General features: G+C 54.5%; 53 protein-coding genes, 1 tRNA gene, 1 pseudogene and 1 other annotated feature (2 of these 56 running past the window's edge). Of the genes and pseudogenes, 26 read left to right on the top strand and 29 right to left on the bottom strand.

Going from position 1 to position 56,703, the window contains the following annotated elements; all coding sequences use genetic code 11:
* Window positions 1-263 carry the 3' portion of a YidR family protein gene (locus MUU46_RS11240; protein ID WP_258965558.1) on the top strand. 961 nt of this gene lie to the left of the window's left edge, so only the last 263 of its 1,224 coding nucleotides appear in the window; its start codon lies off the left edge, out of view; it ends in the stop codon at window positions 261-263.
* A 1-nt stretch (window position 264) separates the two neighbouring features.
* On the opposite strand, the gene MUU46_RS11245 is transcribed toward MUU46_RS11240, so the two are convergent.
* A complete protein-coding gene (locus tag MUU46_RS11245; protein WP_258965559.1) occupies window positions 265-597 on the bottom strand; it encodes a YceK/YidQ family lipoprotein in 333 nt (110 codons plus the stop codon).
* 242 nt (window positions 598-839) lie between these two features.
* Window positions 840-914: a sequence feature (ROSE (Repression Of Heat Shock gene Expression) occurs in the 5'-region of heat shock genes and acts as an RNA thermometer to modulate expression.), on the top strand.
* Here MUU46_RS11245 and ibpA point away from each other — a divergent pair.
* From ibpA to MUU46_RS11260, 3 genes are all read left to right on the top strand, one after another.
* Window positions 908-1,321, top strand: a complete 414-nt coding sequence (ibpA, locus tag MUU46_RS11250) for a small heat shock chaperone IbpA (protein ID WP_110510384.1) — start codon at window positions 908-910, stop codon at window positions 1,319-1,321. (Overlaps the previous feature by 7 nt.)
* Before the next feature lie 115 nt (window positions 1,322-1,436).
* Window positions 1,437-1,865, top strand: a complete 429-nt coding sequence (gene ibpB, locus MUU46_RS11255) for a small heat shock chaperone IbpB (protein WP_159756892.1) — start codon at window positions 1,437-1,439, stop codon at window positions 1,863-1,865.
* Between the two features lie 120 nt (window positions 1,866-1,985).
* Window positions 1,986-3,647: a putative transporter gene (locus MUU46_RS11260; RefSeq protein ID WP_258965560.1), complete on the top strand. Its 1,662-nt coding sequence runs from the start codon at window positions 1,986-1,988 to the stop codon at window positions 3,645-3,647.
* 6 nt (window positions 3,648-3,653) lie between these two features.
* Here the strand turns inward: MUU46_RS11260 and MUU46_RS11265 are convergent, their stop codons facing one another.
* Window positions 3,654-4,361 (bottom strand): GntR family transcriptional regulator, encoded by a 708-nt coding sequence (locus MUU46_RS11265; protein ID WP_159756897.1) that lies wholly within the window; start codon window positions 4,359-4,361, stop codon window positions 3,654-3,656.
* A 224-nt stretch (window positions 4,362-4,585) separates the two neighbouring features.
* On the opposite strand from MUU46_RS11265, the gene MUU46_RS11270 reads away from it, so the two are divergent.
* Both MUU46_RS11270 and MUU46_RS11275 read left to right on the top strand, forming a co-directional pair.
* Window positions 4,586-6,202 carry an alpha-glucoside-specific PTS transporter subunit IIBC gene (locus MUU46_RS11270; protein ID WP_258965561.1) on the top strand — a complete coding sequence of 539 codons (1,617 nt, stop codon included), beginning with the start codon at window positions 4,586-4,588 and terminating at the stop codon, window positions 6,200-6,202.
* Entirely contained in the window at window positions 6,199-7,521 is a 1,323-nt protein-coding gene (locus MUU46_RS11275; RefSeq protein ID WP_159756900.1) for a 6-phospho-alpha-glucosidase, read from the top strand. The genes MUU46_RS11270 and MUU46_RS11275 overlap by 4 nt, the downstream gene beginning before the upstream one ends.
* On the opposite strand, the gene MUU46_RS11280 is transcribed toward MUU46_RS11275, so the two are convergent.
* Window positions 7,515-8,393, bottom strand: a complete 879-nt coding sequence (locus MUU46_RS11280) for a helix-turn-helix transcriptional regulator (protein ID WP_258965562.1) — start codon at window positions 8,391-8,393, stop codon at window positions 7,515-7,517. The two genes, MUU46_RS11275 and MUU46_RS11280, sit on opposite strands and share 7 nt — an antisense overlap.
* An 84-nt stretch (window positions 8,394-8,477) precedes the next feature.
* Between MUU46_RS11280 and MUU46_RS11285 the strand changes: the two genes are divergently transcribed.
* From MUU46_RS11285 to MUU46_RS11305, 5 genes are read left to right on the top strand one after another with little or no spacing between them, the layout of a single operon-like run.
* Window positions 8,478-10,193: a solute:sodium symporter family transporter gene (locus MUU46_RS11285; RefSeq protein WP_258965729.1), complete on the top strand. Its 1,716-nt coding sequence runs from the start codon at window positions 8,478-8,480 to the stop codon at window positions 10,191-10,193.
* Entirely contained in the window at window positions 10,190-11,683 is a 1,494-nt protein-coding gene (locus MUU46_RS11290; protein ID WP_258965563.1) for a sulfatase-like hydrolase/transferase, read from the top strand. Before MUU46_RS11285 ends, MUU46_RS11290 begins: the two co-directional genes overlap by 4 nt.
* 53 nt (window positions 11,684-11,736) lie before the next feature.
* On the top strand, window positions 11,737-12,084 hold the full coding sequence (locus MUU46_RS11295) for a YidH family protein (RefSeq protein ID WP_258965564.1): 348 nt from the start codon (window positions 11,737-11,739) through the stop codon (window positions 12,082-12,084).
* The gene (locus tag MUU46_RS11300; protein ID WP_258965565.1) at window positions 12,074-12,436 is read left to right on the top strand and encodes a DUF202 domain-containing protein; all 363 of its coding nucleotides are present in this window, start codon (window positions 12,074-12,076) and stop codon (window positions 12,434-12,436) included. The genes MUU46_RS11295 and MUU46_RS11300 overlap by 11 nt, the downstream gene beginning before the upstream one ends.
* Window positions 12,433-13,545: an anaerobic sulfatase maturase gene (locus MUU46_RS11305; RefSeq protein ID WP_258965566.1), complete on the top strand. Its 1,113-nt coding sequence runs from the start codon at window positions 12,433-12,435 to the stop codon at window positions 13,543-13,545. Before MUU46_RS11300 ends, MUU46_RS11305 begins: the two co-directional genes overlap by 4 nt.
* 44 nt (window positions 13,546-13,589) lie before the next feature.
* On the opposite strand, the gene emrD is transcribed toward MUU46_RS11305, so the two are convergent.
* The 3 genes from emrD to tisB all read right to left on the bottom strand — a co-directional run bounded on the left by emrD (window position 13,590) and on the right by tisB (window position 16,016).
* Entirely contained in the window at window positions 13,590-14,774 is a 1,185-nt protein-coding gene (emrD, locus tag MUU46_RS11310) for a multidrug efflux MFS transporter EmrD (protein WP_258965567.1), read from the bottom strand.
* A 175-nt stretch (window positions 14,775-14,949) separates the two neighbouring features.
* Entirely contained in the window at window positions 14,950-15,783 is an 834-nt protein-coding gene (locus MUU46_RS11315) for an EamA family transporter (RefSeq protein WP_258965568.1), read from the bottom strand.
* A gap of 143 nt (window positions 15,784-15,926) precedes the next feature.
* A complete protein-coding gene (gene tisB, locus MUU46_RS11320; RefSeq protein WP_110510376.1) occupies window positions 15,927-16,016 on the bottom strand; it encodes a type I toxin-antitoxin system toxin TisB in 90 nt (29 codons plus the stop codon).
* Window positions 16,017-16,540: 524 nt separating this feature from the next.
* On the opposite strand from tisB, the gene ivbL reads away from it, so the two are divergent.
* The 4 genes from ivbL (at window position 16,541) to MUU46_RS11340 (ending at window position 19,356) form a co-directional block, all read left to right on the top strand.
* The gene (gene ivbL / locus MUU46_RS11325) at window positions 16,541-16,639 is read left to right on the top strand and encodes an ilvB operon leader peptide IvbL (RefSeq protein ID WP_154161092.1); all 99 of its coding nucleotides are present in this window, start codon (window positions 16,541-16,543) and stop codon (window positions 16,637-16,639) included.
* Between the two features lie 118 nt (window positions 16,640-16,757).
* Window positions 16,758-18,458 carry an acetolactate synthase large subunit gene (ilvB, locus tag MUU46_RS11330; RefSeq protein ID WP_258965730.1) on the top strand — a complete coding sequence of 567 codons (1,701 nt, stop codon included), beginning with the start codon at window positions 16,758-16,760 and terminating at the stop codon, window positions 18,456-18,458.
* A gap of 3 nt (window positions 18,459-18,461) precedes the next feature.
* Entirely contained in the window at window positions 18,462-18,752 is a 291-nt protein-coding gene (gene ilvN / locus MUU46_RS11335; protein ID WP_110510373.1) for an acetolactate synthase small subunit, read from the top strand.
* A gap of 151 nt (window positions 18,753-18,903) precedes the next feature.
* Window positions 18,904-19,356: a DUF1198 family protein gene (locus tag MUU46_RS11340; RefSeq protein WP_159756924.1), complete on the top strand. Its 453-nt coding sequence runs from the start codon at window positions 18,904-18,906 to the stop codon at window positions 19,354-19,356.
* Window positions 19,357-19,406: 50 nt separating this feature from the next.
* Here MUU46_RS11340 and yicI read toward each other — a convergent pair whose 3' ends face one another.
* Both yicI and MUU46_RS11350 read right to left on the bottom strand, forming a co-directional pair.
* Entirely contained in the window at window positions 19,407-21,725 is a 2,319-nt protein-coding gene (yicI, locus tag MUU46_RS11345) for an alpha-xylosidase (RefSeq protein WP_258965569.1), read from the bottom strand.
* A 12-nt stretch (window positions 21,726-21,737) separates the two neighbouring features.
* Window positions 21,738-23,132 carry a glycoside-pentoside-hexuronide family transporter gene (locus tag MUU46_RS11350; RefSeq protein ID WP_258965570.1) on the bottom strand — a complete coding sequence of 465 codons (1,395 nt, stop codon included), beginning with the start codon at window positions 23,130-23,132 and terminating at the stop codon, window positions 21,738-21,740.
* Between the two features lie 289 nt (window positions 23,133-23,421).
* On the opposite strand from MUU46_RS11350, the gene MUU46_RS11355 reads away from it, so the two are divergent.
* Both MUU46_RS11355 and MUU46_RS11360 read left to right on the top strand, forming a co-directional pair.
* Window positions 23,422-23,516 (top strand) — tRNA-Sec (locus MUU46_RS11355).
* 153 nt (window positions 23,517-23,669) lie between these two features.
* On the top strand, window positions 23,670-24,104 hold the full coding sequence (locus MUU46_RS11360) for a hypothetical protein (RefSeq protein ID WP_258965571.1): 435 nt from the start codon (window positions 23,670-23,672) through the stop codon (window positions 24,102-24,104).
* 84 nt (window positions 24,105-24,188) lie between these two features.
* Here MUU46_RS11360 and MUU46_RS11365 read toward each other — a convergent pair whose 3' ends face one another.
* From MUU46_RS11365 to MUU46_RS11385, 5 genes are all read right to left on the bottom strand, one after another.
* On the bottom strand, window positions 24,189-24,740 hold the full coding sequence (locus MUU46_RS11365) for an OmpH/Skp family outer membrane protein (protein ID WP_258965572.1): 552 nt from the start codon (window positions 24,738-24,740) through the stop codon (window positions 24,189-24,191).
* Window positions 24,741-24,943: 203 nt separating this feature from the next.
* On the bottom strand, window positions 24,944-25,756 hold the full coding sequence (gene nlpA / locus MUU46_RS11370) for a lipoprotein NlpA (protein ID WP_258965573.1): 813 nt from the start codon (window positions 25,754-25,756) through the stop codon (window positions 24,944-24,946).
* A gap of 220 nt (window positions 25,757-25,976) precedes the next feature.
* A complete protein-coding gene (locus MUU46_RS11375; RefSeq protein ID WP_258965574.1) occupies window positions 25,977-27,290 on the bottom strand; it encodes a serine hydrolase domain-containing protein in 1,314 nt (437 codons plus the stop codon).
* A 116-nt stretch (window positions 27,291-27,406) separates the two neighbouring features.
* Window positions 27,407-27,877, bottom strand: coding sequence for a nuclear transport factor 2 family protein (locus MUU46_RS11380; RefSeq protein WP_159756945.1), 471 nt, complete (start codon window positions 27,875-27,877; stop codon window positions 27,407-27,409).
* A 91-nt stretch (window positions 27,878-27,968) separates the two neighbouring features.
* Window positions 27,969-29,483, bottom strand: coding sequence for an MDR family MFS transporter (locus tag MUU46_RS11385; RefSeq protein WP_159756947.1), 1,515 nt, complete (start codon window positions 29,481-29,483; stop codon window positions 27,969-27,971).
* Window positions 29,484-29,562: 79 nt separating this feature from the next.
* Here MUU46_RS11385 and MUU46_RS11390 point away from each other — a divergent pair, with 79 nt between their 5' ends.
* Entirely contained in the window at window positions 29,563-30,219 is a 657-nt protein-coding gene (locus tag MUU46_RS11390) for a TetR/AcrR family transcriptional regulator (RefSeq protein ID WP_159756950.1), read from the top strand.
* Here MUU46_RS11390 and MUU46_RS11395 read toward each other — a convergent pair.
* Window positions 30,216-30,632, bottom strand: coding sequence for a GNAT family N-acetyltransferase (locus MUU46_RS11395; RefSeq protein ID WP_159756953.1), 417 nt, complete (start codon window positions 30,630-30,632; stop codon window positions 30,216-30,218). The genes MUU46_RS11390 and MUU46_RS11395 overlap by 4 nt on opposite strands.
* A gap of 149 nt (window positions 30,633-30,781) precedes the next feature.
* Here MUU46_RS11395 and MUU46_RS11400 point away from each other — a divergent pair, with 149 nt between their 5' ends.
* Together MUU46_RS11400 and MUU46_RS11405 are read left to right on the top strand one after the other, a co-directional pair.
* Complete coding sequence (locus MUU46_RS11400) at window positions 30,782-31,684, top strand: EamA family transporter (RefSeq protein ID WP_159756956.1); 903 nt, start codon at window positions 30,782-30,784, stop codon at window positions 31,682-31,684.
* A 142-nt stretch (window positions 31,685-31,826) separates the two neighbouring features.
* Complete coding sequence (locus MUU46_RS11405; RefSeq protein ID WP_159756959.1) at window positions 31,827-32,117, top strand: YicS family protein; 291 nt, start codon at window positions 31,827-31,829, stop codon at window positions 32,115-32,117.
* Window positions 32,118-32,132: 15 nt separating this feature from the next.
* On the opposite strand, the gene nepI is transcribed toward MUU46_RS11405, so the two are convergent.
* The 3 genes from nepI to MUU46_RS11420 all read right to left on the bottom strand — a co-directional run bounded on the left by nepI (window position 32,133) and on the right by MUU46_RS11420 (window position 36,682).
* Entirely contained in the window at window positions 32,133-33,314 is a 1,182-nt protein-coding gene (nepI, locus tag MUU46_RS11410) for a purine ribonucleoside efflux pump NepI (RefSeq protein ID WP_258965575.1), read from the bottom strand.
* Window positions 33,315-33,430: 116 nt separating this feature from the next.
* Window positions 33,431-35,173 carry an AsmA family protein gene (locus tag MUU46_RS11415; RefSeq protein ID WP_258965576.1) on the bottom strand — a complete coding sequence of 581 codons (1,743 nt, stop codon included), beginning with the start codon at window positions 35,171-35,173 and terminating at the stop codon, window positions 33,431-33,433.
* Between the two features lie 120 nt (window positions 35,174-35,293).
* Complete coding sequence (locus tag MUU46_RS11420) at window positions 35,294-36,682, bottom strand: nucleobase:cation symporter-2 family protein (RefSeq protein ID WP_258965577.1); 1,389 nt, start codon at window positions 36,680-36,682, stop codon at window positions 35,294-35,296.
* A 273-nt stretch (window positions 36,683-36,955) separates the two neighbouring features.
* On the opposite strand from MUU46_RS11420, the gene gltS reads away from it, so the two are divergent.
* Complete coding sequence (gene gltS / locus MUU46_RS11425; RefSeq protein ID WP_159756972.1) at window positions 36,956-38,158, top strand: sodium/glutamate symporter; 1,203 nt, start codon at window positions 36,956-36,958, stop codon at window positions 38,156-38,158.
* Window positions 38,159-38,231: 73 nt separating this feature from the next.
* Here the strand turns inward: gltS and glpK are convergent, their stop codons facing one another.
* Both glpK and MUU46_RS11435 read right to left on the bottom strand, forming a co-directional pair.
* Window positions 38,232-39,737 (bottom strand): glycerol kinase GlpK, encoded by a 1,506-nt coding sequence (glpK, locus tag MUU46_RS11430; protein WP_159756975.1) that lies wholly within the window; start codon window positions 39,735-39,737, stop codon window positions 38,232-38,234.
* Between the two features lie 22 nt (window positions 39,738-39,759).
* Window positions 39,760-40,608 carry an MIP/aquaporin family protein gene (locus tag MUU46_RS11435; RefSeq protein ID WP_159756978.1) on the bottom strand — a complete coding sequence of 283 codons (849 nt, stop codon included), beginning with the start codon at window positions 40,606-40,608 and terminating at the stop codon, window positions 39,760-39,762.
* Window positions 40,609-41,029: 421 nt separating this feature from the next.
* Between MUU46_RS11435 and zapB the strand changes: the two genes are divergently transcribed.
* The 3 genes from zapB to MUU46_RS11450 all read left to right on the top strand — a co-directional run bounded on the left by zapB (window position 41,030) and on the right by MUU46_RS11450 (window position 43,260).
* On the top strand, window positions 41,030-41,275 hold the full coding sequence (zapB, locus tag MUU46_RS11440) for a septal ring assembly protein ZapB (protein ID WP_159756981.1): 246 nt from the start codon (window positions 41,030-41,032) through the stop codon (window positions 41,273-41,275).
* Between the two features lie 146 nt (window positions 41,276-41,421).
* Window positions 41,422-42,411: a sulfate ABC transporter substrate-binding protein gene (locus tag MUU46_RS11445; RefSeq protein ID WP_258965578.1), complete on the top strand. Its 990-nt coding sequence runs from the start codon at window positions 41,422-41,424 to the stop codon at window positions 42,409-42,411.
* Window positions 42,412-42,504: 93 nt separating this feature from the next.
* Complete coding sequence (locus MUU46_RS11450) at window positions 42,505-43,260, top strand: CDP-diacylglycerol diphosphatase (protein ID WP_258965579.1); 756 nt, start codon at window positions 42,505-42,507, stop codon at window positions 43,258-43,260.
* 111 nt (window positions 43,261-43,371) lie between these two features.
* On the opposite strand, the gene tpiA is transcribed toward MUU46_RS11450, so the two are convergent.
* On the bottom strand, window positions 43,372-44,139 hold the full coding sequence (gene tpiA, locus MUU46_RS11455; protein ID WP_159756990.1) for a triose-phosphate isomerase: 768 nt from the start codon (window positions 44,137-44,139) through the stop codon (window positions 43,372-43,374).
* 109 nt (window positions 44,140-44,248) lie between these two features.
* Window positions 44,249-44,848 carry a DUF1454 family protein gene (locus MUU46_RS11460; protein WP_258965580.1) on the bottom strand — a complete coding sequence of 200 codons (600 nt, stop codon included), beginning with the start codon at window positions 44,846-44,848 and terminating at the stop codon, window positions 44,249-44,251.
* A 114-nt stretch (window positions 44,849-44,962) separates the two neighbouring features.
* On the opposite strand from MUU46_RS11460, the gene MUU46_RS11465 reads away from it, so the two are divergent.
* A complete protein-coding gene (locus tag MUU46_RS11465) occupies window positions 44,963-45,382 on the top strand; it encodes a DUF805 domain-containing protein (protein ID WP_159756996.1) in 420 nt (139 codons plus the stop codon).
* On the opposite strand, the gene fpr is transcribed toward MUU46_RS11465, so the two are convergent.
* From fpr to gmk, 7 genes and pseudogenes are all read right to left on the bottom strand, one after another.
* The gene (gene fpr / locus MUU46_RS11470; protein WP_258965581.1) at window positions 45,383-46,129 is read right to left on the bottom strand and encodes a ferredoxin--NADP(+) reductase; all 747 of its coding nucleotides are present in this window, start codon (window positions 46,127-46,129) and stop codon (window positions 45,383-45,385) included.
* Between the two features lie 95 nt (window positions 46,130-46,224).
* Complete coding sequence (gene glpX / locus MUU46_RS11475; RefSeq protein ID WP_159757002.1) at window positions 46,225-47,235, bottom strand: class II fructose-bisphosphatase; 1,011 nt, start codon at window positions 47,233-47,235, stop codon at window positions 46,225-46,227.
* A gap of 45 nt (window positions 47,236-47,280) precedes the next feature.
* Complete coding sequence (gene recG, locus MUU46_RS11480) at window positions 47,281-49,362, bottom strand: ATP-dependent DNA helicase RecG (protein WP_159757005.1); 2,082 nt, start codon at window positions 49,360-49,362, stop codon at window positions 47,281-47,283.
* A 129-nt stretch (window positions 49,363-49,491) separates the two neighbouring features.
* Window positions 49,492-50,175, bottom strand: a pseudogene (trmH, locus tag MUU46_RS11485) (tRNA (guanosine(18)-2'-O)-methyltransferase TrmH); the annotation flags it as partial.
* Window positions 50,176-50,179: 4 nt separating this feature from the next.
* Window positions 50,180-52,294, bottom strand: coding sequence for a bifunctional GTP diphosphokinase/guanosine-3',5'-bis pyrophosphate 3'-pyrophosphohydrolase (spoT, locus tag MUU46_RS11490; protein WP_159757008.1), 2,115 nt, complete (start codon window positions 52,292-52,294; stop codon window positions 50,180-50,182).
* Window positions 52,295-52,313: 19 nt separating this feature from the next.
* Window positions 52,314-52,589 carry a DNA-directed RNA polymerase subunit omega gene (gene rpoZ, locus MUU46_RS11495; protein WP_159757011.1) on the bottom strand — a complete coding sequence of 92 codons (276 nt, stop codon included), beginning with the start codon at window positions 52,587-52,589 and terminating at the stop codon, window positions 52,314-52,316.
* A 53-nt stretch (window positions 52,590-52,642) separates the two neighbouring features.
* A complete protein-coding gene (gmk, locus tag MUU46_RS11500; protein ID WP_159757014.1) occupies window positions 52,643-53,266 on the bottom strand; it encodes a guanylate kinase in 624 nt (207 codons plus the stop codon).
* A gap of 262 nt (window positions 53,267-53,528) precedes the next feature.
* Here gmk and ligB point away from each other — a divergent pair, with 262 nt between their 5' ends.
* A complete protein-coding gene (gene ligB / locus MUU46_RS11505) occupies window positions 53,529-55,193 on the top strand; it encodes an NAD-dependent DNA ligase LigB (protein ID WP_258965731.1) in 1,665 nt (554 codons plus the stop codon).
* On the opposite strand, the gene MUU46_RS11510 is transcribed toward ligB, so the two are convergent.
* Window positions 55,190-56,703, bottom strand: partial view of a phosphoethanolamine transferase gene (locus MUU46_RS11510; protein WP_258965582.1) — the 3' portion only. It continues 139 nt past the right edge of the window; the window shows 1,514 of its 1,653 coding nt (coding positions 140-1,653); the start codon falls outside the window, past its right edge; the stop codon is at window positions 55,190-55,192. The two genes, ligB and MUU46_RS11510, sit on opposite strands and share 4 nt — an antisense overlap.

Below are 56,703 nucleotides of genomic sequence, written 5' to 3' on the forward strand. Positions count from 1 at the left end.
GTGGAATGCGGCAATTAACGCAGTGCAGCGGAATTCAGTCGGCGTTTAATTGGCATCCGTCAGGCCAGGCCTTAGGGTTTGTTCTGGAAGACAGAATTGCGATGTGCGATGTACAGAGCGGGGACATTCGCTTTTTGACGGCCGATCATGAAAATCCACCGTCAGGCGATGCGGTAGTCTTTTCCCCGAACGGAAAGGCGGTTGCCTGGATGCAGGAAACCCACGGCTATCGTCAGCTATGGGTTACGCAAACGGACCGCTGAATTACGGAGCGGGCATCGCCGCAGGTGGGATAACGGAGTTCATCGCCTGCGTTTGCTGCTCGCTCTTTTCAACCCGAGATCGGACAGAGTTATCTTTACGGAATAAGTCCCACGGTATCAGCAGCGTATCGGCAACGGCGGTGAATGGCATATCCAGTGCAACCAGTGATTTGGTTCCCCAGCCCGTCGTGTCATCGCCAAGCATCTCTGAACTGGCACGCGTGCCTGGATACATCCCTTCTTTGCCACCAGTATGAGACATCACGCTGGAGCATCCTGTCAGAACCATCATTCCAGAGTAAAACACAGGTAACAAAATTAATTTTTTCATCATGCGATATCATCATTGTCGGCACGCGAAGTGCCTCTCTATCGGGTTATAACGGCCCGCTGATAAAATAAATAGTCCGGAAACGGCGCTCTGTGGCGCTTGTCGCACTTTCCTTACCTGAACTGTACCCCAGTCTAAGCTTAACAGCCAAAAGTGCAAAAAAAGTAAGACCCTTAACCTTGAAAAATGTTCACCGGTTCCCATCTTAAGAGTGTGACCCGATAACGAACATGCCTGAGGGGTGTTCGGGGCGCGTGACCTGTCCATTGTGGAAGGTCTGTAAATTCTCGCTGATTTCAGGAGCTTTTTTATTATGCGTAACTTCGATCTTTCCCCGCTGTATCGTTCTGCGATTGGATTTGACCGTCTTTTTAATCTGCTCGAAAACAACCAGAGTCAGAGCAACGGCGGATACCCTCCGTATAACGTTGAATTAGTGGACGAAAACCATTATCGCATCGCCATTGCCGTCGCAGGCTTTGCAGAAAGTGAGTTGGATATTACCGCTCAGGACAATCTGCTGGTGGTGAAAGGCTCTCACCCTGATGAACAAAAAGAACGTTCTTATCTGTATCAGGGCATCGCCGAACGTAACTTCGAGCGCAAATTCCAGCTGGCAGAAAATATTCACGTAAAAGGCGCGAACCTGGTGAATGGCCTGCTGTATATCGATTTGGAACGCGTGGTGCCAGAAGCTAATAAACCACGTCGCATCGAAATTAATTAATTAATTCCGACGGGCGGGATACGCCGCCCAACAATGAACCCATGCTTGCCGTAAGGGAGCAACTGCGAGTCCAGAACTTGCAGGCATACACTCGCTTCTTAGAAGGAGAAATACCATGCGTAATTATGATTTAACCCCAATGCTTCGTCAGTGGATTGGCTTCGATAAATTAGCCAACTCGATGCTCAATACCGGTGAAACCCAGGGCTTCCCGCCATATAACATCGAAAAGAGCGACGATAATCACTATCGCATCACACTGGCGCTGGCCGGGTTCCGTCAGGACGAATTAGATATACAGCTTGAGGGCACGCGCCTGACGGTGAAAGGCACGCCGACAAAACCTGAAAAAGAGCCTTCATATCTGCATCAGGGTCTGGTGACGCAAGCGTTTAATCTGAGCTTTACGCTGGCGGAACATATGGAGGTCACTGGTGCGACCTTCACCAACGGTCTGCTACACATTGATTTGACTCGCAACGTGCCGGAAGAAATCGCCCCGCAGCGAATCGCTATCAGCGAACGCCCGGCGTTAAACAGCTAATCGTTCATTGCCGCAGAAGCCCCGCCAGTCGGGGCTTTTTTGTGCGCCACGATCCATACAGCCCTCGCGATTTCTGTAAGAATCCCTTCAATCAATAATGTTATTCACAGGGAAAATACGATGAGTGAGATAGCATTGACCATCAGTGTGTTGGCGCTGGTCGCGGTTGTAGGGTTGTGGATAGGCAATATCAAAATTCGCGGCGTCGGGTATGGTATCGGTGGAGTGCTGTTCGGCGGCATTATCGTTGGCCATTTTATCGAGCAGGCAGGCGTCACGCTCAGTAGTCCAATGTTGCACTTCATTCAGGAGTTTGGCCTGATCCTGTTCGTCTACACCATCGGTATCCAGGTCGGTCCGGGCTTTTTCGCCTCGCTAAGGGTTTCCGGCCTGCGTCTTAATCTCTTCGCTATTCTCATTGTGCTGATGGGTGGCGTGGTCACGGCTTTACTCCACAAACTCTTCGCCATTCCGCTGCCGGTGATGCTCGGTATTTTCTCCGGCGCCGTCACCAACACGCCTGCACTGGGGGCCGGACAGCAGATTTTGCGCGATCTCGGCGTGCCGTTCAACGTCGTCGACCAGATGGGAATGAGCTACGCGATGGCCTATCCGTTTGGGATTTGCGGCATCCTGCTGACCATGTGGCTGGTTCGCCTGTTCTTTCGTATTAACGTCGAAAAGGAAGCGCAGCAGTTTGATTCCAGCGTCGGCAATGGCTACGCGAATCTGCACACCATAAATATCCGCGTCGAAAACCCAAATCTTAACGCGCTGGCGATTCAGGATGTGCCAGTGCTCAACAGCGACAACATTATCTGTTCGCGGCTCAAGCGCGAGGACATGCTAATGGTGCCGGCGCCGGGCACCTTGATTCAGGTCGGCGATTTACTGCATCTGGTAGGCCAGCCCGCGGATTTACACAATGCGCAGCTGGTGATCGGTAAAGAAGTGGAAACCTCACTTTCAACGCGCGGAACCGACCTCAAAGTGGAGCGTGTGGTCGTCACTAACGAGAAGGTTTTGGGCAAAAAAATCCGCGATCTTCACTTTAAACAGCGTTATGACGTCGTGATTTCCCGACTTAATCGTGCGGGCGTTGAACTGGTCGCCAGCAGTAATGCCAGCCTGCAGTTTGGCGATATTCTCAATCTGGTCGGGCGTCCGGCGTCGATTGACGCGGTGGCAGCCGAAGTCGGCAATGCTCAGCAAAAATTGCAGCAGGTGCAAATGCTGCCGGTATTTATCGGCATCGGGCTTGGGGTACTGCTTGGTTCTGTACCGCTGTTTATTCCAGGATTCCCGGTGGCGTTGAAGCTTGGTCTGGCGGGCGGGCCGCTGATTATGGCGCTGATCCTTGGGCGTATCGGCAGCATCGGCAAGTTGTACTGGTTTATGCCACCGAGTGCTAACCTCGCGCTGCGTGAACTCGGCATTGTGCTGTTTCTGGCGGTGGTGGGGCTGAAATCTGGTGGTGATTTTGTGCGTACTCTCACCGAAGGAGACGGTCTGAGTTGGATTGCCTACGGCATCGTCATCACTGGTGTACCGTTGCTGACGGTCGGCATTCTGGCGCGGTTGCTCGCCAAGATGAACTACCTGACGCTGTGTGGGATGCTCGCCGGGTCGATGACCGACCCTCCGGCTCTGGCCTTCGCCAATAATCTGCACGCCACCAGCGGTGCGGCAGCGTTGTCATACGCCACGGTGTATCCACTGGTGATGTTCCTGCGCATCATCACCCCGCAACTGCTGGCGGTGTTATTCTGGGGCATGGGTTAATGCCGTTCACAGGTGGACGCGCCGCAGATGGTAGTCCACCTGATACTCGCTGGCATTTCTGTACATCACCGAATAGTTGAGAAACTCCCCGCTGTCGCTGTAAGAAAGCGAAGTAATACGCAGCAGCGGTGTTTGCTCCACAACGTTCATCTGCTGTGCCAGCTGCTTATCAGCCAGGACCGGCGAGAGGCTTTCATAGTTTCCGGTAATGGTTATCCCGCACTCATTCTCGATGTAATCAAACTTTGATCCTTCCAGATGAATAAGCGACAGATTACGGAACAGCTTCACCGGCATATAACTGTCCTCCAGAATCAGCGGCTTGCCATCGACGTAGCGCACCCGGCGCGAAAAATAGATGCGTTCGTTAATCTGAATCCTCAGCTGGCTGGCGATAGCGGGTGGGGCGGGCATCACTTCGAAAATAAGCACCTCGCTTCTGACCTCTTTTCCCTGCTGACGCAATACCTCTACTAGCCCGGTCAGGTTGGTGGTTTCGTGATACACGTCTTTGCGCGTCACGAAAGTGCCGCTGCCATGACGACGTTCCACCAGACCCCAGTTAATCAGCAGATCAATTGCCTTTCGAACGGTCATTCGCGCCACGCCAAACTCTAGCGCCAGCTTTTTCTCTCCTGGTAACGGGCTTCCGACACTGAAGTTGGCAGAATTCAGTCGTAAACGCAGCCGCTCAGCAATGGATTTGTAGATCACTGATAGTCCTCTTTAGCGCTATTAATCGGGAGCTCTGGGCTCATGGATGTCCATATTTCACTCAAAAAGTAGACCTGAATGGGTGAAATAAAACCATGAATGTGATCACGAAACGCAGCGGCACTTCATGTCGTCTGGCACGCGGCTACCTATTCTCGATGCAGGCCAACAAGCCCTTCAAAAAAGGCCACTTACCCTACTGGTTGTTCTATGAGGATGTAAAAATGCTCAGTCAAATACAACGCTTTGGCGGTGCCATGTTTACCCCGGTGTTACTGTTTCCCTTCGCGGGGATCGTGGTGGGAATTGCCATTATGCTCAGTAACCCGCTGTTCGTCGGTCCCGCACTGACCGCGCCAGACAGTTTGTTTGCACAAATCGTTCATATTATTGAAGAGGGCGGCTGGACCGTGTTCCGCAACATGCCGCTAATCTTTGCCGTTGGGCTGCCGATTGGCCTGGCGAAACAGGCGCAGGGCCGGGCGTGTCTGGCGGTGCTGATGAGCTTCCTGACCTGGAACTACCTGATTAACGCCATGGGGATGACCTGGGGCACTTTCTTCGGCGTCGACTTTTCTATCGACCCTATTCCTGGCAGCGGCCTGACGATGATGGCTGGGATAAAAACCCTTGATACCAGCATCATCGGCGCGATAGCCATCTCCGGGATTGTGACCGCGCTGCACAATCGCTACTTCGACAAACCGCTGCCGGTGTTCCTCGGGATATTTCAGGGAACGTCATTCGTGGTGATTGTCGCCTTCATGGTGATGATCCCATGCGCCTGGCTGACTCTGCTCGGCTGGCCAAAAGTGCAGATGGGTATTGAATCATTGCAGGCGTTTTTACGCACCGCGGGTGCGCTGGGGGTGTGGATTTATACCTTCCTGGAACGCATCCTGATCCCAACCGGTCTCCACCATTTCGTCTACGGTCCGTTTATTTTCGGCCCGGCGGCGGTAGAAGGCGGCATCCAGATGTACTGGGCGCAGCATTTGCAGGAATTTAGCCAGAGCACCGAGCCGCTGAAAACGCTGTTCCCGCAGGGTGGGTTTGCCTTGCATGGCAACTCAAAAGTCTTTGGTTCGGTGGGTATTGCACTGGCGCTGTATTACACCGCCTCTCCTGAAAACCGGGTCAGAGTGGCCGGATTACTGATTCCCGCCACTCTGACGGCGATGCTGGTCGGGATTACCGAGCCACTGGAGTTCACTTTCCTGTTCATCTCCCCGCTGCTGTTTGCGGCGCATGCCGTGCTGGCAGCGACTATGGCCACGGTGATGTACATGTGCGGCGTGGTGGGCAACATGGGCGGCGGTCTGCTGGATCAGTTCCTGCCGCAGAACTGGATCCCGATGTTCCACAATCATGCCTCGATGGTGCTGACACAAATCGGGATCGGCGTGTGCTTCACCGGCATTTATTTCGCCGTCTTCCGCTTCCTTATTCTCCATTTCAACCTGAAAACGCCAGGCCGCGAAGAGAGCGAAATTAAGCTCTACAGCAAAGCGGATTACAAGGCAGCGCGCGGTAAAACCACGGCCGCACCGACTCCGGCCTTCGGTCAGGCCGCAGGCTTCCTCGACGCGCTCGGTGGGGCCAGAAATATTCGCAGTGTAAACAACTGCGCTACTCGGCTGCGTATCACTCTGGTCGACATGGCGCTCACCCAAAGTGACGACATTTTCAAAGCGCTGGGTGCACACGGTGTTGTGCGGCATGGCGATGCTATCCAGGTCATTGTCGGCCTGAACGTTCCCGTGGTGCGTGACCAGCTAGAAACTCTGATGAATGACACATCCTTAACCGAACCCAAATCCATGACGGAGGCAGTATCATGAAAAAATTCTCTGTAGTTGTAGCCGGTGGTGGCAGCACGTTTACCCCCGGTATTGTCCTGATGTTGTTGGCCAACCAGGATCGGTTGCCGCTACGCGCATTGACATTCTATGACAACGACGGCGCGCGTCAGGAGACTATCGCTGAAGCCTGCAAAATTGTGCTTCAGGAGCAGGCACCGGACATCAAATTTAGCTATACCACCGATCCGAAAGCTGCGTTTACCGATGTGGATTTTGTGATGGCGCATATTCGCGTTGGTAAATATCCGATGCGTGAACAGGATGAAAAAATCCCGTTGCGTCACGGGGTGCTCGGCCAGGAAACCTGCGGGCCGGGCGGGATTGCCTATGGCATGCGCTCCATCGGCGGCGTGCTTGAGCTAGTGGATTACATGGAAAAATATTCGCCAAACGCATGGATGCTGAATTACTCCAACCCGGCGGCGATTGTGGCTGAAGCGACGCGTCGACTGCGTCCGAATGCCAAAATCCTCAACATTTGCGATATGCCGATTGGCATCGAAGGGCGCATGGCGCAAATCGTGGGCCTGAAGGACAGAAAGCAAATGCGCACGCGCTATTATGGGCTGAATCACTTTGGTTGGTGGACTTCTATCGAAGATCTGGATGGCAATGATTTAATGCCAAAATTGCGCGAACATGTGGCGAAATTCGGCTATGTGCCACCTTCTAACGATCCCCATACCGAAGCGAGCTGGAATGATACATTCGCCAAAGCGAAAGACGTTCAGGCTCTGGATCCGGACACAATGCCGAATACCTATCTGAAATATTACCTGTTCCCGGATTACGTCGTTGAGCATTCAAACCCGGCGAGAACCCGCGCCAATGAAGTCATGGATCATCGCGAGAAACACGTGTTTGGTTCCTGTAATGCCATTATTCAGGCGGGTAAATCGTCCGCAGGAGAGCTTGAAATCGACGAGCATGCATCGTATATCGTTGATTTAGCAGCGGCTATCGCCTTTAACACCCAAGAGCGGATGCTGCTTATTGTGGCGAACAATGGCGCTATCCATAACTTTGACGCTGATGCGATGGTGGAAATTCCGTGTCTGGTGGGCAAAAACGGGCCGGAGCCGTTGGTAGTGGGGGATATTCCTCATTTCCAGAAAGGACTGATGAGTCAGCAGGTGGCAGTTGAAAAGCTGGTGGTCGATGCCTGGGAACAGCGTTCCTATCAGAAACTGTGGCAGGCGATCACGCTGTCTAAAACGGTGCCAAGCGCGTCCGTCGCGAAGGCGATTCTCGATGATCTGATTGAAGCCAATAGGGCGTACTGGCCAGAACTTCACTGATCCCCATGCTCAGCCTGCGCCTTTATCACTGTTGAAGGCGTCAGGTTGAAGCGGCGCTTGAACGCCTTACTGAAGTGAAATGAATCGAAAAAATTAAGCATATCCGCCACTTTTCCCACCGTCTGCCCCTGTTGTTTGAGCAATGAATGCGCCAGATCCAGCCGCGCATCGAGGTAATACTCTTTTGGCGTTTTACCGGTATAGCGTAAAAACAAACGCCGTAAATATTGCTCGCTGCACTGCATCTTTTGCGCCATCTCCTTCACGCTCCAGTTTTTTTGCAGGTCGCTATGCAGCATTGAGAGTAATTTCTCAATCTGAATAAGCAATGCATCTTTTTTACCATTTTCTGAAATAAGACAAATCCACTGGTATATTATTTTGGTGAGGAATGCGACTGCCAGATTGTTTTTAAGCGGTGATTTTTGGGTGATCATGAACGCCACATCGGCTAACTCCTGATTAAACATGTCGCCGTTATATATTATACCGGGTTGTAATAGCGGAATTTCCATCACGCTTGTGGGGATAAACTCCATCCAGTACTGTTCCCAGACTAAACCCTCGCAGCGATAAGACTGAATATCCATCGGATTCAGGAAGATAATACAATTTCCGTTAAGGGTTATTTCACTCCCGTCGCGTAACAGCAGTTTGCCGCAGCCCTGAAGGGTATAGATGGCGACCCACGAGTTAGGGATTAGCGGTTTTTTCTTATCCCTGGGCCATATTACCTTATAACTTTCATCTGCCAACGTATGCCAAAGTGAGATAAGCGAGATCCCGCTGGAGATCACATTTTCGTCAAGAACCAACGGAATATTGTAGGTGGTTTCGTTTTTTACATTTGAAAGAATAGTTTTTCCATTCATTTTATTTCGCCGGCGACCAATTATCAGCCCAACCCATAAAGGGGATCATAACCCTGGCATAATAAAACGTTAAAGGGCTGTATGATGAATATTCAACAAATTGTGAGCTTTATTGGATTTACCCTCCTGGTTGCCGTCATCACCTGGTGGAAAGTTCGAAAGCAGGATACCGGTTCAGAACAAGGATATTTCCTCGCAGGACGTTCGTTAAAAGCACCGATAATTGCCGCCTCGTTAATGCTGACCAACCTCTCCACCGAACAGTTGGTGGGGCTCTCCGGTCAGGCCTATCGCAGCGGCATGTCGGTGATGGGCTGGGAAGTCACCTCGGCGGTGACACTTATCTTCCTCGCGCTGATTTTCCTGCCGCGCTACCTGCAACGCGGCATCGCCACCATTCCTGATTTTCTCGAAGAGCGGTACGACAAAACTACCCGCATCATCATCGATTTCTGTTTTCTCATCGCCACCGGCGTTTGTTTCCTGCCGATCGTCCTCTACTCTGGCGCGTTGGCGCTCAACAGCCTGTTTCACGTTGGCGATTCGCTGGGCATTTCTCAGGGCGCGGCCATTTGGCTGCTGGTGATTTTGTTAGGCGTGGCGGGCATTCTCTACGCGGTTGTTGGCGGAATGCGCGCAATGGCGATTGCCGATTCGATTAACGGCATCGGCCTGGTGATTGGCGGCCTGATGGTGCCAGTCTTTGGTCTGATAGTGATGGGCGGCGGCAGCTTTTTTCAAGGTCTGGAAAGGCTCACCACCGTACACGCCGAAAAACTGAACTCCATCGGTGGTAGTCATGATCCGCTGCCAATTGGCGCAGCATTCACCGGGCTTATCCTCGTGAACACCTTCTACTGGTGCACCAATCAGGGCATTGTCCAGCGCACGCTGGCCTCGAAAAGTCTCGCTGAAGGACAAAAGGGCGCGCTGCTGACCGCGGTGTTAAAGATGCTTGACCCGCTGATTCTGGTGCTGCCGGGGCTTATCGCGTTTCATCTGTTTCAGGATTTACCGAGCGCCGACATGGCCTATCCGGCGCTGGTCAGCAAAGTGCTGCCCGTGCCGCTGGTCGGCTTTTTTGGTGCGGTGTTATTTGGCGCAGTGATCAGCACCTTCAATGGTTTTCTCAACAGCGCCAGCACGCTGTTCAGCATGGGGATTTATCGCCGCATCATCAATGAAAACGCTCAGCCGGCTCAGCTGGTGCGCGTAGGGCGACGGTTTGGTTTGCTCATCGCCGTGGTGTCGCTGCTGGTTGCGCCGTGGATAGCCAACGCGCCGGAAGGACTCTACAGCTGGATGAAACAGCTCAACGGTATCTACAACGTACCGCTGGTGACCATCATCATCATGGGCTTTTTCTTCCCGCGCATCCCGGCCCTGGCCGCCAAAGTGGCGATGTTCCTCGGTATTTGCAGCTACATCACCATCAACTACCTGGTGAAATTCGATATCCATTTCCTTTACGTGCTGGCCTGCACCTTCTGTATCAATGTGGTGGTTATGCTGGTGATTGGTGCCCTCAAACCCCGCGCCACGCCGTTCAAATTTCACGATGCCTTTGCGGTGGATATGCAACCGTGGAAAAACGCGAAGATTGCCTCAGTGGGCATTCTGTTCGCGATGATTGGCGTGTACTCCGGGCTGGCGCAGTTTGGTGGCTATCACGTGCAGTGGCTGACCATTCTGAGCTACGGCATCACCGCCGCGGTGGTGGTGTATCTCATTTTCTCTCGCTGGCAGGCGCGCCGCGTTGAGCCTGCCGTTTTCGCTTCAGATATTAAGGAGAAGCCATGAGCCGCCCAAATTTCCTGTTCATCATGACCGACACCCAGGCCACCAACATGGTCGGGTGTTACAGCGGGAAGCCGTTGAATACGCAACATATCGACAGCCTGGCCGCGGAAGGTATCCGCTTTAATTCCGCTTATACCTGCTCCCCGGTCTGTACGCCCGCGCGCGCCGGGCTGTTCACCGGAATTTATGCCAATCAGTCCGGGCCGTGGACCAACAACGTCGCGCCGGGGAAAAACATCTCCACCATGGGGCGCTATTTCCAGGATGCGGGCTATCACACTTGCTTCATCGGCAAATGGCATCTCGACGGGCACGACTATTTCGGCACCGGCGTGTGCCCGCCGGAATGGGACGCGGAGTACTGGTTCGATGGCGCGAATTATTTGTCAGAACTGACCGAGGAGCAGATCAGTCTGTGGCGCAACGGGCTGAACAGCGTGGACGATTTACAGGCACATCAGATAGATGAAACCTTCACCTGGGCGCATCGCATCAGCAACCGGGCGGTTGATTTTCTGCATCAGCCCACACGCAGCGACGAGCCATTCCTGATGGTGGTGTCCTACGACGAGCCGCATCACCCGTTCACCTGCCCGGTGGAGTATCTGGAGAAATATCAGGACTTTTACTACGATTTGGGCGAAAAGGCGCACGACAGCCTGGACGGCAAACCGCTGCATCATCGACTGTGGGCGGAAGCAATGCCTTCGCCCGTCGGAGAAGACGCCTGCTATCACCATCCGATGTATTTTGCCTGCAATGATTTTGTCGACGATCAGATTGGGCGGGTGATTAACGCTCTCACGGCCGAACAGCGTGAAAACACCTGGGTGATTTATACCTCGGATCACGGCGAAATGATGGGGGCGCACAAGCTCATCAGTAAAGGTGCGGCGATGTACGATGACATCACCCGCATCCCCCTGATTATACGGCCTCCGCACGGGGAACCGACGCAGGTGAACACGCCCGTCAGCCACATTGATTTGCTGCCCACTATGATGGCGCTGGCGGGCATTCATCAGCCCGACATTTTGCCCGGTGAAAATATCCTGCGCGCCAATGCCGATCGTGGGGTGATGGTGGAATTTAATCGCTATGAAATCGAACACGACAGCTTCGGCGGTTTTATTCCGGTGCGCTGCTGGGTAACGGATCGCTGGAAACTGGTGCTCAACCTGTTTACCACGGATGAGCTGTACGACAGACACAACGACCCGGATGAACTGCGCAACCTGATTGAAGATGCCGACTACGTGAGTATTCGCGATGCGATGCACGACAGCCTGTTGGATTACATGGATAAAATCCGCGATCCATTCCGCACCTATCAGTGGAGTTTGCGTCCTTGGCGCACGCAGGCGCAGCCGCGCTGGATGGGTGCGTTCCGCCCGCGGCCGGAAGATGGCTACTCGCCGGTGGTGCGTGACTACGATACCGGCCTGCCCACTCAGGGTGTTAAGGTGGAAGAGAAAACGCAGAAGTTTTGATGACCGGTTTCGCCCTCTCTCACGGGAGCGGGCGAAGGCGTAAAGGAGCATAAATGAAAATATCCCGCCTCGGTGAAGCGCCGGATTACCGTTTCTCGTTGGCTAATGAGCGCACCTTTTTGGCCTGGATCCGCACCGCGCTCGGCTTTCTGGCGGCAGGCGTCGGGCTTGATCAGCTGGCACCCGATTTCGCGACGCCGCTCATCCGTGAAGTGTTGGCGCTTTTGCTGTGCCTGTTTGCGGGCGTGCTGGCGATTTATGGCTATTTACGCTGGTTGAATAACGAAAAAGCGATGCGCCTGAAACGGGATTTGCCCTACACCCGTGGGCTGCTGATTATCAGCGTCTCGTTACTGGCCGTAGCGGCGGCAGTCATGCTGCTGGTGTTTTATGCCGGATAAACGCAAAGCTCGTCGCGAAAGCGATCCGGGTTTGCAGCCGGAGCGCACCTCGCTGGCCTGGTTGCGTACTCTGTTGGGCTACGGTGCCTTGATGGCGTTGTCTGTCAAACACAGCTGGCATCGCGCGGGGACGCCGTTCTGGCTATCGTTGGTGGTGCTTGCGTTGGTGGCAGCGGTTCTCTGGCGCTATACCCGGCAGCGGAATTTAATGGCGGAGGAAACGTCTGATTTTTTACATCCGCGCGCAGTGCGTGACAAATTTATGATCTCCCTCGCAGTGCTCTCCCTCGCAATATTGTTTGCTGTAACACATCTTAAGCAAATCGTGCTGTTTATCAAAGGAGTCACATGACAGGCTGTCACGTCATGGCCAAACCGGCCAGTTCGCGCTGTAACCTTCACTGCCGCTACTGCTTTTACCTCGATAAACCCCAACAAGCTGACATGAACGATGCCACACTCGAGGCGTTTATTCGCCAGCAGATTGAGGCGCAGCCGGGGGATGACGTGCAGTTTGCGTGGCAGGGCGGTGAGCCGACGCTGTGTGGCGTGGATTTTTTCCGCCGTGTGGTGGCGCTACAGCAGCGGTATGCCGGTGAAAAGCGCATCTATAACGCTTTTCAGACCAACGGGATTTTGCTGAACGATGAATGGTGCCGCTTTTTTAAAGCGCACGGCTGGCTGGTGGGCGTATCGATAGACGGACCCGCGGAAATGCACGACACCATGCGCGTCAGCCGCAGCGAAAATCCAACTCACCAGAAGGTGCTGCGCGCCATCGAAACCCTGAAAGCGCACGACGTAGAGTTTAACTTGCTGGTGGTGGTGGGCCGTCATAACTGTGCGAAGCCGCAGACGCTTTACCGCTATTTGCGGGAGCTCGGGACGCCGTTTATACAATTTATTCCACTGCTGGAGATGAACGACGATCGGACGCCGGACGACCACTCTGTTCCTGCCGATGCATGGGGCGCGTTTCTGCGCGGCGTGTTTGATGTGTGGGTGCGGGAAGATATCGGCCGCGTATTTGTGCAGCTGTTCGATTCAACGCTCGGCATATGGAACGGGTTTTCCTCACAAATGTGCGCCATGAGTGAAACCTGTGGCCACGCGTTTGCGCTGGAAAGTAACGGCGACGTGTATCAATGCGATCACTACGTTTCTCCGTCGTACCGTCTCGGCAATATCCATCATCAGACGCTGAGTGACATAAACGCCAGCGACGCCGCGCGTGATTTTGGCCTCGACAAAAAGCGTACCATCAGCAACGAATGCCGCACCTGCCGTGCATTGCGTCTTTGTAACGGTGACTGCCCAAAACACCGCGACGCCAGCGGGAAAAGCGCACTCTGCGAAGGATATCTCGATTTTTTCAGCTACACCGCAGCGTACATGAAAGTCATGCGCGATTTAATTCGCCATCAACGTTCGCCGATGGAAATTATGACGATATTAAAATGACTCAGCAGGCCCGGCAATTGTGCTCCACCGGGCGTATCTCCGCTTTAAATCGTCTGTTGATGCTGATTAAACCGTGAAGCCAACGGCAGCCAGCACAGCAATATCAACAGTCCCATCAGCGTCATCAGCAGGCCCAGACTGCTTTGTCCGGTTTGCGGGAGCAGCGCGGAAAGCCAGGCTAGCGCACCGGAACCGATGTTCTGCAAACCGCCGATCAGCGCTCCGGCGGTTCCGGCGAGGAACGGGAACGGCTCCATCGCGCCGCTGGTAGCGAGCGGGAACAGCATCCCGGCACCGAAGAAGAAAAGCGCCGCAGGGACCAACAGCGTCCAGACGTTCATCACCCCGAGAAGGCCTGGGATCCACATCATCAGCCCCGCCAGCAGACAGCTAATGACCGACTGCCACATCATGCTGGAGAAGCGCTTGTTCTGGCGTCCGGCGAACCAGGCGCCGAAAAACGCCGCCGGGATCGGCAGAATAAACAGAATACTCACCACCATACTGCTCAGCCCAAGCCCTGCGCCCAGCAGCACGCCGGAGCAAGCTTCGAACACTGCAATTCCTGCCAGGCCGCCAATCAGCATCATCACGTAGCAGGTGAACGGTCCGTTGCCGAGCAGCGTTTTATAACGCGTGGTAAAGCGGGTTGGCGGCGCATCCTGGGGACGCGTTTCCGGCATCCAGCGCGCCATGCTCAGCGTCACGCCCATACACAGCACCAACAGGAAACCGTAGCACGCGCGCCAGCTCCAGACCGTTTCGAGCATCCCGCCAATCAGCGGTGCCAGTAGCGGGCTGACCAGAATGCCCATGTTCAGCAAACTGTTCGCATGGCGCAGCTGCGTGCCTTCATACAGGTCGCGCGGCAGGGTGCGTGCCATGACGCCGCCCACGCCGGTGCCCATGCCCTGCAGCGCGCTGGCGGCAATCAGTATCGTCAGGCTGTGCGTGGTCATGGCAATAACCGTCGCCAGCATAAAAATCGTCATGCCGACGAGGATAACCGGTCGGCGGCCCACGCGGTCTGAAAGCGGACCGTAGAATAATTGCGACACGCCGTAGGTCAGTAGATATGCGGCCATGACACTCTGGACCGCACCTTCACGCACGTTCAGTTCGCGCGCCATGTCAGCAATGGCTGGAATATAAATGGTTTGCGCCATCTGTCCGACGGCGACCAGCAGCACCAGCATCAGCAGCAAATTGACGTTCTTATGCCTTTTCATTCGATGATTACTTTGTGAAGGGTTAAAAAGAAAGAATATGTGACTATGAAATCAGCAAAGTCCGCGAGGAATCTACCACAGTAAAATGACAGAACAACCACCGGGGAAGGATCGACGAAACGGCATCAGGCAGGTTTTGTAAACGATATTCGGCAACAATTATTGCCAGCGTGGATCAGGACAGGCGCAGCATGATTGCGCCGAGGGCAATCCCGCAGGCGGCGGCCAGGCGCAACCACGTCACTCGCTCTTTGAGGATAACCAGTGCAATGGCCGCCCCGAACAGAATTGAGGTTTCACGCAGCGCCGCGACTACCGCCAGCGGCGCCTGAGTCATCGCCCACAGCGCCAGGCCATAAGAGCCCATGGTGCCGATTCCGCCAAAAATGCCCTTCTTCCAGTGAAGTCGCATGTAGCGGGGGACCTCGAGGCGGCGAGAGACCATCGCCCACCCGAGCAGGCAAAAACCGTTCATCAAAAATGTCCACAGGGTATAGCCGAGCGCAGAGCCGGAAAGCCGCACGCCAGTGCCATCGACCAGCGTATAACTGGCAATGAAGCAGGCGTTAATCAGCGCCAGCGTCACCCCTTTTCTCGACCCGCTCCGCCCATTTAGCGCCATCGCCAAAATCGACAGGCAGATAACGCCGATACCCATCCACGCCAATGAAGAAAGTTGCTCGCCCGGTAAAAACAGACTGACCGTCGCCACCAGCAACGGCGCGGTGCCGCGCATCAGTGGGTAGGTCTGGCTCATGTCTGAGACCTGGTAGGTTTTCGCGACCAGAACGGTGTAAACCACCTGCAACCCGCAGGAGGCAAGCAGCCACGGCGCGCTGGCCAGGGCAGGCTGTGGAGAAAAGGGCAGCAGCACAAAGGCTATCAGCGATGCGGAACCGCTCACGCTGATGGCGGAGTAGAGTTTATCACTTCCCGCCTTGACGATAGCATTCCAGCTGGCATGCAGCAGGGCGGCAAACAGCAACACAAAAAAGACGGTAAGAGTCATGACACAGCCAGTCGTGAGGTGTCATATGACTGTAACATTCTGCTGTATGATCAACCAGCTACAGTGCAAAAAACCGCCAAGACAGGGTGAGCGGTTGAAAGAGGGGCGGTTGCCCGCCCCTCTTTGGTACGGCCTGAACCTGATTACCGGAAGGTTTTCAGGACTGCATCAAGCAGTTGCAGCAACGCAACCATGAGTTTCAGGACCAACACTGCCAGTTCCATTCCACCCATACGTTTCTCCTGTAGTGTAAGGAGAACTTCCGGCTGACTTACCTTTCCGCTGCCTGTCACCAGCCGTTTGTTGACGTAACACAGTGTGCTCTCCCGGGGGTTAAGGCGCTGACGGCACCACCCGTTTCAGCCAGGACTTTTTGCGCGCCGGTCAAACATGCGGCCCCCAAATGGCTCACTGCGAACAGCTTCAGTATAGATAAATGCTGTATGAATGAACAGGTGTTTTGTTGGCAAAATCACAGGGCGGTCCCATACTCATTAATGCGGCAAACCGTGAGCAAAATTGCGCGATCGCCGCCGATCGCGTATACTTTTGCCGTTGACGTAACACAGTGCGCTTCGCGGATACCACCCGTAAACCACTGACAAAACCTCGCTCCGGCGGGGTTTTTTGTTTCTGAGGTTTTTCAGGGAAACGTGATCGACAACTCAGATTTTTGTGGTGAATCATAAAGCGCTTGCTGTGCAACGCCGCCTGTGCTTGTATGAATCCAGTCTACATCACAACGTCATGGTCCCTAATGAACATCAACCTGAACGCAATCAACCTACTACCAACTGCGCAACCAGCCGCAGTGGTCGTCGTGCGTGTGGTGGTGGTCGTCGGCAACGCGCCGTAGGGTCCGGAACACACGATTCCAAAACCCCGCCGGCGCAAACCGGCGGGGTTTTTCGTTTAAGCCCCCCCGGAAAGTCGGCCTACAAGAAAAGGACTGGAGCATGACAACTTCGGGCACAATGTCATCACAGGCGGCGTCATCTCAGACGACGTCACAGGCAAAGCGTTTTACCGGCGCACAGCTGATTGTTCACTTACTGGAACGTCAGGGCATCACCATTGTGGCGGGTATTCCAGGCGGCACGGTTTTACCGCTGTATGACGCACTCAGCCAAAGCAAGCAGATCCGTCACGTACTGGCCCGTCATGAACAGGGCGCGGGGTTTATCGCCCAGGGTATGGCGCGTACGCAGGGCAAACCGGCTGTCTGTATGGCCTGTAGCGGCCCCGGCGCGACCAACCTGGTCACCGCAATTGCCGATGCACGCCTCGACTCCATTCCACTGGTGTGCATCACCGGCCAGGTTCCTGCTTCGATGATCGGTACCGATGCGTTCCAGGAAGTGGACACCTACGGCATCTCCATCCCCATCACCAAACACAACTATTTAGTCCGCGACATCAGCGAACTGCCGCAGGTGATCAGCGACGCGTTTCGCATTGCGCAGTCTGGCCGTCCAGGCCCGGTGTGGGTGGATATTCCGAAGGATGTTCAAACCGCTGAAATCGATATCGACGACCTGCCGATGCCGGGCTGCAAAGCGCCTACACCAGTGTTTAATCTGTCAGACGTGCGCGATGCCGCCGCGATGATTAACAGCGCCAAACGCCCGGTACTGTATCTCGGCGGTGGGGTTATCAACGTGCCGGAACACATCCGCAAACTGGCGGAAAAAGCCAATCTGCCGACCACCATGACCCTGATGGCGCTGGGTATGCTGCCGAAAGCGCACCCGTTGTCGTTAGGCATGCTCGGGATGCACGGCGCCCGCAGCACCAACTTCGTTCTGCAAGAAGCTGATTTACTGATTGTTTTAGGTGCACGTTTTGATGACCGGGCGATTGGGAAAACCGAACAGTTCTGCCCGAATGCCAAAATCATTCACGTCGATATCGACCGCGCGGAGCTGGGTAAAATCAAACAGCCGCACGTGGCAATTCAGGCCGATGTGGGTGACGTTCTGGACCAGCTGATCCCATTGGTGGAAGCCCAGCCGCGCGCCGAGTGGCGTCAGCTGGTGGCGGATTTACAACAGGAATTCCCGTCAGCCATTCCGCAAGCGGGCGACCCGCTGACCCATTACGGCCTGATTAACGCCGTGGCGGCGTGTGTGGACGACGACGCGATTGTCACCACCGACGTCGGCCAGCATCAGATGTGGACCGCGCAGGCGTATCCGCTCAATCGTCCGCGTCAGTGGCTAACGTCCGGCGGGCTGGGCACGATGGGCTTTGGCCTGCCTGCGGCAGTGGGTGCGGCGCTGGCGAATCCGCATCGCAAAGTGTTGTGTTTCTCCGGCGACGGCAGCCTGATGATGAACATTCAGGAAATGGCGACTGCGGCAGAAAATCAGCTCGACGTAAAAATTATCCTGATGAACAACGAGGCGCTGGGGCTGGTGCATCAGCAGCAAAGCCTGTTCTACAAACAGGGTGTTTTCGCCGCCACCTATCCGGGAATGATTAACTTTATGCAGATTGCACAGGGCTTTGGCCTGCAAACCTGCGACCTGAATACAGTTGAAGATCCACAGGCCGCGTTGCAGGAAATCATTTCCCGTCCGGGACCGGCGCTGATACATGTGCGTATCGATCCTGAGCAAAAAGTCTGGCCAATGGTGCCGCCGGGTGCCGCGAATACTGAAATGGTGGGGGAATAAGCCATGCAAAACGCAATTCATGACAACGTCATTCTGGAACTCACCGTACGCAACCACCCCGGCGTCATGACCCACGTCTGCGGCCTGTTTGCTCGCCGCGCGTTTAACGTGGAAGGCATTCTTTGTCTACCCATCCAGAACAGTGATAAAAGCCGCATCTGGTTATTAGTGAACAACGATCAGCGTCTGGAGCAGATGATCAGCCAAATTGATAAGCTCGAAGACGTCACTCAAGTGACCCGCCACCAGAGCGACCCGGGTGTGTTCAACAAGCTGGGTTTGTTTTTTGAATAACCCCGACCGTTGACGGATAACGCAGCCACCGAGGCATACAGCCCGGTGGCTGTTTTTCTTTCAGTGATAATCACATTTATGGGGCGTTTGTCTGTCGACATCACGATGGATGCCATTATCATGTGCGGGCAGAGGAAGGCTGAGAGGACGCATGATCTGGTTGACGTTAGCCACCTTAGTGGTGGTATTTGTGGTGGGTTTTCGGGTATTAACCTCTGACTCTCGCCGGGCTATCAAGCGCCTGAGCGAAAGAATTGGCATTACACCGATGCATGTAGAATCGATGATCGATCAGATGGGAAAGCGTGCGGGTGAAGAGTACCTGCATTACTTGCACCGTCCTAATGAAGCGCATTTGCAGAATGCCGCTCAGGTTTTGCTTATCTGGCAGGTCGCGGTGGTCGATGCCAGCGAATCCAATCTTCACTACTGGCATCGTCAGTTGCAAAAAGCGCGTCTCGCCGCTCCGGTGACCGATGCGCAAATTCGTTTGGCGCTGGGATTTTTGCGAGAGCTGGAGCCGGACGTATCAGAGTTCAACGCGTTCCAGCACCGCTATAACCTGCTGTTTATGCCGCAGGATGGGGTGAGTTGGTTGCATTGAGTGATCCTAGCCCTCGCCCCTTTGGGGCGAGGGGAGAACGACCTTCAATCTTAAATCGTAATCACCACTGAATTACCCTTAGCGGCTATCACTACGCCCCATTCACTGCCCGATTGAGAACCGCCCTGCACGCCGTTGACCTGCAGCACATTACGCAGGCACAGCGTCCAGTCACGGGCGTCACCAGTGCCTTCCACGGTGATGGTGCTACCGGAACGTGTCGCCTTCAGGGTGAAGAGGGTTGAACCATCTGCCGCAGGCACCTGACAGACTGCTTCGCGCCCGTCCTCAAGACCGAACAGCTGGAACGCTGTGCCCTCATGCCATGCGTAGTCCGGCTTCTGAGTATTGTTGCCCAATGCCAGCAGCGTGTTATCACGCACGTATACCGGCAGGCTCAACGCATCATGCTGTTGTTTATGCCAGCGGCTGCCCGTCACTTCGTCGTTGTGCCACAGGTGTGTCCAGTGACCTTCAGGCAGATAGAACTGCACATCGCCCGCTTCGCTGAACACCGGTGCCACCAGAACTGAATCACCGAGCATGTACTGACGGTCCAGATAATCACAGGTTGGATCTTCCGGGAACTCCAGCATCATCGAACGCAGTACTGGCGTGCCGGTTTCATTGGCGATAGCCGCCTGGCGGTAAAGATAGGGCATCATCCGACATTTCAGTTCAGTGAAATGGCGCACCACGTCGCAGGATTCATCATCGTACGCCCACGGCACACGGTAGGATTTGCTGCCATGCAGGCGGCTGTGGCTCGACAACAGGCCAAACGCGCACCAGCGTTTATAGACGTGCGCCGGAGCGGTATTTTCGAAGCCGCCGATATCGTGGCTCCAGAAACCAAAGCCGGACATGCCGATCGACAGCCCACCACGCAGGCTTTCGGCCATCGATTCGTAGTTGGCGTAGCAGTCACCGCCCCAGTGAACCGGGAACTGCTGTGCGCCGACGGAAGCTGAACGTGCAAACAGCACCGCTTCTTGCTCACCCAGCGTCTCTTTCAGCACGTTCCATACCAGTTCGTTGTAGATAAACGCGTAATGGTTGTGCATCTTTTGCGGGTCAGAACCGTCGTGCCAGACGACATCAGTCGGAATACGCTCGCCGAAATCGGTTTTGAAACAGTCAACGCCGATATCCACCAGGCCTTTCAGCTTGTCGGCGTACCACTGGCATGCTTCCGGGTTACTGAAATCGTAAATCGCCAGACCCGGCTGCCATTTATCCCACTGCCAGATCGAGCCGTCTGGGCGTTTGAGCAAATAGCCCTTTTCTTTCAGTTCTTTAAATACCGGCGATTTCTGCCCGATGTACGGGTTAATCCACACGCAGACTTTCAGCCCTTTGGCTTTCAGGCGGCGGATCATTCCTTCCGGGTCCGGGAACGTCACCGGGTCCCACTCGAAATCACACCACTGGAACGCTTTCATCCAGAAGCAGTCGAAATGAAACACGTGCAGCGGCAGGTTGCGTTCGGCCATACCGTCGATAAAGCTGTTTACCGTTGCTTCGTCGTAATTGGTGGTGAACGAGGTGGTAAGCCACAGGCCGAATGACCACGCCGGCGGCAGTGCCGGGCGACCGGTAAATTGTGTATAGCGGTTCAGGACGTCTTTCGGGGTCGGGCCATCAATCACAAAATATTCGAGATATTCGCTTTCGACGCTGAACTGCACTTTTGAGACTTTCTCGGAGCCGACTTCAAACGACACGCACTCCGGGTGATTGACCAGCACGCCATAGCCGCGGTTGGTGATATAGAACGGAATGTTTTTGTACGATTGTTCGGTACTGGTGCCACCATCGCGGTTCCAGGTGTCGATGGTCTGACCGTTGCGCACCAGCGCAGTAAAGCGCTCGCCAAGGCCATAGACGGTTTCACCCACGCCTAAATCCAGGCGTTCGAACATGTAATTACGATCGCTACCGGTGTCCTGCACGTAACCGTTGTTTTTCACCTGGCTGCCGGTGATACGCACGCCGTTGCGCAGGAAATCCAGCGCCCAGAACTCGCCTTTCGACACACGCACGCTGAGGTTGCCACTTTTCAGCTCGGCAAATTCGGCAGTGTTTTGCATCTCAACGTTCACATCCTGCTGCACATTCAGCGGGTAGTGTGGGCCGTTATCCAGCGCGCCCTGGAAATGCTCAATGCGAACGCCCACCACACCTTCTTGTGGGGAGAAAAAGCGCAGCGTAAACAACGGGGTATCCAGCTGCCAGGTGCGCTCACGCACGTCGCGCGGGGCGGCATACACCACCATTTCGTTGCCCTGCTGTTCGACGTCGAACACCTGCAGTGGGTGAATAATATTCAGGCCAGGTTGAATGAGCCAGTTTCCATCACTGATTTTCATGCCTTATTCCTCTTAGTTCGGTAATTCTTTGCTGACCGGAGTTTGATCAAAGTCTTGCTGATTGCGGCGCGCGCCCTGCGCGATATCCGCCATGATTTTCTGCAGCATCGGGGTGTTCAGCGTGTAGTAACGTTTGGCAATAATGGCGCTCAGCAGGTAGCAAGCCGCCGGAACCAGGGTAAACAACGCGATAATGATGTTAATGGTGTCGGCATTTTGTGTTTTTGCACCGGCATCATAGCCGCCTGCAGCCAGCATCCAGCCAATCATTGCCCCCCCTAGCGCCAGGCCGAGTTTCAATACAAACAGCGTGCCCGCAAAGCTGATGCCGGTAAGGCGTTTGCCGTTGCTCCATTCGCCATAGTCGACGGTGTCGGACATCATGACCCACTGGATTGGGGTTACCAGTTGATGCAATACGCCAATCGCGAAGATAAAGACAAACATCAGGACGCTGGCCTGGACAGGCACGAAGAACATCGCCGCGCTCAACACGGTCAGTGCCGCATTGGTCCACCAGAAGACGCTGACCTTACATTTCCAATCGGTGAGGGGCTTCGCCAGCGCGGAGCCAATCAGGTTGCCGACACAGTAAGTACACAGGAAGGCGGTAAACAGCCCGGCAGAGCCCATAATCCAGGTCGCGTAATACATCATCGCGCCACCACGTACGCAGACCGCGAGGATGTTAAGAATGGTCAGCAGGCCGACGATACGCCATTGGTCGTTGCGCCAGATATCGCGCAAGTCTTCGCGTGCCGACGAAGTGCTCGGCGGGACCTGAATTCGCTCTTTGGTGGTAAAGAAGCAGAACGCCAGCATCAGGAATGCCACCACCGATAGCACAGCGATGCCGCCCTGGAAGCCAAATGCTTTATCGTCACCGCCAATCAGGTTCACCAGCGGCATCATCAGCACGGTAGAGAGCATGCCACCCGCTGTCGCCAGTACGAAGCGCCAGGACTGCAGGGAGATGCGCTGCGTTGGGTCGTCGGTTATCACGCCGCCCAGTGCGCAGTAAGGGATGTTGACCACGGTATACAGCAGGGTGAGCAGGGTGTAGGTGACGGCGGCGTAAATCAATTTGCCGTTATGGGAGAGGTCTGGCGAGCTGTAGGCCAGTACGCACACGAGACCAAAGGGAATCGCACCAAACAGGATCCACGGCCGGAATTTACCCCAGCGGCTGCGGGTGCGGTCGGCGAGCAGGCCCATACACGGGTCGGAAATTGCATCAAGCGCGCGGGCGAGCAAAAACATCGAGCCGACAAAACCGGCGGGAATACCAAAAATATCGGTATAAAAAAACATCATGTACAACATGACGTTATCAAAAATGATATGGCTGGCGGCATCTCCCATACCGTAGCCAATCTTCTCCTTCACGGATAACACTTCATGACTCATTTTTTATCCTTCAACAGCGTCATCGAACATCAGTAACCGGTTACATGGTTGTAATTCATCGTCGGCACCGATGGAATTCCGATATCTCGTTAGCGGATTATGTTTCTTCTTTTCTGTGATCGGGGTTGGGAAGATTAATGTTTAAAAATGTAACTCGCGGATTTTGTAGGGTTTTATGCAAATTATGGTGATTTACTGCACAGGCATTAGGAAATAATCAGATAAAGAGTGGGGTAACTGCCTGAAAGTAGCTATAATGCGCACCGCCTCCATGTAGCAATCGAGGCGCGGAAGGTCGTCGTCTCCGGTGAGGCGGCTGGACTTCAAATCCAGATGGGACCGCCAGCGGCCCCGGGCAGGTTCGACTCCTGTGATCTTCCGCCAGTTTTCTCACCGAAAGTTTCAAACCTGCATTTTCTTCACTTCAATAACCGAAAAGCCCCGCATCGTCTTTGCTTTCCGCTCTGTTATTCAACGCCATTTAAGTTTTCCCCCACCTGGGTCGCTGTTCATTGTATTAACCGATGGAGCGCCAGGATGAAAAAATTACTCGTATTGCTTTTACCGTTACTGCTTGCAGGCTGCGCCACTATTGTCGGAGACAATGAGGAACAGGTACGTATCAACAGCGTACCCGATCACGTTCGCTTTGCTATTTCTGACAGCGACGGCCAGATTGTCGCCAGTGGGATTACGCCGCAGACCGTTACGTTGAAGAAAGCGGATGGCAGCTATTTTGGCAAAATCAATTACACGCTGACGCTCGCGGAGGATGGCTACAACACGTCAATCGTACCGTTGAGCACCAATCTCACGCCCTGGTACCTGTTCGGAAATCTCATTTTTCTCGGCGTCCCTGGTTGGCTGATTGTCGATCCGTTCTCGGGTGCGATGTATTCGTTTAAGAACAACGACATTCAAACGTATCTGCGCCGATGCCCGCCTGGGCCGTATCGCTACATGTGCTCATAACGACGAATATTTCGAGGAACAGGCTGGCGATTGGGTCTGCTCATGGATGAGCCTTGAGAGCCCCACGTCGCCAGTTTGAGAGGATTAATTGGCTTTCGGCTCAGTCTCTGCTGGCGTATCCGACCCGGCGGCTTGCGGAGGTTTCACCGTGATAGTGGGTAAATTGCCATAGGTCACCTGTGTTTTTTCAAGACGAGTAATAATATCGGCGGTGACATCTAATTTTGCATCGCTGGAAATAACATTCTGATTATCAACAATCAGCACCAGCTTTTTTTCCTGCCGATAGGCGTCCACGGTTTTCACAATGGCAGCCAGGCTAGCCTGTCGAGCGGCTTTTTGTTCTGCCATCCACTGGCGATTCAGAACTTGGGCATCGGCGTTACTCGCCTTTTCCTGTTCGTCCGCTGACAGGGCGGCATAACCTTTCTTCGCTTCATCATTGGCCTTGATAAGCACGGCCTGAACTTGCTTGTCATGCTCAATTTCCTGTTTCCCGATGGCCGATTCCTTCAGGACTTTGCCCATATCCACGACGCCAATTTCAGGTACGGAAGCCTTTTTCTGGTCGCAGCCTGCTAATCCGCCAACGGCGAGGGTTGTGGCGAGCGCCAGTAATACGGTGTGCTTTTTCATCTTGTTATCCTGTTGTCGTCGCCTGCTTTGGCGGTGAGGTCGGCGTTTACTTTCCTGTCGCCAGTAGACCGCACGTGAGTTGCGTTGGTTCCCTGGTGTTTTTATATTCCTCAGCGATGCATTAAGAGCAGGGATAAGACATCGTGGGCGAAAAATAAATCGGGCCAGCATCCCGCTGGCCCATTTCGCTACAGGTAACTCACTCAATCCCAGCCGGGTACGGCCCCGCCGTTAAAGATTTTCTCAGCCGCCTTTGCCACTTCAGGTGACTGATACGAGTGCATAAATTCCTTCACGTTCTCCGCGTCTTTGTTATCTTCGCGAGTGACGATGATGTTCACATACGGCGAATTTTTATCTTCGATAAACACGCCATCATGCACCGGTGACAGACCGGTCTGTTGCAGATAGGTGGTGCTGATGATCGCCACGTCGACCTTCGGGTCGTCGAGCACGCGGGGCAGTTGCGCCCCTTCCAGCTCCATAATGTTGAGCTTATGCGGGTTGCCGCTGATATCCAGCGAGGTCGGCAGCAGGCCTTTGCCCGGTTTGAGGGTAATCAGCTTTTCTTTTTGCATCAGCAATAACGCGCGCCCGAGGTTGGTCGGATCGTTCGGAATCGCGATGGTCGCGCCGTCTTTCAGTTCGGAAACAGACTTAATTTTGCGGGAATAACCGGCCATCGGGAAAACGAAGGTATTGCCGACGGCCACTAAGTGGAAGTTGTGTGCTTTGTTGTCCTGCTCCAGGAACGGACGATGCTGGAACACGTTGGCGTCGAGTTCTCCGGCGTTGGTGGCATCGTTTGGCAGCAGCGAGCCGCTAAACCCAACAAGCTCCACGTCGAGGCCGTATTTTTCTTTGGCGACTTTCTTCGCCACTTCGGCCACGTCTTGTTCCGCACCGTTGATTACGCCCACTTTTATGTGTTTGCTGGTATCGCTTTTTTGGTCACAGCCCGCCAGAAGAAGGCCGGTCAGCAGTAGGGCGCCAAGATGAGGAAGAGGTAATTTCACGCCAGAGTTCCTTTTTAAACAGTCGTAAAGACAAGGTATTCCCGAATGAAAATGACTATAACGAGTTTGGCGAATCGAGGATAAAAACGAAAAGGAATGAGCAATACGAAAAGGTGATAAAGCCGTTGATGCCCGGTGGCGCTACGCCGAGCGGCCCTACAAAAATACAATTCGTAGGTCCGGCAAGCGCAAGCACCAGCGGGCATTTACGGCCTGAATATTACTTCGCCAGCGTATTCGCAATCGCGTTATACATCAGCGATGCTTCCAGCGGTTGAGCGCTGAACGAAGGCTCGGCTTTCGGCCATGCAGACCACTGAACGATCACCAGTTTTTGCTGCGGATTGACCACGATAACCTGGCCAAAAATCCCCAGCGCCCACATTGTATCCTGGCTCGACAGGCCCTCTTTCGGGCTGACGTCTTTAGCGTTTACCGGCACGCTGTTATTCCACCACTGGTAGCCGTACATGCCGTCCGGATGCGCCGTCGATACGGATTTCTCCGCAGTATTCCAGGTTCGGGCATCTTTCACCCAGTTGTCCGGCAGTGTTTTCGTGCCGTCCGGCAGCACGCCGTTGTTCATGATAAACAGGCCGAATTTACCCCAGTCCTCCAGCGTGGCGTTGAAACCGTGTGCGCCAACGTCGTGTTTGCCCGGCTGATAGCTGTGCCATACGCCGTCATGCACCATGCCGTACGGCTGCCAGATTTTTTCCTGTAAGTTCTGCGCCAGGGATTTGCCGGTCGCCTTCTCCAGCGTATCGCCAAGCAGCCACGCCCCGCCTGACGAGTAAGACCAGGCTGCGCCCGGTTTGGCGTAAGCGGTACGTTTCGGATCTTTCACCAGCGCATTTACACAGGCATAAGTGTCTTTGTTGGCTTCACACTGGGTGAGCTTCGCAAAGTCAGACTGCGGATTGGTGTAGTCCTCATTCCACGTCACGCCGGAAGTATGCTGCATCAGCTGGCGCACCGTGACGTGCTCCCAGGCGGTGCCTTTTACGTCGGGGTTGTACTTGACGATTTCATCATCCAGCGAGGCGATTTTGCCCTCTTTCACCGCGATCCCGACCAGCGTCGACACCACTGATTTCCCGACCGAACGCGAGGTCCACAGCGTGGTTGGCGTGTTACCGTGGCTGTAATACTGGTAGGCGATTTTGCCGTCCTTGATGACCATCATCCCAGTAACGTCGTTGCGCTTGATGTAATCCTGTAAACCGTAGCGCTGGCCCTGATACTGGTAGGTCGCAGCGCTCAGTGAACGCGTCATCACCGGAATTGGCTGCGCGTGTCCTGCTGCGAAGACATCCCCGGCGTAGGAGCGGTAGTCGTTACGAAAGCCGATTACGCGCTGCTGCTGGTTCCAGGTCAGCATGTCTTTCACGTCAGGCAGATTGGTATCAACCGGCGCCGGGCAAGTGGTGAGCTGCGGCACGCCGCAGTCGTTCGCGGCCTGAGCTGCACTGGCTTGCAGCGAAACGCTGAGGCAAAGTGCGAGGAGACAGAGAGAAGTGTTCATCTTGCGCATAATCGTACCTTTCATCCTTTAGAATTATGAGATGTCAGGCACTACTTTAGGCGAGAGTTGTCGGCAGGCGCAGTCAGTGTGCGGGGGAAAAACCCCCGCTATGACCGAATGCGAGATTACAGGCCCAATGCGCTGAGGCCAGGATGATCGTCAGGACGCTGGCCCTGAGGCCAGTGAAACAGGCGATCTTCCTCGTCGATCGGCAGGTCGTTGATGCAGGCGAAGCGTTTACTCATCAGACCGTTGTCGTCAAATTCCCAGTTTTCATTACCGTAAGAACGGAACCATTTGCCATTCTCGTCGTGCCATTCGTAGGCAAAACGCACGGCAATGCGGTTGTCGGTATAGGCCCACAGCTCCTTGATCAGCCGGTATTCCTGCTCTTTGCGCCACTTGTTGTCGAGGAAGGTGACGATAGCTTCGCGCCCGTCGATAAACTCGCTGCGGTTACGCCAGCTGCTGTCGGGGGTGTAGGCCAGCGCGACTTTATCCGGATTGCGACTGTTCCAGCCATCTTCTGCGGAACGCACCTTATGGATGGCGCTTTCAAGGGTAAACGGGGGTAGCGGGGGGCGTTGTTCACTCATCATTCACTCCTGCGGGATCGGGTTTTCCACATCCTGGCATATATTCGTCTGAACGAAACCGGGAAGTTTTGCTTTCCCGGTAAACATCGACTCAATGGTGAGATTTTTTCAGCGGTGATTCTTTCAGTAACCACGACAGCGCAAACGCCAGCACCATAATGCACGCCGCCATCATGAAGGCCGCGTGAATGGCGGCCCCGAAGGCATCGAGATAATCGGTGCGCACAGCTACCGGCAAGTGGTGAATGGCCACCGGGTTCATCCCGCGAGGGATTTCCGCGCCCTCGGGCAGCAAACGAGTCAGATTCGATTGCAGCACATGGGTAAAGACTGCACCAAACAGCGCTACGCCAATGGAGCCACCAATTGAGCGGAACAGCGTCACGCCGGACGTCGCCACGCCGTACAGATTCGGTGCTACCGAGTTCTGCACGGCCAGCACCAGCACCTGCATGACCAGGCCGAGGCCCATGCCCAGCACGCCGGTAAACAGATACAGATGCCAGGTTGGCGAATCGATGGTGATCCGCGTCAGCAGCAGCATTCCGATGAAACCGAGTAGTGTTCCGACGATAGGGTACAGGCGGTATTTACCGGTGCGGCTGATTAAACGTCCGCTGATAATTGAGGTCACCAGCAGGCCGCCCATCAGTGGGATCAGCTGTAGCCCGGCCTCGGTTGGCGTCGCACTTTTCACCACCTGCAAATAGAGCGGCAGGAAGGTCACCGAGCCAAACAGCGACATCCCGATGATAAAGCCAATCAGGCTGCACAACAGGAAGCTGCGGTCGCGGAACAGCGACAGCGGAATAATCGGCTCGAACGCTAAGCGTTCTTCATAGATAAATCCGGCAATGCCCACCAGGCCAAACGCCAGAATGCACCACAGTTGCGGGTCACTCCATTCGCGCACGGTACCGCCTTCGGTGGTGAACAGCGTGATGCACAGCAGCGCCATGCTGAGATATAGCGCGCCGAGCCAGTCAATCTGATGCGCGCTGCGCTTATTGGTGCTGCGGAATACCGTGCCAATCACCAGCAGGGCGAACAGCCCCAGCGGCAGGTTGATGTAGAAAATCCAGCGCCACGACGTGTGCTGCACGATGAAGCCGCCGATCAGCGGGCCGATCACCGTGGCGAGGCCAAAGACCCCGCCGAACAGGCCCTGATAGCGTCCACGGTCGGCTGGTGGGATAACGTCCGCCACCGCCGCCATGCTGATTACCATCAAACCACCGCCGCCCAGGCCTTGCAGGGCGCGCATCAGCACCAGCTGCGTCATGTTCTGCGCCAGGCCGCACAGTGCGGAGCCGACGAGGAACAGCACGATTGCGATTTGCAGCACCCGTTTGCGGCCAAACAGGTCGCCAAATTTGCCGTACAGCGGCACCACGATAGTGGACGTCAGAATATAGGCAGTGACCACCCACGACAGCTTATCGAGCCCGCCGAGTTCGCCCACGATGGTGGGCAACGCCGTCGAGACGATGGTCTGATCCAGCGCCGACAGCAACATCACCAGCAACAGCGCGCTGAACAACAGGCGGATAGACTTCACGCCGGTGGCCGGAACGTGCTGCGATTGAGTCGTCGTTTGAGACTCCATAAAAAGCTCACTTGAAATTAATTAAATACCTAATTAATATTTATGTAAGTTATGGTTCAGGTCAAGGGATAGCCCGTAAATGAAAGCACAGAATGGCAAAGATAATTCCGAGAAACCGCGCCGCCCGGGGCGTCCTCGTGGAAAACAGGCTGGAGCTGACAATCGCGAGCAGTTGATGGATATCGCGCTGGCGCTGTTTGCCCAACAGGGGATCGCCCGGGTGTCTCTCAACGCCATCGCCAAAGAAGCCGGCGTGACCCCGGCGATGCTGCATTACTATTTCACTTCCCGCGAGGCGCTTATCGATCAGATCCTCGAGGAGCGTTTCATGCCGCTGCGCAATCGCATCAGCAGCGCGTTCGTTGAACATTCTGACAACCCGGTCATGGCCTTAACCATCATGGTGCGTGTGCTGGCGGAACTGGCGGAGCAACACGCGTGGTTTGCGCCGTTGTGGATGCAGGAGATGATTGGCGAAATGCCGGTCCTGCGTCAGCACATGCAGGCGCGTTTCGGCGAAGATAAACACCATAAGCTGCTGAGCACCGTGGCTCAATGGCAGGAAACGGGCAAGCTCAACCGGGATCTCGCACCGGAGTTGCTGATAACGACGCTGATAAGCCTGGTGCTGGTGCCGTTTTCTCGTCTGCGGACCGATGAACGAATGAAAACCGTTTCCCCCGACGTTATCGTGCGTCACGCGCTGGCGATAATGGGCCAGGGGATTGGCGGTTAAAGTGCTTTTGTCAGGTAGTGGCGCTGCATTCCCTGATGTGGGAAGTCCTTGATACTACTGTGCAGAGTAAACCCGCATTTCTGATAAAACGGCAGCGCCTGGAAGCTGGCGGTATCCACCAACATATGGCTGCAGCCCCATTCGCGGATACGGTTTTCGGCTCCACGAATCAGTTCACTGCCAAGCCCTTTGCCGCGTGCGGCGTCGCTGACCCACAGATAGTCGATGCACAGCCAGTCTCCTTTGCGTTTGCCAATCAGCCCACCGAGCATTATGCCGTTTTCATCCCGGGCATAGACGCCCAGTTCGAACCAGTCACGGGTATCAATAAACTGGCTGTTATACGCGCGTAAACCGGTAAATAATGCGTCCTGATCCTGCTGAGTAACCTTTTCAGTAACTTCAATTTGCATAACCTGTCTCCGCGTTTTTTCACATAAATCCGGCTCATTATTGGGTCTGGTCAATAACTTCTCAATCACTAATAACAGGGGGTAACGTCGGCCTGCTTTTTGTCCTGTGCTATCATCCCTGGCAACGAAATCAGGTTGTTGAGGAAAAGATGGGCTCGACCAGGAAAGGGATGCTGAACGTACTGATAGCCGCCGTGCTGTGGGGAAGTTCCGGCGTGTGCGCGCAGTACATCATGGAGCAGAGCCAGATGTCGTCGCAGTTTTTAACCATGGTGCGTCTGCTGTTTGCAGGATTCATTCTGCTGATGCTGGCCTTCGTGCATGGCGATAACATCTTCCGCATTCTGAAGAACCGCAAAGACGCGTTGAGTCTGCTTCTGTTTTCGCTGGTGGGCGCGCTGACGGTGCAGCTCACCTTCCTGATGACCATCGAAAAATCGAATGCCGCCACGGCAACCGTGCTTCAGTTCCTGTCGCCGACTATCATCGTGGCGTGGTTTGCCATTGTGCGCAAATCGCGGCCCGGGGCGCTGGTGTTTGCCGCCATTCTGACCTCGCTGTTCGGCACCTTTTTGCTGGTCACCCACGGTAATCCGACGTCGCTTTCTGTCTCGCCTGCGGCAGTGTTCTGGGGAATTGCCTCGGCCTTCGCCGCCGCGTTTTATACCACTTATCCTTCCACGCTGATTGCACGCTACGGCACGCTACCGATAGTCGGCTGGAGCATGCTGCTGGGCGGCGCATTTTTGCTGCCGTTCTACGCTGGAGAAGGGCTACATTTCGTGATCAGTGGTAATCTGCTGCTGGCGTTTTTCTATCTGGTGGTGATCGGCACATCGCTGACCTTCAGTCTGTACCTGAAGGGCGCGCAGATGATTGGCGGCCCGAAGGCCAGCATTCTGAGCTGCGCCGAACCACTGAGTAGCGCGCTGTTGTCGGTGCTGCTGTTGGGCGTCAGCTTTGCGCTGCCGGACTGGCTGGGCACTCTGCTCATCCTCTCCTCGGTGGTGCTGATTTCGCTCGATGCACGCCGTCACGCGCGGCTGGGATAATGCCGAGCTGTCAATCATGCTTTTGCGCGATAAAATCCATAATTGACTGATTTAATAATATTTTCCGGCTACCGGGTTTGCGCAATCAGCGGCCTGAACATATAGTTAAAGGTAATGAATTTTGCAACAGAAGGGATCCACGATGAAAGCTGTGCCAATTCTCTGTTTACTGGCCTGTCTGAGCGTCCCAGCCGCCTATGCCGACTCCCCGATGAAAGGGTTGCAGTTTGAGCAGCAAAAGCTGCAGGTGATGAAGGACGTCAAAAAAACCTGTACCCCAGACGCGAAGATGAGCGATGACGCGTTCGGCGACAAGATACTCGCGTCCGAAGACAATAAGCGCCACGTGCGCGACGCGACGCTGGCGCTTGAGCGTAGTAACCAGAAGAACTACTGGGATGCCATCGGGCAGATTCAGTGCCCGGACATGTGATCCGGGCAGGCAGGATTACTTCATTCGTACTTTTGTCGCGACCAGCAGCGCAGTAAGCAGCATCAGCGTGCCGGATAACATCAGCGGAGACAGCAGGCCGAAATGGTCCAGCGCCACGCCGCCCACGGCGGCACCGCAGGTGTTGGCCAGCTGGATCACCGCCACCTGAATGGAACCGGCTTTTTCGGCCTGGTCAGACAGCGAGCGGGTGATCCACGTTGACCAGCCGACCGGCACCAGCGCAAAGGCAAAGCCCCAGATAACCGCCACCGACGCGGTCACGATTTTCTCACTTCCCCATAGGATAAGCACCGCGGCGCTTATCGCGAGGATTAATGGCGCGCAGGCCAGAGCCATTTTCACCGAACGCTTGAGGATCACCGCCGACAGCGAGGTGCCAACGAAACTGGCAATCCCGAAGCTCAGCAGCACCAGCGTCAGGCCATCAACATCAAAACCCGCGAGGGTCATAAATACCGGACGAATGTAGGTAAAGAACGCGAACTGCCCGGCAAATGCCATGAAAATCGCGGTCATACCGGCCATCACGCCAGGGCGTTTTAATAGCCCGAACATATTCGCCTTCTGTCCGGTTTCACCCGGCAGCGAAGGCAGCGCCTTCCAGACCCACACCACGCACAGCAGTCCCATAATCGCCGCGCCGTTAAAGACGTTGCGCCAGCCGATAATGCCGCCTAAAAAGCTGCCAAGCGGGGCAGCAATCACCAACGCGATGGAGACCGCGCCAAAAATCACCGACAACGCTTTCGGTACCTGTCGTGCGGGCACCAGACGCATGGTGAGCGACGCAGACATCGCCCAGAAGCCGCCGAGTGCCAGTCCCAGGCAGGCGCGGCCAAGCAGTAACAGGCTGAAGCTGGAGGCAAATGACACCAGCAAACAGGAGAGCGTCAGCAGTACGGAGAACAGGATGACAATGTAGCGGCGGTCGGTGCGACCAATCACGTGGGTGACAAACAGGCTGGCGAACATTGCCACGAACGCGGTGGTGGTCACCGATTGCCCGGCGACGCCTTCGGTAATCCCGAGCTCTTGTGCCATCGGCGTCAACAGGCTAACCGGCAAAAACTCAACGGTAATCAGGCAGGCAACGCAAAACGCCACGGCAAAAACCGCAGACCAGTTTGGACGCGTTAACGCCTCACTGCGGGAAAGATTTTCAGTACATTCGCTCATGGGAACCTGCGCATATTGGGTGGGAAATTTGCGCAGTGTAACATTTTGTTTGTGACGCATTTAACGTTTTGGCAACTATAGCTGCGTTCCCCTCTCCCTTGAGGGAGAGGGTGAAATTACTGCGCCGGAGCTGAAACAGGGGCGGGTGCCGCTTCCGTCGGTGCTGGCACCACAGGCTGCACCATGCTCACTTCGCCATTGCTCATCGTCTGCGTCACTTCCTGTTTTGACATATTTACCGCATGCAGCTGGGCGTTGACCGTCGGTTTTAACGGCGCGTTAGCCTGCACGCTGCCGCTGGCACGCAGCTGAAAATTACCGTCGCCGCCAATCGGCAATACCGGCCAGCCCCACTGTTGAAGAATATCCAGCGGCACGCCGCGTCCGTTCAGGTTGATAGCCGTCTGGCGCTGCGGCTGCTGAGACACCGCCCCGCTTGCTTCGATTATCCCTTTCTCTGTAAACGCGCTCAGTTCAGTGATATTCACCGTCGACCCATTCGCTGCCAGCTTCAGCGAAGGACGGCGCACGTCCACGCGATTAAAGGTCGCGGCGGCTGCATTCAGCGCCGCATTACCGCTCCACACACCCCAGATGCCGTTTTTCGCCACCTGAAGGTTATCGCCGTAACCGTCCAGCGACGTGATTTGCCATGGGAAAGCCGGGTCGATGTCGATAACCAGGTTACGACTGGCGGTGAATTTACTCAGGGTCACGCTTTGCAGCCAGGCCGGTAGCGGGTCCATCCACAGTTTTTTCCAGTTCTCTGGCAGCGTGTATTCCAGCCCGGCGATGGCCGTGTCGTCGAGCACCAGCGCGTTGCCATTGCGTAACCAGTTGCCGGATGTACGCACCATTCCGCCTTCCCAGCGCGAGGTAAACTGGCGTAGCACCACGCCCTGCGGGGAAAACGCGGCGTTAAAAATAGGGTCGATAAGGTGCAGCGAGCCATAAATAAACTCGTCGGCGTTCATCGACAGACGCCCGCCGTCGCTGTTCCAGCCTCCGTTGCTTAAGGTGAGATCGCGCAGGCTGAGGTCCAGATCGGCAATCGCCCAGTCCGGGCCTTGCAGTCGCGCGTCGGTCACTTCCAGCGAGCCGATGGTGAGTGATGGCACGGTGGTCAGCGGTGCGAAGAAATCGGCCAGTGATTTGTCGCTCTGCATACGGATGTCGGTCAGGCGCAGGCTGTCGACCAACCAGCTGCCGTCGGCGTTACGTTTGGCATTACCCGTCAGCGAGCCACGCGCGATATCAGCCCCCAGGGTGCTAAGCGTCACCACGCCGTTATCGATATTGCCCTGCACCAGGACGTTGGTCGCGGGCAGGTCATTGAGGGTCATTGAGCCCGCGCTCATCTGAATTTGCGCCTGCTTACCGAGCACGTTGCCCGCTTCCGGCACCCACGGCGACACGCCGCCAGTTACGCGCTGGGCGCTGAGGTTCCAGCTGGTTTCCGGGCTGTTGAACGCCATATTGCTGAGTTGCAACGTATCGGCTTCGAACGGGAACGGCGCGGCGGATGGCGACAGGTTCAGGGTTCCGTCCTGCAACGTAATGGTGTCGGCGTGCAGCGGGTCGGTGAGCTGACGACTGCTCAGGCCAATATCAACCGTTTTGGCGACCAGCGTGGCGGGTTTTCCGTCGCGACCAAAGGTGACATTTTTAAGCAAGATGTGAGATGGCGAGGAAAAACGATGATCCATCGCGTCGAAAACGATGTGGTATTGCGAGTTACTGGAAATCCAGCCGCTGACTTCGCGCGCGCCCCAGCGAGTTTGCAGCAAAAAGTAAAACGCCAGCACGACCAGCAACAGCGCAATAAGCAGCCAGAGAAACAGCTTCCCGATAAATTTCATCGTCTTCCATCCAGTGAAGGGCACATAAAGGAGTTATGCACGATTTGTGCGCAATCCTCAAGGATGGATTCGTTTAATAAGGTTACACGGCGGCCCCAGAAGAGGCCGACGTGATGGGGATCAGCTCTTTTCTGGCGGGAAAACCAGATTCAGAACAATCGCGGTAATACCGCCTGCGGCGATACCGGATGAGAGTAAGTTCTTCAGCCAGTCAGGCGCAAATTGCAGGATCATAGGCTGCTGAGAAACGCCGAGGCCGACGGCTAAGGACAGGGCGATAATCAGGATCGCGCGGCGGTTCAGCGGTTCGCGAGAGACAATGCGCACCCCGGAAGCCGCGATGGTACCGAACATCACCAGCGTCGCGCCGCCGAGAACTGGCTCAGGAATATGCTGCACGAAACCGCTCACCGCAGGGAACAGGCCGAGCACGATAAGCATCAGCGCCACCACAAAACCGACGTAGCGGCTGGCGACGCCAGTCAGCTGGATAACGCCGTTGTTCTGCCCAAAGCAGGAGTTCGGGAAGGTGTTGAAAATCGCTGATACGCAGGAGTTCAGACCGTTCGCCAGCACGCCACCTTTCAGGCGTTTCATATATACCGGGCCGGAGACCGGTTGTTCGGAGACATCAGACGTTGCCGTAATGTCACCGATAGTTTCCAGTGAGGTAATCATGAACACCAGCATCAGCGGCAGCAGCAGGTTCCAGTCGATGCCAAGACCGTAATAGAGTGGGGTTGGAACCATAATTACCGGGCTGTTGGTCGGTGCGGTTTCAGGCAGCATGCCCATAAACCAGGCTGCGACGTAACCGGCCGCCATCGCGATCACCAGCGAGGCAATGCGCAGATACGGGTTACGCTGACGGTTAAGAACGATAATGATCGCCAACACAATGCCCGCCAGCAGCAGGTTTTTCGGTGCACCGAAGGTGTGGTCGGCCATTGCGGCGTAGCCCCCGCCGATGGAAGTCAGGCCAACCTGTATTAAGGACAGGCCGATAATCATCACCACCACGCCGGAAACCAGTGGCGTAATCACGCGGCGCGCCAGGTGCAGCACGCGGGACAGCGCCATTTCGGTAAAGCTTGCCAGCATCAACGTGCCAAACAGCGCCGCCATCATCGTTGGAACATCCGCACCACCATTTTTCAGCGCCGTACCGCCCATAATTAACGGGGCCACGAAATTAAAGCTGGTGCCCTGTATCGACAGCAGTCCGGAGCCAACCGGACCCCACGCTTTTATTTGAATGACGGATGCGACACCTGAAGCAAACAGCGACATACTGATAATGTGTTGCGTATCGTCTGCCGGTAAACCGAGCGCCTGACAAATCAGCAGGGCCGGGGTGATCACCGCGACGAACATCGCCAGCAAGTGCTGGAAGGCGGCGAACAGGGTCTGCGCGAGTGGTGGACGGTCTTCCAGGCGGTAGATTAGTTCACTGTTTTGCATTGGCGCAATCGGTTGCGCACTTTCAGCTTCAAGGGTGTTCACTGACATTTCTGAGGCGATCCCGTGGTGGAAAAGGGGGGATTTTAGCGGACTGCCAGGCAAAAGCAAACGGTTGCTTTCAATATATTAAGGAAGCATAACTATGCAGTTTTTTATGCTGTTTTTGCACGTTTTGTCGCAAATTTAACCGCCGGTGAGATTTTTTTCTGTCATTTTTCACTGTATTTTGCGTAAAATCCGGCTCCTGATAATAACGATGAGAACATTCATTACAGGTATTCACGTCGCTAAAATTGGATTATGCGCTAACAAGGAGCTTTTATGTTTCATCTCGATACGTTATCGACGCTTGTTGCGGCAACGCTGGTGTTGCTGTTAGGACGCAAACTTGTCCATACCGTCCCACTCTTCAAAAAATACACAATCCCTGAACCCGTAGCAGGTGGTCTGCTGGCTGCGCTGGCACTGCTGGTGCTGAAAAAGAGCATGGGCTGGGAAATCGATTTCGATATGAGCCTGAAAGATCCGTTGATGATGGCCTTCTTTGCCACCATTGGCCTGAACGCCAATCTTGCGAGCCTGCGCACCGGCGGCAAAGTGGTTGGCACCTTCCTGATTGTGGTGGTAGGGCTACTGCTGATGCAGAACGCCATCGGGATTGGTATGGCGAAAATGCTGGGGCTGGATCCGCTGATGGGCCTGTTGGCCGGTTCGATTACGCTTTCCGGTGGTCATGGCACCGGTGCGGCCTGGAGTAAGCTGTTCGTCGAACGTTATGGTTTCGCCAATGCCACCGAAGTGGCGATGGCCTGTGCGACCTTTGGTTTGGTGCTGGGCGGCCTGATTGGCGGCCCGGTGGCGCGTTATCTGGTAAAACATTCCTCTACGCCAGACGGTAAACCAGACGATTTAGAAGTGCCAACGGCTTTCGAAAAGCCAGAAGTGGGTCGCATGATCACTTCTTTAGTGCTGATTGAAACCATTGCGCTGATTGCTATCTGTCTTACCGTCGGGAAAATCGTTGCGCAATTGCTGGTGGGCACCACGTTTGAGCTGCCAACCTTCGTTTGCGTGCTGTTTGTCGGGGTTATCCTCAGCAATGGTCTGGCAGTACTGGGCTTCTATCGCGTGTTTGAACGCGCCGTATCGGTGCTCGGGAACGTGTCGCTGTCGCTGTTCCTGGCAATGGCGCTGATGAGCCTGAGACTGTGGGAGCTGGCTTCTCTGGCGCTGCCAATGCTGGCAATTCTGGCGGTGCAAACTGTCGCGATGGCGCTGTACGCGGTGTTCGTAACCTATCGCATGATGGGCAAAAACTACGATGCAGCGGTGCTGGCTGCGGGACACTGTGGATTTGGTCTGGGGGCAACGCCAACGGCGATTGCCAATATGCAGGCCATCACCGAACGTTTCGGACCGTCGCACATGGCGTTCCTGGTGGTGCCAATGGTCGGCGCATTCTTTATTGATATCGTGAATGCGTTGGTGATCAAGCTGTATCTGTTGTTGCCTATGTTTGCATAGCGATGTGCCATCGGGCAGAAACACAAAGGCCGGGGATTATCCCCGGCCTTTTTTATGGCTCAAACAGTCAGGTTTAATCGTGATCTTCCCACGCCATCGCGCGTTTCACCGCTTTCTGCCAGCCGCTGTAACGGTAGTTACGCTCGGTGGTTTCAATCCCCGGACGGAATTCACGTTCGATCACTGCTTTTTCTTTCAGTTCGTCCAGATTCTGCCAGAAGCCCACCGCCAGACCGGCAAGATACGCCGCGCCCAGCGCCGTGACTTCACGCACTTCCGGACGCTCAACGCGCGTGCCGAGAATGTCTGACTGGAACTGCATCAGGAAATTGTTGGCAACAGCACCGCCATCCACGCGCAGGGCGTGCAGACGAATACCGGAGTCGGCCTGCATCGCTTCCAGCACGTCGCGAGTCTGATAGGCGATGGATTCGAGCGTGGCGCGAATAATGTGATTCGAGTTCACGCCGCGCGTCAGACCGAATATTGCGCCACGGGCATACGGGTCCCAGTATGGCGCACCGAGGCCAGTAAATGCCGGAACCACGTATACGCCGTTGGTGTCGTTCACCTTGGTCGCAAAATATTCGGAATCGAAAGCATCGTTAATCAGCTTCATTTCGTCACGTAGCCACTGAATGGATGCGCCCGCCATGAATACCGCGCCTTCCAGGGCATAATTCACTTCGCCTCTCGGGCCACAAGCGATGGTGGTCAGCAGGCCGTGTTCTGATTTGACGGCGGTTTCGCCAGTGTTCATCAGCATAAAGCAGCCGGTGCCGTAGGTGTTTTTCGCCATCCCTTCTTTGACGCAAAGCTGGCCGAACAGTGCCGCCTGCTGGTCACCGGCGATGCCGGCGATAGGAATACGCGTGCCGCCTTTACCGCCGATGTTAGTCTGGCCGTACACTTCGGATGATTTACGCACTTCTGGCAGCATCGCGCGCGGGATATCCAGCGCCTCGAGCATTTTGTCGTCCCAGTCCAGTTCGTGAATATTGAACAGCATGGTGCGTGAGGCGTTGGTGTAGTCGGTAACGTGTACACGGCCCTGCGTCATACGCCAGATAAGCCAGGTGTCAACGGTACCGAACAGCAGTTCACCACGTTTAGCCCGCTCGCGCGCGCCTTCTACGTGGTCGAGGATCCACTTCACTTTGGTGCCGGAGAAGTACGGGTCAATCACCAGCCCGGTTGTGCTGCGCACGTAGTCTTCCATGCCATCACGCTTGAGCTGCTCGCAGATATCCGCCGTACGACGGCACTGCCAGACGATGGCGTTGTAAATCGGCTTACCGGTTTCTTTATCCCAAACGATGGCGGTTTCACGCTGGTTGGTGATGCCGATAGCCGCCACTTCATCGGAACTGATGTCGGCTTTCGCCAGCACTTCAATCAGGGTGGAACTCTGAGAAGCCCAGATTTCCATCGGGTCGTGCTCAACCCAGCCTGGCTTAGGATAAATTTGTTCGAATTCGCGCTGCGAAACGCTGACGATATTGGCGTCGTGATCCATGACAACGGCGCGGGAGCTGGTTGTACCCTGGTCGAGTGCAACGATGTATTTTTTGTCAGTCATAATGCTAAGTCCCGTAGTCAGATTACAGCGAAGCTTTGTGTTGTGTGGTGCTGGCGGTGGTTTCGTTCTCTTCCACCTCGCAGACGTCGCACGGTAAATTGCGGCCAATCAGCTTGCGATAGCCGAATGCGCCCAGCGACGCGCCGACGATCGGTGCGAGCAGCGGCACCACGAAATACGGAATATCTTTGCCGCCGGTAAAGGCCATTTCACCCCAGCCAGCAAGCCATGCAAAGGTTTTCGGGCCAAGGTCACGAGCCGGATTCATCGCAAAGCCGGTCAGCGGTCCCATTGATGCGCCGATAATCGCGATCAGCAGACCAATCAGCAGCGGGGCCAGCGGACCACGTGGCACACCGTTACCGTCATCCGTGAGCGCCAGAATCAGACCCATCAGGATAGCGGTAATGACCATTTCTACCGCGAAGGCCTGCACAAAATTGATATGTGGGTTCGGGTAAGTCGAGAAAACGCCTGCCAGCTCAAGACTTTCAACACTGCCGCGCACCATATTGTGCGTGTGTTCGAAGTCATAGAAAAGATTGTAATAAAGTCCGTAAACTAACGCCGCTGCGCAAAACGCGCCGGCAAATTGAGAAAAGATAAAGGGGACTACTTTACGCCCGTCGAAACAGGCAAACAGCCAGAGAGCAATGGTCACCGCCGGATTGAGGTGTGCGCCGGAAACACCCGCGGTCAGATAAATGGCCATCGCCACACCCAAACCCCAGATAATACTGATCTCCCACTGACCGAAGCTCGCGCCTGCAACTTTAAGCGCGGCGACGCATCCAACACCGAAGAAGATCAACAACCCGGTACCGAGAAACTCGGCAATGCACTGGCCTTTTAAGGTTGATGTTTGGCTCATGATTGGATCCTGAAGATTCATTGATGATTATTGTGAACATGGAGGTCGAAGACGACCACGCTGCCATGTAGGCATAGTGTTAATTTATCGTTAACGAACAAAAACGAGAAATATCGAAATCAAAATCTGTGTGCTGCGTCAATAAAATGAGCGTTTTCGCGCTAAAAAGTGCGCGATATGGCCCTTGTCAACCTGGTGCAAGAATCATTTATTTAACGAATGGATTAACAAGTTAGAGGTATTTGCAGCGAACGCTCCAGGTATAGCCTGAAAAGTGTTGCAAACCACGATCTGAGCGCCCTGGCGCTGGACAGGGAGAGCGGCGCTCCATACAATCGGATGCATAGCAGTGCGCTTACTTACGTTAAGGCGTCGCCGGGGTTCCGGGACGAGTTCAACGCCTTGCAAATTCAGGAGAGGTATGACGATGTCATTAGAAGTGTTTGAGAAACTGGAATCTAAAGTACAGCAGGCGATTGATACTATCACTCTGCTGCAGATGGAAATTGAAGAGCTGAAAGAGAAGAACAATGCACTGTCGCAGGAAGTGCATAACGCGCAAAATGGTCGTGAAGATCTGGAGCGCGAAAATAACCAGCTGAAAGAACAGCAGCACGGCTGGCAGGAGCGTCTGCAGGCACTGCTGGGCCGCATGGAAGAAGTCTAAATTCCCCCAACACCCTTCTTCGGAAGGGTGTTCTGCTTCCCCCGCTTTATACCCTCAAGTTATAGCCAATCTTTTTTTATTCTTTAATCATCGGTTCTGTTTCTGGCAGGCTACGCTCATCACACCACCACAAATGAGAGCGGTCGATGAACAAATTAGGCCTCGGGTTAACGCTTCTGCTGGCATCTGCTGGCGTTCTGGCAAAAGAGGTTCAGCTTCTGAACGTATCGTACGATCCAACACGCGAGCTGTACGACAACTACAACAAAGCATTCAGCGCTTACTGGAAAAAACAAACCGGCGACAATGTGGTGATTCGTCAGTCGCATGGCGGTTCCGGTAAGCAGGCGACGTCAATTATCAACGGTATTGAGGCCGATGTGGCGACCCTGGCGCTGGCCTATGATGTGGACGCCATCGCTGCGCGCGGCCGTATCGACAAAAACTGGATCAAACGGCTGCCGGATAACTCCGCGCCATACACCTCGACCATCGTGTTCCTGGTGCGCAAAGGCAACCCGAAACAAATTCACGACTGGAATGACCTGGTGAAGCCGGGCCTGTCGGTGATTACGCCGAACCCGAAAAGCTCCGGCGGCGCGCGCTGGAACTATCTGGCGGCGTGGGGCTACGCTCTGCATCACAATAACAACGACCAGGCCAAAGCGCAGGACTTCGTGAAAGCGCTGTATAAGAACGTAGAAGTACTGGATTCCGGCGCTCGGGGTTCGACCAATACCTTCGTTGAACGTGGGATCGGCGACGTGCTGATCGCCTGGGAAAACGAAGCGCTGTTGGCAACCAACGAACTGGGCAAAGATAAGTTCGAAATCATCACCCCGAGTGAATCTATTCTGGCTGAGCCGACCGTTTCCGTGGTCGACAAAGTGGTGGATAAGAAAGGAACACGACCGGTTGCCGAAGCGTACCTGAAATACCTGTATTCTCCGGAAGGTCAGGATATTGTGGCGAAAAACTACTACCGTCCCCGTGACCCGGCGGTTGCGAAAAAATACGAAGCCGAATTCCCTAAACTGAAGCTGTTTACCATCGACCAGGAATTTGGCGGTTGGGCAAAAGCGCAGAAAGAGCACTTCTCCAACGGCGGGACGTTTGACCAAATAAGTCAGCGTTAACGACGATAAGCATAACGGCCCTGCGGGGCCGTTTTTCTTTGATCATCTTTTTGCGCTACCCTTTCGCTTCAGAGCTTTTACAGGGATCGAAAAATGAAGCGCATCAAATATCTGATTATGACGCTGGTTATTGTGGCGGGCGGAGCAGTTGCAGGCGGCTGGTACTGGCTGCATACCGGCAATCCGGATGCCTTACGCCATTTCGTTATCGACCAGTGCGTGCCACAACAACAGGAGAGCCAGTCTCCGGCCCCGTGCGATTCGGTGAACCTGAAGGGCGGCTATGTGTTGTTCAAGGACCGCAACGGTCCGTTGCAGTATCTGTTGATGCCGACGTACCGGATTAACGGCACAGAAAGCCCACTATTGCTGAATCCTCACACTCCCAACTTTTTCTGGCAGGCCTGGCAAAACCGTCAGGTCATGAGCATTCGCCACGGTTCTCCGGTGCCGGATTCCGCCGTGTCGCTGACCATAAACTCGCGTACCGGGCGCACGCAGAATCATTTTCATATCCATATCTCCTGCCTGCGGCCTGATGTGCGCGAGCAGCTGAATAACAGCATGGAGTCGATCAGTACGCGCTGGCTGCCGCTGCCGGGTGGATTGCGCAATCATCAATATCTGGCCCGCCGCGTGACCGAGAATGAGCTGGTGCAGAAAAGTCCGTTCCTGATGCTGGCGGACGAAGTGCCACAAGCCCGCGATCATATGGGCCGCTTCGCACTGGCGATGGTGCAGCAGAGTGACGGCACGTTTGTGCTGCTGGCGACCGAGCGCGACGTGCTCACGCTGAACCGCGCATCTGCCGAGGAAATCCAGGATCATCGCTGCGAAATTCTGAAATAAGCCCACCATTTTTGGCAGGTTACCTGCTTCTTCTGTCGTCGTAGGCGTGCTAAAGATATAAAAAAACCCGGTGGCGTAACGCGACCGGGCCTGATTCGTTAGCGTGATTAATTACGCTTGTTTCGCGGCTTCAGCTGCTTTAACGATGACTGCGAAAGCGTCAGCTTTCAGAGATGCACCGCCAACCAGCGCGCCGTCGATGTCCGGCTGGGTGAACAGTTCAGCAGCGTTAGATGCGTTTACGGAACCGCCGTACTGAATGATAACTTGCTCAGCCACTTTCGCGTCTGCTTTAGCAATGTGATCACGGATGAATTTGTGAACTGCCTGAGCCTGCGCAGGAGTTGCAGATTTGCCCGTACCGATTGCCCATACTGGTTCGTAAGCGATAACCACGCCTTCGAATGCTGCTGCGCCCTGAGTTTTCAGGACCGCGTCGATCTGACGTGCACAAACTTCTTCAGTTTTGCCCGCTTCGTTTTCTGCTTCGGTTTCACCGATGCACAGAACCGGTACCAGACCCTGCTCTTTCAGCACGGCGAATTTCTTGGCGATCAGTTCGTCAGATTCTTTGTGGTAAGTACGACGCTCAGAGTGACCGATGATGATGTATTTCGCACCGATATCTTTCAGCATTTCCGCAGAGGTTTCACCGGTGAATGCGCCGGACAGGTTCAGGTCAACGTTCTGCGCACCCAGGACGATGTGGCTGCCGCCAGCGGCGCGGTTTGCCAGATCGAGGTACATTTCCGGTGGCGCGATAGCAACGCCACAACCGGTTACGCCACTCAGCTCTGTACGCAGGTTAGCAACCAGTTCGTTTACCATGTGGCGGCTGCCGTTCAGTTTCCAGTTACCCATCACTAAAGGATGTCGCATTTGAATTCTCCACGCTACTTAAGCGAATTAAGGAAGATGGCCACCCCTCAGGGCAGCATGGTCTGTGAAACAGTATAGAGATTCGGCGCTGGAAAGGCTTTGCTTTTTGTCATTTATTGTTGCTTTCGAGCGTCTCAGAAAGGGCCAGCTTAATCGGTTCAACAGCGAAGGTCAGCCCCTTTTCGCCGTTATCTGCGACCACATAGCGAAGCGCACCTTCACTGCGCGTGTAGTAGCGTTTATTCTTTCCGGCAGAAAGGAGCTTTTGCAGTTTTTGCAGACTTTGCGCTTTAGTTATCGTCGGAGTGAAGACGCGTAAAACCGCACCCATATATTCCAGTGCTTTCTCTTTGGCGGCTTTTTGCTCCGGCCCCTGAATTGGTAGCCAGGTTATCTGCATCGATTTAACTTTCAGCGTGCCGCGCTCAAGAGCCGTGGAGGCGTACAGATTTTCATTAATTTTGCTGGCGGCACGGGTAAGGCTCAGCTGATCGCGGCTGGTAGTAATCGAGTGGAATTCGTTTAGCGTGAGTGATGGATTATCTGCGTTAAACTTCTCGCGAAATTGGCTAATGGACAGATCAAACGTCGGCGAACCCGAGAGCAGGTAAGGCGCTGTGATGGATTCGCCCGTTTCAGCCGACAGCGCGTTTTGGCCGACAGCCAGCGCTGTAAGCCCAATCAAACACAAAGCCAGCCATTTCGTCATGTGCACCACCTAAGATTTTTTCCTGGGGATGATTAAAACGGTAAACCGCCCCGCTTGTCAAAAAGAGACCACTTCAGGGTAAACTACGCGCATTACGATGATAAGGAATTTTCCATGACCCTACAGCAGTGGTTATTTTCGATTAATGGGCGTATTGGGCGCCGTGATTTTTGGATCTGGATAGGTATTTGGGTGCTGGCGATGATTGTGCTATTCACCCTCGCAGGCAGTGGTTTACTGAATCTGCAAACTGCGGCGTTTGCGCTGGTGTGCCTGCTCTGGCCGACGGCGGCAGTAACCGTTAAACGCCTGCACGACCGGGGTAAATCAGGCATCTGGGCGCTGTTGATGATCCTCGCGTGGATGCTTCTCGCGGGTAACTGGGCGGTGCTGCCGGGCGTCTGGCAGTGGGGTGTGGGCCGCTTTATTCCGACCCTGATTATGGTAATGATGCTTATTGACCTGGGCGCGTTCGTTGGAACCCAAGGCGAAAATAAGTTCGGAAAAGACACGATTGCCGTTAAATACCGCTGATCACCAGTAGTGTTCGGCCGTCATATGGCCCGGTCGGCGACGCAAATGTTTGGTCATCTGCCGGGCGTCTTTCAGCAACTGCTGGGTATCACGCACCATCTGCGGGTTTCCGCACAGCATTACATGACTGTTTTCGGTGGTCATCTTCAGACCTACGGCCTCTTCCAGCGCTCCGCTTTCGATAAGCGCCGGTACGCGTCCGGTTAACGAGCCCGGCACTTCCTCGCGGCTCACCACGGTTTGGATGCGCAGTTTCCCTTGGTACTGTTTTTGCAGTTCCAGCATCAACGGTAAATAGCTTAAATCGTGGGCATAACGTACCGCGTGCAACAACACTAAGTTGTTAAAACGTTCCAGATTTTTCCCTTCCTGCAGAATCGACAGATACGGACCGAGCGCCGTGCCGGTCGCCAGCATCCATAGCGTGTCGCAGTCCGGCACTTCATCCAGAACAAAGAAACCTGCCGCTTCGCTGACCACTTGCACTTCATCGCCGGGTTTGAGCGCCGTCAGACGCGGACTGAGTTTGCCCTCTGGTACCGTCACCAGATAAAACTCGAGGTCAGGATTATTGGGTGCATTGACGTAGGAATAGGCGCGCTGGACGCGCTCGCCGTCAATTTCCAGCCCAAGCTTGGTGAATTGTCCGGCCGTGAAGGGGTGAACGGGGGCATGAACGGTGAGGCTGAACAGGGCGTCTGTCCAGTTCTCGACTTTGGTAACTTTACCTGTGACCCAATCCGCCATGATTTTCTCCTCGCTACGTTGATAGTTCTATCTTCGCTACCAGGAGGAAAGATTTCCAGCCCCGAAAGGCTGGAAAGCTCTATTGATCAAATAAATCAGAGGATGTGCAGCTGGATTTCCGGATCTTTGCGGTCGAGATAGTGAATCGACTGAATGCGGCGGATGGTGCGCGATTTACCGCGGATCATTAGCGTTTCGGTGGTGGCGATATTGCCCTTGCGGGTAATGCCGTCCAGCAGGTCGCCTTTAGTGATGCCGGTGGCGGAGAAAATAACGTTGTCGCTGCGGGCCATTTCGTCGAGGCGCAACACTTTCCCGGCTTCGATACCCATAGCGACACAGCGCTCGAGTTCGTTTTCGCCAATGCGACGGTTTTCCGGCGAGTCGCCTTTAACGTCGTGGCGTGCCAGCAGGCGGCCATGCATATCGCCGTCCAGTGCGCGGATAACCGCGGCAGACACCACGCCTTCCGGCGCGCCGCCAATCCCGTACAGCACATCAACTTCGCTGTCAGGCATACAGGTCAGAATGGAGGCCGCAACGTCACCGTCAGGGATGGCAAAAACGCGCACGCCGAGCTTTTGCAAATCGGCAATCACCTGGTCGTGGCGCGGTTTGGCAAGAATGGTGACGGTTAGCTCAGAAAGCGGCTTATTCAGCGCCTTCGCTACATTGCGCAAATTCTCTTCGAGCGGCAGATTGAGGTCGATAGCGCCTTTTGCACCAGGGCCGACAATCAGCTTTTCCATGTACATATCTGGAGCGTTCAGGAAACAGCCTTTATCGCCCACGGCCAGCACCGCCAGCGCGTTCGCCTGACCCATCGCGGTCATGCGGGTGCCTTCAATTGGGTCCACGGCGATATCAACCGCATCACCTTTGCCAGTGCCGACCTGCTCGCCGATAAACAACATCGGGGCTTCGTCAATTTCGCCTTCGCCAATCACGATGGTGCCGTCGATATTGACCTTGTTGAGCATGATGCGCATGGCATTCACGGCGGCGCCGTCGGCGATATTTTTATCACCACGGCCCAGCCATTTGTAACCGGCAAGCGCTGCGGCCTCGGTCACACGCGAAAATTCGATGGCAAGTTCTCGTCTCATAACATACTCGTTTTGGAAGCTAAGAATGGCGCGCAGCCCAAAAGGCTACGCGTTGGAATAACGTTCAGTTTCTGGCATCCAGCGCTCAATTAACGCCAGCGCCTGCTGCGGGTATTTGTCATGAATATGGCGGGCAATGCGTTGAACGTCCGGGATCATTGCCTGATCGCGCAGTAAATCGGCGACTTTGAATTCAGCCGCACCGGTCTGACGGGTGCCGAGCATCTCGCCTGGCCCGCGAATTTCGAGATCTTTTTGCGCAATCACAAAGCCGTCGTTGCTGTCGCGTAATACCTGCAGGCGTTTCTGCGCCGTTTTCGACAGCGGCGCTTTATAGAGTAGTACACAGTGAGAGGCGACCGCTCCGCGTCCAACGCGGCCACGCAGCTGGTGCAGCTGTGCCAGGCCCAGACGCTCCGGGTTTTCGATAATCATCAGGCTGGCGTTTGGCACGTCCACCCCGACTTCAATCACCGTGGTGGCGATAAGCAATTGCAGCTCGCCCTGCTTGAAAGCCTGCATCACCGCCTGCTTTTCAGCAGGCTTCATGCGTCCGTGGACGAGACCGATGTTCAGCTCCGGCAGCGCAATTTTTAGCTCTTCCCAGGTGGCTTCTGCCGCCTGCGCTTCCAGCAAATCAGACTCTTCAATCAGCGTGCAGACCCAATAAGCCTGACGGCTCTCCTGCATACAGGCATTGCGTACGCGTTCGATAATTTCGTGGCGACGGGTATCACCAATGGCAACCGTCGTGACGGGCGTACGGCCCGGTGGCATCTCGTCGATAACTGAGGTGTCGAGATCGGCATACGCGGTCATCGCCAAAGTGCGAGGGATAGGCGTGGCGGTCATGATCAGCTGATGTGGATGGAAACCCTGTTGCTGGCCTTTTTCCCACAGCGCCAGACGCTGGTGAACGCCGAAGCGGTGCTGTTCGTCGATGATAACCAGCGCCAGACCGTTAAACTGAACCTGCTCCTGGAAAATGGCATGGGTGCCGACCACCATTTGTACCTGACCGCTGGCAATGGCTTCCTGTTGCACCTGACGTGCTTTGCCCTTTTGTTTGCCCGCCAGCCAGCCCACTTCAATGCCCAACGGTGCAAACCAGTTACGAAAGTTGGTGGCGTGCTGCTCGGCTAATAGTTCCGTCGGCGCCATCAGCCCGACCTGTTTGCCATTGGCGATCGCCCTTAACGCAGCGAGGGCAGCAACCAGCGTTTTCCCGGAACCGACGTCCCCCTGAACGAGGCGCATCATCGGGATATCCTGGGCCAAATCTTTTTCGATTTCAGCCACCACGCGGGACTGAGCCCCGGTTGGCTTAAATGGCAGCGCGGCGAGAAGACCATTTTTTAGATCGTCTTTCGGGCCCAGCGGTTCGGCGTGATAACGCTGTGCGCCCGCACGAAGTGCGAGCATGCTCAGGTTATGCGCCAACAGCTCTTCCATAATCAGACGGCGCTGCGCCGGATGCTGGCCGCTTTCTAAATCCGTCAATTGCAACGATGGCGGTGGGCGGTGCAGGGTGCGCAATGCTTCCGGCAGGCTCATCAAACCTTGCACCAGTTCCGGCGGCAGCAGTTCGGCGATGGCGCAGGTATCAAGTAAATCCAGCGCCTGATCGGTCAGCTTACGCAGCGTAGCCTGGCGAACGCCTTCGGTGGTTGGATAGACCGGGGTCAGCGTTTCCTGTAGCTCCGGCTCGCTCATATCACCCTGTACTCGGTATTCCGGGTGGATCATCTCCGCACCATATTTCCCACGCTTTGCTTCACCGTAGGCCAGCACGCGGCGGCCCGTGGCGAGACTATTTTTCATCGCCGCGTTGAAATTGAAAAAGCGCATGGTGAGGATGCCGGTGCCGTCGCTTATCTGGCAGGTCATCATTCGGCGACCGCCGAAAGTGATATTGCTGTTGAGAACTTCGCCTTCCACCGTGGCGTAGATGCCCGGCAGCAGTTCATTTATAGGGTAAAGTTGGGTTCGGTCTTCGTAACGCAGCGGTAAGTGCAGAAGCAAATCCTGCACGTTGTGCAGGCCGATTTTAGCCAGTTTGCTGGTCTGCGCTGCGCCAACGCCAGTTAGTGCACTTAGCGGGACGGCATCCAACAGACGGCCTTTCATTTACTCTTCATCCTTCAAGTTGCCTCTTTGTTGGCTGCATTCACTCACCCCGATCACATAGTTTTCTATGCTCTCGGGATTTCGTTCATTTGCCGTCGCGATGCAACGTGAATGATTTTGAGTCGTTTTTGATGCCTGCATGATAGACCACCACTGCGCATCAGCCTCGATTTCCCCACGCTCGTTGACGTGTGGGTAAGGCAGATTTTTACGCCTGGAGACGTGTGCCAGCACCGGGTAGCCGCCTTCGAACAACAGGCGCTGCTGTTCTTCCTCCGGCAGCATACTGTTTTCGCGCAGGTACATGCCTGCGTTTTGCCGCTGGCGCTGGGCTTCATAGAGAATAAGGGCTGAGGCGACCGAAACGTTCAGCGACTGCACCATCCCAGTCATTGGGATAATGATGTCCTGGTCGGCGAGGTCTAACGCTTCCTGAGTAATACCGGTTTTTTCCTGACCCATCAAAATACAGGTCGGTCGCGTGTAGTCTATTTCGCGAAAATCTACCGCTTTATCAGAGAGATGAGTTGCCAGGATTTGCATGCCACGGCCTTTCAGCGTGGCGACGGCATCGCCGATGGTTGGGTGGGTTTTGACCTGCACCCAACTGTTGCTACCTGCGGCGCTAGAAACCATGGTGCGCATGTGGTTCCCTGGCCAGACGGCGTGGACTTCATGCACGCCAACGGCATCGGCAGTGCGAATGATTGCCGAGACATTATGGGGCTTGTGGACCTGCTCCATACAGACGGTCAGATCAGGCTGACGCCTGGCGAGCATCTCACAGATACGCGCATAACGCTGTGAATTCATAACACTAGTTTCTGTTACGGGTGACTTTAATCACATCCGGCATAACGCGAATTTTGCGCATGATGTTGGCCAGATGGACGCGATCGCGTGCCGTCAGACGAATAAAGGCGCTGTAGACGCGACCATCTTTCTCTTCCGTATTCAGGCTCTGAATATTGGACGAGGCGGTGTTGATCGCGGCGGTAAGGTTCGCCAGCGCACCCTGATGGTTGAACATATCCACCTTAATTTCGGTGATAAATTCCTGTTCGGTTTCTTTATCCCACTCCACGGCCATGAATTTTTCTGGCTCTTTCTGGTAACCGCGAATATTTCGACACGACTCGTGGTGGATAACCAGCCCTTTGCCCGGGCTGACGTGGGCAATGATTGGATCGCCTGGAATTGGACGGCAGCATTTTGCGAAGGTTATCAGTATGCCATCGGCGCCTTTTATCGGCAGATGACCGTGACCCGACGGCGTTGGCTGCAGCGCTGCACCGGCTTCGCCTTGCTGTAAGTTTTTCGCGACCACCACGCTCATGGCGTTGCCCAGACCGATTTCGGCCAGCAAATCGTCAAGCGTGGCGAGTTTCATGCGGACTAATTCTCGGTGGATATTTTCCTGCGGAATTTCGGCGAGCTTGCGGCTACCGCCGAGTGCATGGTTCAGCAGACGACGGCCGAGACTGACGGAGTCATCACGCTTCAGGTTTTTCAGCAGTTGACGGATTCTGGCACGCGCTTTCGAGCTGACCACAAAGTTCAGCCACGCGGCATTTGGGCGTGCGCCCGGCGCGGTAATAATTTCGACCGTTTGCCCGCTAGTGAGCGGCTGCGAAAGTGGATAGGGCTGTCTGTCGACGCGGGCACCGACGCAGGCATGACCGATATCGGTATGGACTGCATAGGCGAAATCGACCGGTGTTGCACCGGCTGGTAGTTCGACAATGCGGCCTTCCGGGGTGAAAACATAAATCTCATCCGGGAAGAGATCAGATTTTACGCTCTCGATAAATTCAAACGAGCTACCGGCACTCTGCTGCAGTTCGAGTAGGCTTTGCATCCAGCGCTGGGCGCGGATTTGTGCGGTAGTACTGCTTTCGCCATTCTCTTTGTATGCCCAGTGTGCGGCGACACCCATCTCTGCCATCACGTCCATGTCCTCGGTACGAATCTGCACCTCAACCGGCACGCCGTGCGGGCCAATCATTGAGGTATGCAACGATTGGTATCCGTTGGCTTTTGGAATAGCGATGTAGTCTTTCACCCGGCCAGGACGCGGCTTGTAAAGGCTGTGCATCTGGCCCAACACGCGGTAGCAGGTGTCGAAATCATGGACGATCACGCGGAAGGCGTAGATATCCATAATCGAGTGAAAACGCTGCTCTTTGAGCACCATTTTGCAGTAGATGGAATAGAGATGTTTTTCACGGCCACTGACGCGACACGGAATTCCCGCTTCCTGTAACCGTCCATCGATTTCAGAAAGGATCTTCTGAATCATCTCCTTACGGTTGCCACGTGCCGCTTTTACTACCTCTTTGATAACGCGATAGCGGTTAGGATACAGTGCTTCAAAGCCCAGCTCTTCGAGCTCGGTTTTAATGTGATGAATACCTAAACGGTGCGCCAGCGGACTGTAGATTTCCAGCGTTTCGCGGGCAATGCGGCGGCGTTTGTCCGGGCGAAGAGAGCCCAGGGTGCGCATATTGTGGGTACGGTCGGCAAGTTTGATGAGAATGACGCGGATATCCTGCACCATCGCCATAATCATCTTGCGAAAGTTTTCGGCCTGCGCCTCTTTCTTATCGCGGAACTTAAGCTTATCAAGCTTGGACACCCCTTCTACCAGTTCAGCAACGCTTTTGCCAAACAGCTGTTCCATATCCTGGTAGGTGGCGGGGGTATCTTCAATCACGTCATGCAGTAGGGCTGCCATCAGCGTTTCATAGTCGAGTTTCATCTCGGCCAGAATGCAGGCAACGGCTACCGGGTGCGTGATATAGGGTTCACCGCTTGAACGTGTCTGTCCCTCGTGAGCATCACGTGCAACGAGATAAGCCTGCTGAAGACGCTTAATTTGGTCTTCTGGCAGGTAAGTTTGAATCAGCTGATTCAGGCTCTCAAACAGATACAAGGGCGACCCGCAGGGTTAATTAACGACGACCTTCAGCAATGGCGGTAACGGCCTGCAGTTCTGCGGCTTCCTGCTCTTGCTGTTCCTGGCGATCACGAACGTCGAGGATCTGGTTGTTAATCAGACCATCTTCGATTTCGCGCAATGCGATAACGGTGGTTTTGTCGTTCTCTTCTGGTACCAGCGGATCTTTACCGCCTGTCTGCATCTGACGAGCGCGACGCGCGGCGACCAGCACCAGGTCAAAACGGTTACCAATTTTCTCTACAGCGTCCTGAACAGTTACGCGTGCCATATTTAAAAGCTCCACAGATGACGAAATGACTGGGCATGATACTGAAAGTGTGTTCAGTCTGCCAATAATTTGCTGATTAAAGCGTCGTGGCGTTGCTTTTGACGGCTCATACGCAGACGTTCAGCGCGAATGATGGTTTTCAGATCGCCCAAGGCGGTATCAAAATCATCGTTTACGATCAGATAGTTGTATTCGGCGTAGTGGCTCATTTCCGCTACAGCCTGCGCCATACGTTTGGCGATAACGTCTTCGCTATCCTGCCCACGACCACGCAGTCGGCGGTCAAGTTCGTCTTTCGACGGTGGCAGAATAAAGATACTGCGTGATTCGGGCATGGCTTTGCGGATTTGTTGTGCGCCTTGCCAGTCGATATCAAGAAACACATCTACGCCGGTTTTCAGAACCTGCTCGATGGTTTCACGCGACGTACCGTAATAATTTCCAAACACTTCGGCGTGCTCAAGAAACGCGTCCCGGCCAATCATCGTTTTAAAATCGGCGTGATCGACAAAGAAATAATGCTCACCGTGAACTTCACCCGGACGCGGCGTGCGCGTGGTGTGTGAAACAGAAACCTGGGTGTCGTATAACGGTTGGGTTTTCAGTAATGCCTGAATCAGGCTGGATTTACCCGCGCCACTAGGGGCAGAAACAATATAAAGCGTGCCTTGAGCCATGAGAGTCTTGTGTATGTGAGTCGAAAGAAAGTCTACATACGAGCCTATTATACACGTCGCCGCTGCGTGACGTAGCCTTTGTCACACTTTTTACGTCAGTTTCTTCCCTTTTGCACACACCTTTCCTTATTTTTCTGTCTGTTGCAGCAATAACACAAATTCCTCTGAAGCATACGCGCAACATCGAAAATCCTGTCTCGTCATCGGTTTTTGCTCGCGCTACAACCTTTCGAAAACGAGCAGGAGACAAAGAATGACAGGGATAAGAGGGATTTTAGCGGTGCTGCTGACAATGCTTACGTTAGGTGCGCAAGCCGTTTGTCCGGCGTGGTCAGATGCCAGAGCGATACAGGAAATTGACCGTCTGCAAGCACAGATAGACGAATGGAACGATGCTTATTGGCAGTCCGGTGACAGCGGGGTAAGCGATGACAAATTCGATCAACTTAGCGCGGCGTTACAGCAGTGGCGGCGCTGTTTTGGCAACCCCGCTGAGGAGCCTGCACTGCCGGATTTTAAAGGAGAGTTTACACATCCGGTGGCGCATACAGGCGTCAAAAAGCTGAAAGACAGTTTGGCGGTATCTCAGTGGATGCATAACAAGACAGATCTGTGGGTTCAGCCCAAAGTCGATGGCGTGGCGATAACGCTGGTTTATCGCAAGGGCGCACTCGTGCAGGCTATCAGCCGGGGCAATGGCCGTGCGGGTGAAGACTGGACCCGAAAAGTGCTTCAAATCCCCGCTATTCCAAAAACGGTGCAAGGTCGCCTTGCAGACGGTGTTCTGCAAGGAGAACTGTTTCTTCGGCAAGAAGGGCATATTCAACAGCAAATGGGGGGCATGAATGCCCGGTCTAAAGTGTCCGGGGCTATGTTGCGTAAATCAGGTTCAACCTTGCTCGATGAATTATCTGTGTTTATCTGGGCCTGGCCGGATGGCCCGGCGCAAATGTCTCAACGGCTGACGTTGCTACGCGAAGCCGGGTTTCCACTGGCCGCTGATTATTCACGACCGGTAAAGGCGATTTCGGATGTTTCTACGCTTCGCCAGCACTGGTTTACCTCGCCGCTGCCTTTTGCCACCGATGGCGTTGTGGTTCGCGCGGCGAAAGAACCCGAATCTCGAAATTGGCTGCCCGGAGAGGGCAACTGGGTAATCGCGTGGAAATATCCCCCGGCGACGCAAATCGCCGAAGTGAAATCGATTGAGTTCAGCGTGGGTCGTACAGGCAAGATAGCCGTCGTGGCGCATCTGGCTCCCGTTTTGCTCGATGATAAACAGGTTCGTCGGGTCAGCGTTGGCTCGCTAAAGCGCTGGCAGGAGAGGGATATTGCGCCCGGCGATCGGTTGAACATTAGCCTTGCCGGGCAAGGGATCCCAAGAATTGATAGCGTGGCCTGGCGAACAACCGACAGGACCAAGCCATTGCCGCCACAAGGCACCTTTGATTCGTTAACCTGCTATTGGAATACAGAGCAGTGCCAGCCGCAGTTTTTGGCGCGGCTGGTGTGGGTAAGTCAGCAACTGCACCTCGACGGCGTGGGGGTATCGCTCTGGCGGCAGCTCAATGAGACTCACCACTTCGCGCATCTCTTTTCCTGGTTAACGCTTAGTGAAACACAGCTCCAGCAAACTCCGGGGTTCTCGAGGGACAGAGCCCGCCTGGTGTGGCACAAATTTGACTTCGCAAAGCAGCAACCTTTTATCCAATGGCTACAGGCGATGGGGATGCCACTGAATCAAAAGGCTCTACCGAGTCTTGCAGGGCGTACCTGGCAGCAGCTTGAACAGATGAAAGAAGAAGAGTGGCAGACGTTGCCTATGACCGGAAAAACCAAAGCCAGCCAGCTGAGACGCTGGCTGGGTGACTCGCAGGTGAGCGCCCTGGCTCAGTGGCTGAAAGTGCAGAGGATTGAGGGTTTTTAAAGTGAGTCTTTATCCGCTTTTCGGTAACGTGCATTCACGTCAGGTGAACTGAAGTTGCTACGCAAATCGTCATACTCGAATATATGCCGACCTCCGTCCATAACCGAGAATGATGTTTCTGGCTGATAGCATGGCTCAAGAGGCGATTTGCAATGAGGTATCCCTGTTGAGATGCCCATCAGGCTTAGTATCAGCTCATAATTGCTGGCGGTGGAGTAGCGCTCCTCTACTTTGCCAAGTCGACGCGGTTTGCTGGCGAGAGCCGCAGGGCTGTACCAGATAAACTGGGGTACATCATAGGCCTCTTTGCTTGGGTTGCGAGAGCCGTGCATATAATGCGATTCGAGTTGCGGATTTTTCTCTAAACCATGATCGGAGAAATAGAGCAGAGCAGAGGCGCTGTTACCGAGACGCTTAGTAACTTCACCAATAACGTGGTCGGTATAACGAATTGCATTGTTATAACAATCCTCATATTTATCATCAGTATGATAATAATCAGCAGAGGCTGGATAGCGAATACAGGCCATTTCATGGCTACCATTAATGTGCAAAACGATCAGTTTGCGACCAGCAACGGTCAGGGCTTTATCCAGTTCAGGCAACAGGTCTTCGTCATAGCTGGTGTCGATCCATTGCGCTTTTTGGCTGAGAGAGGCAATAGCCACTACGTAGTTATTACTTTTCCCCGAATTGCCCTGTGCGCTTATCCATTCAGTATGGAAGCCAGCCTTGTTGGCGACTCGAATGACATTATCGGCCAGATCGTTGACAGTAAAATGGTTAGCATCGGCTTTGCTGAGAATCATTGGAACGGCGAGCACAGTCGCTGATGCTGGCGCAATTGCATGCTCAAAGACCAGGGCATTATTGCGAAATGCTGATTCGACGGGCGTTGTATCCAGGTCAAAACCGTAGAGTTGCATATTGCTGCGGCGTGCCGATTCCCCGACGATCACAACAAAGTTTTCAACTCCAGTATCGCTCACGCTTACTGCGGGATATTGAGTATCGTGCTTATAGATGTGTTCTGCCAGTTTGTTATCACGCTCTGCAATAATGAATTCTGATGCCACGTAGAATGGTGTATTAGTAAGAATTCGTGAGGAAAGTGGGTAGTAAACTTCCAAATCTTTGCGCTGTTTCAACCAGTTTGCTGAGGCGTACCAGGCAAAAAACACGACTAACAAGCAGACACCACCATGCTTAAGTGTGCTTGAAGCATTACCTGCCAGGTAGTGGATTGCTAGTATCGTAATGGTGAAATAGAGGGCAATTATCGGGAAGTAATAGGTAAAGAGCCCCGACATACTGCTGGCTTCACTCATATGGGTCGTCAAAATACTCATGGCGAATACGCTGCTGAACTCGCTTTGGTAAATTCGCCAGGTACAGAATGAAATCGCAAAGTTGAGAGTCAACGCCGTTGTCAGCAGCACCGACGCTATCTTCCCCAAAAAATAACGATAAATTGCCGCGGCTGATAGCAGCAACAGTGCGTTACAAATCG

The organism is Scandinavium tedordense, from assembly GCF_024764965.1.
Classification (GTDB): Bacteria; Pseudomonadota; Gammaproteobacteria; order Enterobacterales; family Enterobacteriaceae; genus Scandinavium; species Scandinavium tedordense.

What these genes read in the sequence shown, in the direction of transcription:
- MUU46_RS11380 (WP_159756945.1), bottom strand. Translation starts at nt 27,877, where the DNA reads ATGAGTGAACAACGCCCCCCGCTACCCCCGTTTACCCTTGAAAGCGCC.
- MUU46_RS11295 (WP_258965564.1), top strand. Translation starts at nt 11,737, where the DNA reads ATGAAAATATCCCGCCTCGGTGAAGCGCCGGATTACCGTTTCTCGTTG.
- MUU46_RS11300 (WP_258965565.1), top strand. Translation starts at nt 12,074, where the DNA reads ATGCCGGATAAACGCAAAGCTCGTCGCGAAAGCGATCCGGGTTTGCAG.
- recG (WP_159757005.1), bottom strand. Translation starts at nt 49,362, where the DNA reads ATGAAAGGCCGTCTGTTGGATGCCGTCCCGCTAAGTGCACTAACTGGC.
- MUU46_RS11445 (WP_258965578.1), top strand. Translation starts at nt 41,422, where the DNA reads ATGAACAAATTAGGCCTCGGGTTAACGCTTCTGCTGGCATCTGCTGGC.
- gmk (WP_159757014.1), bottom strand. Translation starts at nt 53,266, where the DNA reads ATGGCTCAAGGCACGCTTTATATTGTTTCTGCCCCTAGTGGCGCGGGT.
- MUU46_RS11415 (WP_258965576.1), bottom strand. Translation starts at nt 35,173, where the DNA reads ATGAAATTTATCGGGAAGCTGTTTCTCTGGCTGCTTATTGCGCTGTTG.
- glpK (WP_159756975.1), bottom strand. Translation starts at nt 39,737, where the DNA reads ATGACTGACAAAAAATACATCGTTGCACTCGACCAGGGTACAACCAGC.
- MUU46_RS11435 (WP_159756978.1), bottom strand. Translation starts at nt 40,608, where the DNA reads ATGAGCCAAACATCAACCTTAAAAGGCCAGTGCATTGCCGAGTTTCTC.
- MUU46_RS11405 (WP_159756959.1), top strand. Translation starts at nt 31,827, where the DNA reads ATGAAAGCTGTGCCAATTCTCTGTTTACTGGCCTGTCTGAGCGTCCCA.
- zapB (WP_159756981.1), top strand. Translation starts at nt 41,030, where the DNA reads ATGACGATGTCATTAGAAGTGTTTGAGAAACTGGAATCTAAAGTACAG.
- MUU46_RS11260 (WP_258965560.1), top strand. Translation starts at nt 1,986, where the DNA reads ATGAGTGAGATAGCATTGACCATCAGTGTGTTGGCGCTGGTCGCGGTT.
- MUU46_RS11385 (WP_159756947.1), bottom strand. Translation starts at nt 29,483, where the DNA reads ATGGAGTCTCAAACGACGACTCAATCGCAGCACGTTCCGGCCACCGGC.
- ibpA (WP_110510384.1), top strand. Translation starts at nt 908, where the DNA reads ATGCGTAACTTCGATCTTTCCCCGCTGTATCGTTCTGCGATTGGATTT.
- MUU46_RS11340 (WP_159756924.1), top strand. Translation starts at nt 18,904, where the DNA reads ATGATCTGGTTGACGTTAGCCACCTTAGTGGTGGTATTTGTGGTGGGT.
- MUU46_RS11315 (WP_258965568.1), bottom strand. Translation starts at nt 15,783, where the DNA reads ATGACTCTTACCGTCTTTTTTGTGTTGCTGTTTGCCGCCCTGCTGCAT.
- MUU46_RS11285 (WP_258965729.1), top strand. Translation starts at nt 8,478, where the DNA reads ATGAATATTCAACAAATTGTGAGCTTTATTGGATTTACCCTCCTGGTT.
- MUU46_RS11465 (WP_159756996.1), top strand. Translation starts at nt 44,963, where the DNA reads ATGACCCTACAGCAGTGGTTATTTTCGATTAATGGGCGTATTGGGCGC.
- emrD (WP_258965567.1), bottom strand. Translation starts at nt 14,774, where the DNA reads ATGAAAAGGCATAAGAACGTCAATTTGCTGCTGATGCTGGTGCTGCTG.
- MUU46_RS11450 (WP_258965579.1), top strand. Translation starts at nt 42,505, where the DNA reads ATGAAGCGCATCAAATATCTGATTATGACGCTGGTTATTGTGGCGGGC.
- MUU46_RS11270 (WP_258965561.1), top strand. Translation starts at nt 4,586, where the DNA reads ATGCTCAGTCAAATACAACGCTTTGGCGGTGCCATGTTTACCCCGGTG.
- MUU46_RS11360 (WP_258965571.1), top strand. Translation starts at nt 23,670, where the DNA reads ATGAAAAAATTACTCGTATTGCTTTTACCGTTACTGCTTGCAGGCTGC.
- MUU46_RS11290 (WP_258965563.1), top strand. Translation starts at nt 10,190, where the DNA reads ATGAGCCGCCCAAATTTCCTGTTCATCATGACCGACACCCAGGCCACC.
- MUU46_RS11245 (WP_258965559.1), bottom strand. Translation starts at nt 597, where the DNA reads ATGATGAAAAAATTAATTTTGTTACCTGTGTTTTACTCTGGAATGATG.
- fpr (WP_258965581.1), bottom strand. Translation starts at nt 46,129, where the DNA reads ATGGCGGATTGGGTCACAGGTAAAGTTACCAAAGTCGAGAACTGGACA.
- tpiA (WP_159756990.1), bottom strand. Translation starts at nt 44,139, where the DNA reads ATGCGACATCCTTTAGTGATGGGTAACTGGAAACTGAACGGCAGCCGC.
- MUU46_RS11275 (WP_159756900.1), top strand. Translation starts at nt 6,199, where the DNA reads ATGAAAAAATTCTCTGTAGTTGTAGCCGGTGGTGGCAGCACGTTTACC.
- MUU46_RS11390 (WP_159756950.1), top strand. Translation starts at nt 29,563, where the DNA reads ATGAAAGCACAGAATGGCAAAGATAATTCCGAGAAACCGCGCCGCCCG.
- gltS (WP_159756972.1), top strand. Translation starts at nt 36,956, where the DNA reads ATGTTTCATCTCGATACGTTATCGACGCTTGTTGCGGCAACGCTGGTG.
- MUU46_RS11375 (WP_258965574.1), bottom strand. Translation starts at nt 27,290, where the DNA reads ATGCGCAAGATGAACACTTCTCTCTGTCTCCTCGCACTTTGCCTCAGC.
- MUU46_RS11400 (WP_159756956.1), top strand. Translation starts at nt 30,782, where the DNA reads ATGGGCTCGACCAGGAAAGGGATGCTGAACGTACTGATAGCCGCCGTG.
- ibpB (WP_159756892.1), top strand. Translation starts at nt 1,437, where the DNA reads ATGCGTAATTATGATTTAACCCCAATGCTTCGTCAGTGGATTGGCTTC.
- MUU46_RS11420 (WP_258965577.1), bottom strand. Translation starts at nt 36,682, where the DNA reads ATGTCAGTGAACACCCTTGAAGCTGAAAGTGCGCAACCGATTGCGCCA.
- tisB (WP_110510376.1), bottom strand. Translation starts at nt 16,016, where the DNA reads ATGGGTGGAATGGAACTGGCAGTGTTGGTCCTGAAACTCATGGTTGCG.
- ivbL (WP_154161092.1), top strand. Translation starts at nt 16,541, where the DNA reads ATGAACATCAACCTGAACGCAATCAACCTACTACCAACTGCGCAACCA.
- MUU46_RS11395 (WP_159756953.1), bottom strand. Translation starts at nt 30,632, where the DNA reads ATGCAAATTGAAGTTACTGAAAAGGTTACTCAGCAGGATCAGGACGCA.
- MUU46_RS11350 (WP_258965570.1), bottom strand. Translation starts at nt 23,132, where the DNA reads ATGAGTCATGAAGTGTTATCCGTGAAGGAGAAGATTGGCTACGGTATG.
- yicI (WP_258965569.1), bottom strand. Translation starts at nt 21,725, where the DNA reads ATGAAAATCAGTGATGGAAACTGGCTCATTCAACCTGGCCTGAATATT.
- MUU46_RS11460 (WP_258965580.1), bottom strand. Translation starts at nt 44,848, where the DNA reads ATGACGAAATGGCTGGCTTTGTGTTTGATTGGGCTTACAGCGCTGGCT.
- rpoZ (WP_159757011.1), bottom strand. Translation starts at nt 52,589, where the DNA reads ATGGCACGCGTAACTGTTCAGGACGCTGTAGAGAAAATTGGTAACCGT.
- MUU46_RS11305 (WP_258965566.1), top strand. Translation starts at nt 12,433, where the DNA reads ATGACAGGCTGTCACGTCATGGCCAAACCGGCCAGTTCGCGCTGTAAC.
- MUU46_RS11280 (WP_258965562.1), bottom strand. Translation starts at nt 8,393, where the DNA reads ATGAATGGAAAAACTATTCTTTCAAATGTAAAAAACGAAACCACCTAC.
- ilvN (WP_110510373.1), top strand. Translation starts at nt 18,462, where the DNA reads ATGCAAAACGCAATTCATGACAACGTCATTCTGGAACTCACCGTACGC.
- ilvB (WP_258965730.1), top strand. Translation starts at nt 16,758, where the DNA reads ATGTCATCACAGGCGGCGTCATCTCAGACGACGTCACAGGCAAAGCGT.
- MUU46_RS11365 (WP_258965572.1), bottom strand. Translation starts at nt 24,740, where the DNA reads ATGAAAAAGCACACCGTATTACTGGCGCTCGCCACAACCCTCGCCGTT.
- glpX (WP_159757002.1), bottom strand. Translation starts at nt 47,235, where the DNA reads ATGAGACGAGAACTTGCCATCGAATTTTCGCGTGTGACCGAGGCCGCA.
- nepI (WP_258965575.1), bottom strand. Translation starts at nt 33,314, where the DNA reads ATGAGCGAATGTACTGAAAATCTTTCCCGCAGTGAGGCGTTAACGCGT.